The sequence below is a fragment of the Microcoleus sp. Pol11C3 genome (assembly GCF_036701485.1).
Taxonomy (GTDB): domain Bacteria; phylum Cyanobacteriota; class Cyanobacteriia; order Cyanobacteriales; family Microcoleaceae; genus Microcoleus.
This window is the reverse complement of sequence record NZ_JAUBQW010000011.1, coordinates 1-57,671: the sequence shown is the minus strand read 5'-3', so window position 1 is coordinate 57,671 and position 57,671 is coordinate 1. Positions and strand designations below refer to the sequence as shown.

Below are 57,671 nucleotides of genomic sequence, written 5' to 3'. Positions count from 1 at the left end.
CGTAAATTGCATAATCTAGATGTATTTACTGCATTTGATGGTTAAATTCTCTGCCTTTAGTGTAATTAATTGCAAGAATTAGTTATTAAAATAGATGTATGATGCTAACCGTTTGCGATCGACTACTAACATTTTTTGGGACGAGGGAAAAAAACAATGGAGACTACAGCACAGAAAGAAGCCCCAACTCAGCCTGTTGAGGAAGTGAGAATTCAGAATATCAACAGTTTGGAGTTTGAGCTTTGGGCTAAAGCGGTGAAACGGCAGATGATTGCAGCACTCTCTAAAAAGGGCGCAATTTGAGATATCTGGTTTTTTTGTTCGCAAGTTGTGTTAATTAATTAACAAAATTTTTGTCTGCATTGTTGTCCAAGAGCGATAAGTGGGGAGGGGAAGAGTTTTGAGATTGCGCCTCTTTCGGAGTTACTTACGCGAGGGGGAGAAGAAAGCATTTTCCTTATTCCTAGTTTTGGACCGACGGGTGGAAGGAAGCCGGGTTTTTTTACGAAAATACTTCTGTTGCAATCGGCAGAAACGGTAAAAAAACCCGGTTTCTTCGTGTCAAGAGTGCGTCTAGAACTGTTCCCTCTGCCGAATGCTTTCTGCCCGATCACGATCGCTTGTCAACGGCCGCCAGCAAGCGCAGACTTCCGTCTTGAATTTGCACTGCTTTGACTGTTCCCACAGCAACTCTTTGTTGACCGTTTGCCATCGCTACCTCAATCTTAATCTTGGGGTCAGCTTGCAAGCCCAGCCGCCCCCAGAGCCACTTGACTTGAGTAGCAGGAAAAGAGCGCACTTCTACATCTGAAAAAGGCGAATTAACCCAACGGCTACCGTCGTAAAAACTCGCTACTTGCACCTGATACCAAACTTGTTCTCCCGCCAATTTTAACTCGTTGTTAGGTTCGGGTTCCAGCCACTCAGCGGGATTGACACTGTTAATTAAAGTAGCAGAACCCATAATTTGACTTTTGTGGGCTTCTAAACTTTCAGCCTGAGAAACTGCTTCCTCAAGTTTGTTGACTAAATTCCGAATTCGACTTCTTGTTTCGCTGTCAGTATCTGATTGCTGGTCGAGCCAATTCATCGCCTCGCGAGTTCCGTCTTGAGACGCTACAATCAGGGCGCCCCAAGCCTTGACATCGGCGTCAGCGGCATTCACTCTCAAGGCGGCGTCTATGCGGTTCCAGATCCGCCCGCCGTCATTTTTGAGGGTTGTGGCTATTTCGTGACTGTTGCTCGGATCGGCTTCAAATACTTGCAAAGCTTCAGTCCAGCGGCCGTCGATCAATTCTGCGAGAACTTGTTGACCGGGACTGGCCCAAGATGCGATCGCCTGAGCCCGAGTAATTTTAGCGTGAAATTCGATCGTTTCTAGCTGAGCTTGCGCGACTGCGGGCCAATTTTTGCCGGCTTTCCCCTTCGCCAAACGCATGACATTTAATGCTGGAGACCACAGCCCGCTTTTCGCCAGTCGCAGCCCATTTTTGTAAGTCTCGTCATTCAAAGCAATTTCTTCTAAAGAAATCGCCGTTAACTGAACGGGGTTCGGCAAAAATTTGCGCGGGCCAATTTGATAAAGGGTAAATTGCGGCTCTAAACCAACTGTTTGGTCGATCGCCAACTGGGGATTTGAACCCTTAACAATTTGCTGCCAATTCGGCGGTTGTCCGGCCGCACTTACCCAATCCAAAAGCGAGATTAAATGATTTTGGCTGGGGTTGTAGCGAACGACTTGTCCGTAGGGAATTTTCTTGTCGCCGCGCACCAGTTTACCGCTGACATTAAACCAAATGCCCGAGGCGGGGGGCTTTCCGTCAAAGCGGCGCAGTTCTGTTAGGGGTAGGGACTGATTCGAGGCTTGATTGTCAGATGTAGAGTCAGCTAAAGAAGCCATGACAAAAGATTCCGCAGGGCCTTCTACGTTCACAGAACTTGCTAGCTGAAAATACTGCTCTTTATCGGAACTGCGATCCGGAAGCTGCACGCGCTTGTACACCCGAAGTTCGACAATTTGACGGCAAGGATTTTTGCAAACAGTAGAAGCCTTGACAGTTCTTTCTACCATCACCGGCAATAGCAAATCGGAAATAGAATTATCGCCGGATTGAGCGACGGGAAGAGGCAGGGGTTCTCCGGTGACGAATCCCAATTTGCGGATGCTGGCTTTGATTTGATCGAGAGTTTGGATAGAATCTCTGCTACCTGTAGGCAGGCGCGACCATTCCGGCACAAACTGAGAGATCAACTTGTTGCCATTGGGATCGACAATTAGCTGATAACTCAGCCAAGCGCCGCCTCCCATTAAAGCTGCACAGCCACCCAAGATGCTGAGGGCTGTCAAATTAGCTATCAGTCTTTTCCAGGGATATCTGGCGCGAGTTGGGGGAGTAGGTATTAGAAGCTGGGACTCTTGAAGATTTTTGGGGCGTCGGGTTTGGCGACGGCGTCTTGTCGGAGGAGGAGCAACTTTGCGATTTTCTGGGGGTAAGGCTCGATTTTTTGAGGGGTTAATTTTGTGTTCCATCATGCCATTTTAGAATTTAGATTTTAGAATTTAGAGTTTAAAATTGCAATAGCTGATCGTACTGCCGACCTATGATATCCCAAGTGTATTGGCTTTCAACGAGCGATCGAGCGTTGACAGAGAGCTCCTGTCTTAGCTGCTGATTTTCAAACAAACTGGCGATCGCCTCAACATACTCCTCAACTTTGTTGGCCCGCAAGGCCCTGATCAGTTGTAGCCCGCCATCGACGGCTAAACCCTCCAAACCTCGATCGCTAGCAACCACGGGAGTTCCCGCAGCCATCGCCTCCAAAGTTTTATTTTTAATCCCAAAACCAATCCGCATCGGCACCACACAAACAGCAGCTTGATGCAAATATTCTGCCACCCTTTGCACCCGACCTACTACTTGAATTCCCGGGAGTTTCCCCAAGGCGAGCACTTCCGGGACTGGCGAAGCCCCGACTAGGGTGAGGGTGACATCAGGATACCGCTGCTGCAAAGGCGGCAGTATTTGCAAACTGAGAAACCGCGCCGCGTCAATATTGGGCAAATTGTTCATTGCGCCTGCAAAAATTAAGGTGTGTCCTCCCGGATCGATCGATCGGTACGGAAATTGAGTTAAATCCACGCCGTTAGGAATTACATCTATGGGAGGTACAAAAAAATCTGGTTTTCCTCGCACCCGAACCGGAGGCGACAGCAATTCTAGGAGTTGCTCTCTGTCTGTGGATGTTGTCGCAACAATGCGGGAGAATTTGGAACAGTAGCGTTTTTCGTAGCGGGCGAGTAGCGGTAAATTCAGTCGATCGCGCAGGGGTTTTTCCGAAGTGCCGGTTGCTAACATTTCCCTGCAAGTTCCCCAAACGGAACTGTGAATATTTACCACTGTCACCACTTTTTGTCGCCATTCTGGACGCACGTAAATCTCGTTAACGCTGTGTTCGCAGGTGACAGCATCGCATTTGCCTGCTGTTACCAATTCGTCTGCCCAATTCTGCATTGCTTGGGAGTAGCTTGAGAGTACGTTCGGAGGCGTCCCGGACAACAAAAATTGACTGAATCTGTGGATTTTTCCGTCGATGCCGGTTGAAAGTGTGGTAGAAGTCTCGAAAACTGCTAATTCTGTAACTTGCTGGTGCAATGCGTCGATTTGTGAGTCGGTGACATCGGGCGATCGCACAGTGCCGAGAATTACATCATGCCGCTGGCTCAAGTATTGCAATAAATTAAACGTCCTTACCTGAGTTCCTCCGCGGCTTGGTGGATAGGGAAAAGTTGAGGAAAGCATCAAAATCTTCATAGGATGTGGGATAAATAAAGTTGCCGCTTGCGCGATAAAATTGATTGATAAAATCTTTTTAACAATCTTCGCACCTATGGACGAATTATCTGTTAAGGCCCTGCTCGAAGACTTGAAAAAGTCCGACGAAACCGTGCGCGATCGGGCAACTACTGAACTGTGGCGCAGTTGGTTTAACCAGAAGGGTGAGTATGGGATGCAAATTCTCAGGCGATCGCAAGTTTCGCTGGATGCAGGTGATGTTCACCACGCTTTGGATTTGCTGACGAAACTGATTGCGGAAGCGCCGGATTTTGCTGAAGCTTGGAACCGACGCGCCGTACTTCACTATACCCAAGGAAATTATAAAAAGTCGATCGACGACTGCCAAATCGTCCTCAAACTGAACCCGGTGCATTTTGGGGCGTTGCACGGTCTAGGTTTGTGCTACGCTGCCTTGGGAGAATACATAAATGCTATTCAAGCTTTTCGTCGCGCTTTGGAAATTCAGCCTTTTGCTTTGGTGAATCAAAAGTTAATTCTCGAATGTACGGCTCGTTTGAGTTAAAAAAAGAAGTTCGGCAACGGATTTTTTAACGGATGTAACGGATGTAACGGAAGGAAGAAGTAAGAAGGAGGAAGTAAGAAGGCTTTAGTTATGATCTAGGAGAGAAAGCTTTAGTTATCTAGGAGATATTAAAAATACAATAAAATAAATGATTGTCTTCCTTTGTCCGCAATCTAAAATCCAAAATCTAAAATCTAAAATGGTCTAAGTTAGTGCCGAAAATTAGCGTTTGCATTCCTACTTACAATCGAGTGCATCTGCTGGCTTGTGCGATCGCCAGTGTGCTAGATCAAACTTATACAGATTTTGAGTTAATTATCTGTGATGACGGTTCTACTGACAGCACTCCTCTGTTGATGTCGGAATTTGTCGATCGCGGGATTCGCTACATTCGGCACCCGCAGAATATCGGCAAGAGTAATAATATGCGATCGGGCTTTGCGGCGGCAAGGGGCGAATATTTTATCAAGTTTGACGATGACGATCGCCTGAGCGCGCAATTTCTAGAGCGGACATCTGCTATTTTAGATAAAGACCCCAGCATTGATTTTGTCAGTACCGATCACTGGGTGATCGACATTAATAATTATATTGACGAAAATCAGACTAAACTCAATTCGCAGCGCTGGGGCCGCACCGAGTTGTCGGCGGGAATTATTGAAGATTTGCTCTCCACAGTTTTTCTGAGACAAAGTTTGCAAATAGGGGCGACTTTGTTTCGCCGCCGCGCGCTGGAAGAAGTCGGATTTCTGCGGCCGAATTGGCAAAATTGCGAAGATAACGATTTGTTTGTGAGACTTGCGATTGCGGGCAAAAAGTGCTATTATTTGCCGGAGCTGTTGATGGAGTATAGATTTCACCCAGGACAGCAAGGAGTCGATCGGGCAATTCCGTATTTAAGCGATAAATTGCGCTATTTGACAGGCTACGAGTTTGATTCCGAGAAGTTGGAAACAGTCAGGCTCAAAAGGATTGCAGAAACTCAATTAGCGCTAGGTTTGCGGCTGATTGAGGTGGGCGAAACTGAAAAAGGGCGCCTGATGGTGCGGGCTGGAGAGTCTGTTTCTGCGGCGAAAATGTGGGCTGGTTTGGGATTGTCGCTGCTGCCCGTCGAGTGGCGGAGGAGGGCTTTTGCTGCGGTGCGGGAGTTGGTAAAAGGGGAGTTGTGAAGGCGTAGGATTTCTACAGAATACGCGGCGGTTGAAACCGCGTCTATACACACAAAACTCACAGGGCAAGAGTTGAAAAGTCGGGGGTTAAAATCACGTTTATACAGACAAAACCCACCGAAACAAGTTTAAATTCTTGATTTTCTTGAGTCCCCCTCTGCTGGGACGAGAGGCAAGTGTAGACGAGGTTTTAACCGCCGAGTCTTCTGCCGTGTCGGTTTACAACCACAAATTATCCGATTGATATAGCGGGTAGCCACGGAATATCTGTAACGCCTGGGTCGTAGCCAAGTTGCTTGAGGAGTGTGGTAATTTGCCCTCTATGGTGAGTTTGATGATTGAACATATGTGTCACCAGAACCCAAGTCGGTAGCACGCGGCATTTACCATCTACATTGCTTGTGTACTCAAACGGTTGACTCAACCAGTCAGGATTAAGATGTCTAGACCATTCTATAATTTGCCGATCCGTTGTCTCCCGTTCTGCTCTCAAAACCTCAAAGTCAGCATAAAGTTCTTGACCGATAACGGTACCAGAAAATGGGTGAAGAGTGAAACGACCCATCCATGCTTTGTCCCCATACAGTAAGTGATTCAAAGTGCCATGAATCGACTTAAAAAAGGCACCCATATCCTGTTTGCGCTGTTCATCAGGAATAGCCGAGCAGACCGAATATAGATTTTGATTCATCCAGCAATTGTACTCAGCCATTAGCTGGTAGTAGCTACCGTCGTACATACTCAAAACACAATCACATAGTTTGAACAACTTACATTATACAAATAGGTCTTTCACAAAACTCCTGACTCTAATTGGTCTAGATAAATAAACTCAGGAGCTTTAACTCCTGCTTCTTCTCTAATTTTAACCAGTCTAGGCGACTCAAAAAACGCTCTAGCATCTGCGATTGATGTCCACGCGGAGAAATGAACAATTTTGTTGGGTTCATTGTCATACTTTAAGACCTGATAGGAGCGCTCGCCAGCTTCTTTTCGGATGCTTTCAGCACGATCGAATACCTGTTTCCAAGCGTCATAATTTTCTACTTCATGAATAATTAAGACATACTGCATAGTAATCAGATTCTCTGAGCCTCTCAAAACTTCAAACGACTAATTTTATTAGACTAACTCACTTTGTCTCCAAAGCCGACCACAGGAGAGCGAGTAAATTATACCGTAGCGACGGTTGAAAATTCTCTCAACACCGAACAGAGCGATCGCGCTTTCCACTAAAGTAGTAAATAGTGCCTGATGTAAATAAGTTTTTCCTAAATATCGTGTCTATATTTTCTGAAATTCCGACTGTGTGGTTGCAAATTTCCCTCGTGGGTATCTGGCTGGGTTTGATTTTACTGGTAGCTGAAGGGTTAAATCGGTTTACTTCTGTCGATCCGGAGGTATCGCGGAAGGTGGTTCACATCGGTACTGGGAACGTGATTTTGCTGGCGTGGTGGCTGGAAATACCCGGTTGGGTGGGGATTTCGGCGGGAATTTTAGCAGGCGCGATCGCCCTAATTTCTTACCAAGTTCCGATTTTGCCCAGTCTTAACAGTATCAACCGCAAGAGTTTGGGGACTTTTTTCTATGCTGTTAGTATCAGCGTTCTCGTGGCTTGGTTTTGGCCGCTGCAACGTCCGGAATACGCTGCTTTGGGCATTTTAGTGATGACTTGGGGCGACGGATTGGCTGCTGTCATCGGCCAGAAATACGGCAAACATATTTATCGAGTTTGGGGAATACAGAAGAGTTGGGAAGGTTCTGCAACTATGTATTTGGTGAGTTTTGCTGTTAGCAGTTTGATTTTGCTGGCGGTTCAAGGCGCAGTTTGGCAAACTTGGGCTGTGTCGGCTGTTGTAGCTTTAGTTGCTGCTACTTTGGAGTCGGTTTCCAAGCTGGGAATTGACAATCTGACTGTGCCGATCGGCAGTGGTGCGATCGCCTTTTTCCTAAATCAATTTTGGGTAATTGGTAATTGATAGGTTGGGTAGAACGAAATGAAACTCAACCTATCAATTACTATTAACAGTTGAACAGTCAACAGTCAACAGTCAACAGTTAATTGTTAACTGTTGACTGTTCAACCGAATGCCTGTGCGGAACTCGCTAGAAACTGGCTGAATGGCGGCTCATTTTCTCGATCTAGAGTTTTTGGAGAGCGTACCTTCAAAAGGTTGAACTCCACTATTTGGATAGTTGTCATCGCTGGGGCTAAAAATCCGCACCGCTGCTTCCGAAACGTAACGCATCGCGTTTGCCAAAGATTTAGAAAGATTCATAGAATCTGCCTCTCTTATCTGGGTTCTGATACTTATTAGATTACTCGGATTTTTGGGCTATGGATGACTTTAGCAATATTTATTTGAATTACTTATTGGTCTGCAACATAGAAGCAAGCTGAAGATTTAAGAAATTACCCATTTTTGGACGATCGACCTTTTTCTGGTAGATTTTTTCTGGCTCAACTCAAGGGCGATCGCCCTTCGACGCTCAGAAACCCGGTTGTCTAACTCTATTCAAAGCCTACAACGAAATATTTTCGCAAAAAACCCGGAACGCTTGAGTGTTTATGCTTAATTCCTGAGTTTCTTAAATTAAGTATTTATATTGATTTTACCATAATATTAATGTACAAATCAACCAAAATCCGCTATTAAAGGGCATAAGCAGCGAATTTTTCCGACAAATATCTGCAATCTTCATCAAATATTTACAAAAAGATATGGTGTTTGTCACTATAATTAAAAAAAAGAAGTTTGTCCGGGGTTTTTTTTATGAAAACTACCACAGAAAGCCTGCAGCTCACTGGTTTTGAAGAAATATTAGAAGACCGGGAACTGACGGTTTCTTCAGCAGATTACAGCCTTTTGACCGATCTCTACCAGCTAACGATGGCCGCTTGTTATGTCGGGGAAGGGCTCGACGGGCGGGCCGCGAGTTTTGAGCTGTTCGCGCGCAGGCTGCCAGAGGGTTTTGGCTACGCGATCGCGATGGGCTTGGCTCAAGTGCTCGACTATCTGGAGAAATTTCGGTTTTCTCAGTCGCAAATTGAGGCTTTGCAGTCCACGGGGATTTTTGCTGGCGCAGGAGAGCGATTTTGGACTCTACTCGCCACAGCCCGCTTTACTGGCGATGTTTGGGCGGTGCCGGAGGGGACGGCGGTGTTTGCCAACGAGCCTCTGCTGCGAATTGAGGCTCCTCTGTGGCAGGCTCAGTTAGTGGAAACTTATTTATTGAATGCCATAAATTATCAAACTTTGATTGCGACGCGGGCAGCGCGGCTGCGCGATGTGGCGGGCCCGGAGGCTAAGTTGCTTGAATTCGGGACGCGCAGGGCTTTTGGGCCTCAAGCTGCTGTTTGGGCGGCTAGGGCGGCTCTGGCTGCGGGGTTCGACGGAACTTCTAATGTTTTGGCTGCTTTGAAGTTGGGCCGCAAGCCTGTCGGTACGATCGCCCATGCTTTGGTAATGGCTGTGGCTGCCCTCGAAGGCAGCGAAAATCAGGCGTTTGCAGCTTTTCACCGCTATTTTCCGGGGGCGCCGCTGCTGATCGATACTTATGATACTGTGGCGGCGGCGCGGATGTTGGCCGATCGAGTCAACAGCGGTGAAATGCAGTTGGAAGGCGTGCGGCTGGATTCGGGCGATTTGGCGGTGCTGTCTCGGGAAGTTCGATCGCTCCTTCCGGGGGTTCCAATTTTTGCTAGCGGCGATTTGGACGATCGAGAAATTGCTAAATTAAAAAGTAGCGGTGCTTGCATTGACGGTTACGGTTTGGGAACCAAGTTGGTCAGCGGTTCCCCTGTCAACGGTGTTTATAAGTTGGTGGAAATTGACGGAATTCCGGTGATGAAAGAGGCAAGCGGCAAGGTAACATATCCAGGAAGAAAGCAAATTTTTAGACATATTGAAAATGGGGAAATTCTCGGAGATTGTTTGGGATTGTCGGGAGAAACTATTAAAAATAGCGATGATTACTTACCATTAATGGAGTTGGTTGTCAAGGATGGCAAACAAGTCCAGAACCAGGAAAGTTTGGAGGATATCGCCAAACGCACTGCTGCTTCTGTGGCCAGCCTTCGACCCGAAACTCGCCAACTTGACAACCCGATTTCGCCGTCGGTGGAAATTTCTACAGATTTGCAGACTCTCACCCAAAAAACGAAAAAGAGTCAGTAGTCATTAGTCAGTATTCATTAGTCAACAGTCAACAGTCAACAGTCAACAATTCCCCATTAACTATTAACGATATTACCGATTCCCTATGCAGAAGATTGCTCTTTTTGGAACCAGTGCCGATCCACCCACAGCAGGACATAAAACAATTCTGAGTTGGCTTTCCCAACATTTTGATTGGGTAGCAGTTTGGGCGTCGGACAATCCTTTTAAGTCGCACCAAACTTCTCTAGAACACCGATCGGCAATGCTGCTGTTAATGATTCAAGAAATTAATTCGCCCAAACACAATCTTTGCTTGCATCCAGAACTTAGCAGTCCGAGGACGGTGGAAACTGTGGAACAAGCAAGATTGCTGTGGCCGGATGCAGATTTGACACTGGTAATAGGTTCCGACTTGGTGGGGCAACTGTCTCGCTGGTACAAATTTGAACAATTGTTAAAACAAGTGGAGTTGCTAATAGTACCGCGACCCGGTTATCCGTCAGAACAATTAGATTTGTGGCAGTTGAGGCGCATGGGTGCAGAGGTGGCGATCGCATCTTTGAGTGCTCCCAATGTTTCTTCTACCTTCTATCGCGAAACAGGAGACACCCAAGCTTTGACTCCGACCATCGAAGATTACATCAATAGGGAGCATTTGTACGCATGGCACGAGGCACGAAAAAGGGCGAAGGTTGCTCATTAGCTGACTTTAAAGTAGGAGTAGATAATGTGATTTTCTCCGTCGATGCCGTGCAGAACCGCTTGTTGGTGCTGTTGGTAATGCGGCAAGACGAACCGTTTATCGATTCTTGGAGTCTTCCCGGTACTTTGGTGCGACACGGAGAGTCTCTAGAAAATGCCGCTTACCGGATTTTGTCGGAGAAAATTCGGGTGGAAAATCTGTATCTGGAGCAATTGTATACTTTCGGGGAACCGGGGCGCGATCCTCGCGAATTTACCAGGGGCGATCGCTATCTTTCGGTGAGTTATTTTGCTTTGGTTCGCTTTGAGGAAGCTGAGTTAATTGCTGGGAGTGTAGTGGCGGGTGTGGGCCACCGCGTCGGCGGCATTGCTTGGTATCCCGTGCAACAAGTTCCTAAGCTGGCCTTCGATCACAATCAAATTCTCGAATACGGATATCGGCGACTCCGAAACAAACTTGAATACAGTCCGGTAGCTTTTGAAGTTTTGCCTGATCTGTTTACTTTGAGCGATTTGTATCAGCTTTATACAACTATTTTGGGGGAAAGTTTTTCTGATTATTCTAATTTTAGAGCTCGATTGTTGAAATTGGGTTTTTTGTGCGATACCGGTGTTAAGGTTTCGCGCGGTGCTGGCCGCCCTGCTAGTTTGTACCGCTTTGATGCGGCAGCTTTTGCTCCTTTCAAAAATAAGCCACTGGTGTTTATCTAGCTGTTCTTTGGATGACATTCGGGGATCAATTTAGTAACATTAGAATAGAAGCTATTAAGGAGTGCAGACTATGAAAGACCCTGATGAATGCGCTAATATTCACGAAGTTCGGGAGGAAATTGATATCATCGATAGAGAAGTTATCGATGCTTTGAGCAAGAGATTTAAATACGTCGTCGCGGCAGCAAGGTTCAAAACGAGTGAAGCTGGCGTTAGATCGCCCGATCGCTTTCATGCTATGTTACAGCAGCGGCGCGAGTGGGCTTTAGAATCAGGTTTGAATCCAGATGTGGTTGAAAATATTTACCGGGATTTGGTAAATTATTATATTGAGGAAGAGTTGAAACATTACAAATCTGAGTAAGGTTTCTATACATTCAAATCTAGGACTATAGGAAAGTGAGTCCGCGCGGGCGGACTGTTAGCAATATTTATTAAGTGATTTTGTGATATGAAAATTGCGATCGCACAACTCAATCCTACTATTGGTGATATCTTGGGCAACTCCAACCTAATTCTGGAGGCTGCGAAAAAAGCTGAGGTTGAGGGCGCAAACTTATTGCTAACACCGGAACTTTCCCTGATCGGTTATCCGCCGCGCGATTTGTTAATCAATCCGAGTTTCATTGCAGATGCAGGTACACAGTTGCTGCAACTGGCGCAAGCTTTGCCGCCGGAGTTGGCAGTCATAGCAGGCACTGCCTTACCTAATGCTACTGCTGTTAAACTCGGCGGAAAATCATTGTTTAACAGCGCTGTTTTGTTGCAAAATGGCGCCGTAAAAAAAGTTTTTCATAAACGCTTGTTGCCTACTTATGATGTATTTGATGAAGACAGATATTTTGAACCGGGAGAAAACAGCAATTATTTTACTCTTGGCGAACTCAAAATCGGGGTGACAATTTGTGAAGATTTGTGGAACAATGAGGAGTTTTGGGGTAAACGCAGTTACGCGGGCGATCCTGTTTCCGATTTGGCAAAATTGGGTGTAGATTTAGTGCTGAATTTGTCGGCATCGCCTTATTCTGCGGGGAAGCGGGGAGTGCGATCGGCGATGTTGCAGCACAGCGTCATCCGCTGCGGGATACCGATTATTTATGCTAATCAGGTAGGGGGAAATGACGATATTATTTTTGACGGCAGCAGTTTTGCTGTGGATCGAAAGGGTGATTTGATTCAGGTATTAGCTTCTTTTGAAACTGATTTTGCGGTGCTGGAATATGACGCAGCTAAACAAGATTTAGTTGGCAGCGGCGGGAGCGGGCATCTTGCCCGATCCACAACCGATTTAAGTTTTCATCCGGCAGAAGGAGATGCAGAAATTTGGGCTGCTTTGGTTTTGGGAGTACGAGATTATGTCCGCAAGTGCGGTTTTTCTAAGGTTGTACTCGGTTTGAGCGGCGGGATAGATTCGGCTTTGGTGGCGGCGATCGCCAGTGGCGCGATCGGGCCCGAAAATGTTCTAGGGGTGTTGATGCCTTCTCCTTACAGTTCGGATCATTCGGTTAATGATGCTTTGGAATTAGCCCGAAATCTGGGCATCGCGATCGAACTATTGCCGATCGGCGATTTGATGAAAACTTACGATCGCACTCTCGCCAATTTGTTTGTCAACACAACTTTCGGGATTGCTGAGGAAAATATTCAATCGCGGATTCGAGGCAATCTGTTGATGGCAATTTCTAATAAGTTCGGACATTTGCTGCTTTCGACTGGGAATAAGTCAGAAATGGCGGTGGGTTACTGTACTCTCTACGGCGATATGAATGGGGGATTGGCGGTGATTTCCGATGTGCCGAAAACTCGCGTTTATTCGCTTTGTCGGTGGCTGAATTCTGGCGGATATGTAGGGGCGGTGCCCCCGTACCCGCCCCAGGAAAAAGAAATTATTCCGGTTAATATTATTAGTAAAGCGCCGAGTGCCGAACTGAAACCGGGACAAATTGACCAAGATTCTTTGCCGGATTACGATGTTTTGGATGACATCTTGCAGCGGTTGATAGAACATCACGAATCTGCCCAACAAGTTGTCGCTGCAGGACACGATGAAGCGGTGGTTAAACGTGTAGTAAAATTAGTCAGACAAGCGGAGTTTAAACGGCGACAAGCAGCCCCGGGTTTGAAAATTAGCGATCGAGCTTTTGGTACCGGTTGGCGGATGCCGATCGCCAAATCTTCCTTCTATTAAACGCATCCTTAAACGCAAAATGGTTAACATCGACGGTACTTTCGGCTTCGATTTTCTCCTGGGAACTCTCAGCAACGATACAATTAGAGGATTGGCAGGTAATGATACTGTTCAAGGTTTGGGGGGAAACGACCGAATTTTTGGCGATCGGGAAAATGATTTGCTAGCAGGAAATGAAGGCGCTGATACGCTGTCTGGCGGGCAGGGAAGCGATACAATCTATGGAGGACAAGACTCCGATTGGATTTTTGGCGATCGGGGTAACGATTTGCTAATAGGCGGCGAAGGCAGGGATATCTTGACAGGAGGCGCGGGGGAGGATTTATTTGTGATTGAAAGAACCTCCGCCGCATCTACTGTCGCCCAAGCCGATGTAATTACAGATTTTGGCAACGGAAATGATAAAATTGTCTTGACAGAAGGCATGAAGTTTAGCGATTTGAATATTTCGGTTTCTGATAACCAAACTGTTATGCAAGATAAAAATTCTGGCAACTATTTAGGAGTTGTTTCGGGAAGATTTAACCTGACTGAATCCAACTTTATATCGCTGTTTGGGGGGATAGATATGGGTCAGCTTTTGCCAATTTCGGTTAACACGATTATAGCCGATCGCGCGATCGGACTGGAAGTGGCACAAACTCCCCAAGAACAAGCGACAGGTTTAATGTTTCGGACAGAATTACCGGATGACAGAGGAATGTTTTTCCCGATCGAACCGGCGCGAAACGTGCGTTTTTGGATGAAAAACGTGTTTATTGAGCTGGATATGGTTTTTCTGCGGGAAGGCGTCGTGCAGGCGATAATTCCTAACGTACCGCCGTGTTTGAGCGAAACCTGCCCCAACTACGGCCCGGATGTTCCCGTTGACGGAGTTATTGAACTCAGAGGCGGAAGGGCGGCCCAATTGGGACTCAAAGTTGGCGATCGGATTCCCACTTTACCCTAAAAGGTATATGATTTTATCGCAGTATTCAACATTTGTGCATCCAATGAATCCTATTGAATTAAAAATAATCCCCCATCAAACTCAAGACGGTTTAGCTTACCAACATTTGCGCTTGCGAATTACAACTCAAGACGGTATCATCACACCCAATGATTTACAAGGTTTGAAACTTCCTCAACACGTTCAATTCAGCCAAGGAATTGTCATTGAAGGTAGAGGAGCAATTTGGCTGTACGGGTATTTAGTGCACGAATGTCATCCTGCCGCTTGGGTGGGATGTTACGATCCGCGATTAGAAGGTGCGGTGGTAGTAGCGACACACAAGCACGAGGTATCTGTGGGACAGGTATTAAAATTGAGTTTACCGAGTGATTAAATTAGAGCGTGTGGGGTAAATTACCGGCAAGATTATTTGGAGGGCTGGTTTTACGAACAATCTTTCATTCACCTCCACAATATTTATCAACCCGCCCTCTCCTCATATAATGTTCATTTGTAATAACTCACATCTTCCACCATGCCCAAGAACAGGCTTTCCGACCTGTTCCACAAAGAGTGACTTTTCTTGTGGGGTGACCACGTGAGCTCGCCCGTAAAATGCTTATTGAAAATGGTGCAATTTGTGAGTAATAACCTACTTACTATCGCGCGATCGCCCAAAAAACTTTTAAGTTTAACTATAACAACACTTCGGACACTTTCAGAGCTCCCGTATGGGCGCTTATTTCCGGTTTATACGAAATTTTGCGAGGCGGAACGAGAAATATAGGAAGAAACCGGGTTTCATCAGTCAGTGTCCGTGCAGGACTAATACCCGGACTCGCCCAAAAACCATTTAATTTTAATATATTTTATCCCTTCACAGGCAAAACGATCGCAAACTCAGTGCCAATTCCTGGCTCCGCCTCCACCTCGATGCTTCCGCCATGTTTTTCTACCGCAATCTGGTGGACAATTGCCAACCCCAATCCAGTTCCCTTGCCGACACCTTTCGTCGTGAACAAGTGGTCGAATATCTGCTGTTTCACTTCCTCTTTCATGCCGATGCCGTTATCAGCAATTTTAATTTTAATGTGTTCTTCGCCCAGTACATCAGTGCAAATCGTGATGCGGTTTGGATTTGCGACAATTTCACTAAAACTGCGTCCTACATTTGACTCTTCTAAGGCATCGATCGCATTGGCAAGCAGGTTCATGAAAACTTGATTTAATTGACCGGGAAAACATTCGATTTTAGGGAGATTGCCGTATTTAGTCATCACTTCGATCTGCGGGCGGTGTTCGTTTGCTTTGAGGCGGTGTTTCAAAATTAAAATAGCGCTATCAATGCCCTCGTGAATATTAAAAGGAACTTTGTAGTCTTTGTCGCCTCGGGAGAAAGTACGCAAACTGGTGCTGATGCTGCAAATGCGATCACACCCAACTTGCATTGAATCAATCATCTTCGGTAAATCTTCCAAGAGATAATCGATGTCTATCTCTTCCGCGTGGTCGGCTATTTCCGATTTCGGTGCAGCGGAGCGATACAATTCTAAGTGTTCTATAACATCTTCCAAACTCCTTTTACCTTCATTTAAATTGCCAGAAATAAACCCAATCGGATTGTTAATTTCGTGGGCAACTCCGGCGACTAAATTGCCCAAAGCCGACATTTTTTCGTTTTGCACGAGTTGCAGTTGTGCTTGCTGTAAATCTTTTAAAGTTTTTTCTAGCTGTTGGTTTTGCTCTTGCAAAAGTTCCGCTGCTCGCTTGCGCTCAGTGGCATCAACACCCAAACCAATAATCCCGATCGTCTCACCCTGGCAATTTTTTAGCTGCACTTTCGTGACTTCTAAATAGTGTAGTTTACCGTCAACAAATCTGAGAGTTTCGCTAGAGTAATGTGGCAAATCTTGGGCAAGGCAGGCGGCATCAGAAAGCAGACACCCCGCTGCATCCTCTCCCAGTATATCTTTGTAATGATCGACAGCTAGGAAAGCGCTCACAGGCACGCCCACATCTTGAGAAAAGGTTTTGTTCAAAAACTGTACTTTACCACTGGGATTAACCATCCAAATCCAAATCGGAGCGACATCAATAATCGCTTGGAGCATTTGTTTCTGATCTGCAAGCTGAGCTTCGGTGCGGCTGGTTTTTGCTAGCGATCGCTCTAATTGTTGGTTGTAATCCTGATATTTTTTATACAGCAGAGCATTTTGTAAACAGATGGCTGCCTGGGAACACAGGAGATTGAGAAGTTGCAGGCGATCGCGGGTAAAAACTCTTGCGGTTAACCGATTTTCCAGATACAAAATGCCGACTAAGTTGCCTTGATCGAGAATCGGCCAACACAACAGGCTCTGCGGTTGGTATTTGAGGATGTAGGAGTTGGAATCCCAATCGCGTTGTTGAGCCAGATCCCGAACAATCAGAGGTTTCAATAAATTTTTAACGTAGTCAACAATTTTGAGGGGCAAGATATCGCTGTTTTCATCAAGTGTTACGGATGATAAGTCGATCGCCCGCTCGACTCCAAAATTGTCGATCGCGCTTATAGCAGCGATTTCCCATTGATTGCCGTTTGGCAAAATCAGCGCTCCTTTGTCAGCGCCTGTATTTTTCATCGCCAGTTGCATCAGTTTGGCAATCAGTTGATCGAGTTCTCTTTCACTAGAGAGCGCTTGACAAGCTTTTAGCAGTGTTGAAAAATTTCCGAAATCTGAGAGGCTCGCCGACACAGACGGATGAATGGATGGATGGAGCGATTGATTTTGTTTGGCAGGGATCGTGCAAGTTGTTAATGGATTTGCAACGACTTTTGGTGGAGCCAAAATCTGTTCCAACAATTGAGGATAGCATTTTTCTAAGTCGTCAGTTTTGGCTAGATCTCCCCAGCGGACATAGCAATCATACGCATCTATCATGTAGACTCGCGCAATTTTTTCTCTTCCCAATGACAGGTAAAACTTAGCAGCGAGTTCGCAGGCCAGAGCTTCTTCATTCAAATATTCGTTAGCTTTAGCTCCGGTAATAGCTCGATCGTACAGTTCCATTGCTTCTGCTGTCTGCCCCAAAACGCGGAGCCATTCTGCCTCAACCAGATCGAACTGGTGTTGGTAATTGATCGGGGTATGGTGCGCGAATTCTTTGAGTTTTTGCTGACTAGCCGCAACGCGCTTAAGGATTTGTTGGCGCTCCGTCGGTGCAGCACCTGCATAGATTGCCAAATGTGCCAGCGAATCGTAAAAGTCGTGCATCATCGTTACTAGCATCGAAACACAATTCCTAAGATAAGGTTTTCCTCCATTTCCCATGTCGATTCACGTCGGATTAGGACTCGAATATATCCCGAATCCGTCGCCTCTTTTGGCTCAATTTTCTCCCTCTAATTCGGGTCGGTAACAGTCAAGATTAATTAAAATATTAAGAGGTTTCATATATTTTTAAATAACTGGGCTTGGTTCTAGTTCGTCGAGAATGTCTGTTCGCTTGAGGACTATTTCGAGCGATGCAATTAACGACGGCTGCTTTACTCTATCGTATTCTCGGATTACCGCGTCGCGAAAATTTTCCGCGACAAAAACGTAACTGCGGGCGTAGAGTTTTATAATGCGCGCAGCAATTGTGCCGGGAATATCGAGATTGTTGACCGTCGCGCGCCGGTTGCGAAACTGCAAGAGTTTGCTACAGCCGGGTTGCCTGTCTTGATGACGCGCGCCCAGCCGATCGACAGCCCTTCCAGAATCGGTGTACGATTGCGCGATCGGGCTAGATGTAGGCATTAGCGCAGTTAAATCCACTACATTTACTGTTGCGTCCATATCGGCTGACCTCAAATCCGACGTTAGCTTGACAAAACTTAGTGTATCTATCTTAGGGCATAAACACCATAATTTTTGATCGCCCGATCGAAAATTCTAATTATCTGTTAATAAACAACATTTTATACCTTGGCGATCGGGGTTGAAGCCTTTTACTTACGTATAAGTTTCTGCGACAAATCTCAGATGCCGTTAAATAAACTCGAAATTCCGTATAAACACGGCTGTATCGTGTCTGTAAAATCAATAGTTCGGACAGTTTTTTAACGACCCTGTAAGCCTTACGGAGGAAGCCCTGCCATTTTTAACCCATTTTAGGCAACTTAGCGCTCGACTTAAACATTGAAAAAATAGTCCACTATATAGCCAGTAATGGGTTCGGACACTCGCTCGGCTCTAAAACTGTCCGAAGTATTGTAAAATACAACGTGTAATTAATGAAATTTAATAGAGCTCGATCGGCCAAAATTTCCGCTACTATAGGGAAAAATTTTTACCTTAAAAATTCCAAATAAAATATATATAAATAATAAAAAGTTCGTCGTGAAATTAGTAGTAATCCAGTCCCGCCTAGAAAAAGACAGCGACGTTTTATTCTGCTGAAACCCGCCCTGCACTCTACTTCCGGCTTAATAGCCCTCGCAGGGGTTAAAACCAAATCAAATATTCAGTTGACAGTTGACAGTTGAGCTGGGATAGCGACCTCTACCTGGAAAGAAGAGGATTGGAGTAATGAATAGTCTTCTTTTAATTTCTCCCGATCAGGCTTGGGGCTTTAAACCAATTCTTTCTGGTAATAGGCAGTAGTCTTCACATGACTTTACCTAGATTCCGACAGGGGTTAAAACCCCTGTCGGAATCTAGCTTCCCGAGAAGGAAACAGCGTTATTTGAGATTAGTTGATCGCGTCTGCTACTGTTTCTGCCACTCGTTGAGTTATGTCAACATCTCGATTTATTTTCTAGCAAATATTCTCCGAGACCTCTTCAGCGTTCTATCTTGCATCTCGCGCTGCATCATTGATATTTTCTTGGCCGCCGCTGGTACCATATCTCAGGGACTCAGTACCCTCTGATACTCTTTCTTTTGCTCCCTGCGTGGCTTCTTTAACAATATCTTTTGCTCCCTTCAAGCCTTCGCGAGTGTTTTCTTTAAGATTAGCAAAGCCTTGTTTGGTTTTGTCGCCAAAGTCATCAGCTTTGCGCTGGGCTGTGCGAGCATCATCCTTCACCTTTTGGCCAATTTTGTCGAGTTTGTCAGGCGCGTCATCCCCTACCCGCCGTACATTTTCGCCTACATTGTTGCTAGATTTCGTGTCAATGCGTTTCTGGGCTTGATCTTTGAGAAGCTGAGCTTTTGCTTCTGTTGTTGTCACCTTTTTGTTTCTGGGATCGACATCACTGTAGTCGTTCATGCCACCTTTGTATTCGGAAGTTACAGCCCCGCTCGGCACTTCTTCTCTAATTTGGTCGGCTGTTTTGCCTTTTCCTGGCATCACATCAGTTTTTCCTGCGATCACATCAGAGCCGCTGCAGGCCGTGCTTACTAATACTAAAATGCCAGCCAGAAACACTGTTAAAATTTGTACAGCTCGAATTTTTTTCAGAAATGCAGTTAGTCTCTTCATAAAAATGCTCCTTTCTATTGTGATATGCTCAAAAATGCCTGGTGGCTTTGTATATGGCTAGCATTACAAAAATAGCCACTTCAACACTTTTTAAGTATAGGAATAGAAACAGGAGCTTTTCATCTATCTCAAGTTAGATTCCTCAAGTTATAGGAGAAGGAATAAGGAACAAGGAACAAGAAGCAACAAGAAGCAACCAGGAAGCAATCGACAATTCTGAATCTTATAGCAATTCTTAAAAGTCGCAGTTCCCCGTGCCGGAGAAGGCGCTGTGTCCATTTGTGTCAACAATCGCGTGAAAACTTTAATAAATCTTGCTCCTTCGCGAGGCTAGCTCCGCCTCGCATCCCCCTTAAGAAAGGCGACTTTGAGAGAGTGGACTGTTCTACCCTTAAGAATGGGGCGCCCGGGTGATCTATGCCTAATCGTCCAACAGCATTCTGGCACTACATTTTGCCTTAAGTTGACAGGATGAAAGGCAATGCCATTTCCCTACTTGGCTGCGTGTTTGGTTCTCCATGCGCGCACTAGGTTGAAATGTTTTGGGTTTTCGGCTCAAAAAAAACCTTCTAGTCAGGAACTAGAAGGAAGGTGGTGTATTATCTCAAGTACAACAAGGTCTTTAATCGCAATTGTGGAGGCACATCCCGATCGCACACATCTGTCTAATGGCTGAAAGTATCTGCACAGTTACTAATCATTTTGAATCGCTGTTTTTAGACTCTTGCAGAATTCGCCGATCGCCTCTAAGCCCTGTTGGGGAGTTCCTTCGGCCAAGCGTTTGACAAAAGCACTGCCAACAATCGCAGCATCTGCACCCCATTCTTTCACTTGGCGAGCGTGTTCGGGTTTCGAGATACCAAACCCGACACCGATGGGTTTGTCGGTGACGGCGCGGAGTTCTTGCAGCAACTCTTTTGCTCTCGTTTCTAGGCCTTCGCGTACTCCCGTAACCCCCGTCACACTTACTAAGTAAATAAATCCTTGAGACTGACGAGCGATCGCTTCTATGCGACTTTTGGGACTTGTGGGAGCAACTAATAATGTTAGTTCAATCCCTAATTTGTTGGCAGGTTGGATGAGACTGTCTGCTTCTTCTAAGGGCAAGTCTGGTACAACTAATCCCTGAACTCCAGCACTTTTGATTTGCTGCAAAAAGGTTTCTATACCTCGGTACAAAATCGGGTTGTAGTATGTGAAGAGAATGATGGGCGATCGCAAATTCGGACTAACTTTCGCTACCATTTCCAGCACCGCATCTAACCGCGTTCCCCGCTGTAGAGCCCTTGTAGCAGCGGCTTGAATCACCGGCCCGTCAGCTAGCGGGTCAGAATAGGGAACGCCAAGCTCGATCGCATCTGCACCGTTATCATCCAAAATTTGCAATGCTTTAGCAGTTGTATCCAAGTCTGGGTCGCCAGCAGTAATAAAAGGAATCAACGCACATTGGTGGTTCTTGCGTAACGTTTCAAAACAATTAGAAATAGTCATTAGTTATTAGTCATCAGTCATTGGTTATCAGTCATCATACATAGGATTTCCCCTCGATCGATCGCAATCAAATTTGTTTGTAGTCAGGAATTCCTTCCTCATAAAACTCGCTGGGACTGAAGTCCTCACTACAAACATATCGCGCTTATTTTAGGGAACGTGATATCAGTCATCAGTCATTAGTTAGCCGTCAATATTACTATTCATGAGTTTTTATTCCCCAGTCATTCGAGAGAGAGTTTATTGCTAATAACTAATCACTAACAGCTCACTAATAACTAATAACTGAGCACTAAGGACTATTGACTAATTATCTTTTTCCTGCTCAATTTCGGCTTGAAGTTTGGCTAATTCTTCAGGAGTGAGTGCATCTAGCTGCTTCTGCAAGACAGCATCTTTGTACTCTTTCAGTTGCTCGCTGTAGGTCATATTTTGAGTCAGTGCTCGAAATAAATAAGTCACCAGCCAGCCAATCAAGCCGGCGACCAAAAACAACTGACTCCAAATCCCTGCATTCATACTGTCGAGTCCGGCCAATTGCAGTAGCAAGTAGACAAACCCACCTGCTACAAAAAAGCCGAGACTGATTCCAATTACGTCAATACGTCGCATTTAGGCTTCTATCTGCCGCCGTTTGGGCCGAAAATTCAAAAAGGGAGCTAGGAGGAACATACCTGGGAAGAAGAAGAACATCAAGAAGTACATGAAGCCGCGCTCAAAAGACGTAGCGACGTACCAGCGGGTGTTCAGGTAAGCGTAGGTGGCCGCGGGTACTACCAGGAGGTAGGCTCCTGCCAAGACGGCGTAAAGCAGTAAGGTAATATACATAGATTTGCTTTAGGGGAAAAATAACACGGGTAAGTCGGTTGACACGCTCCGTTAGCTGGTTAACTATTGTACCGCTTGGGGAGATCCAGCGCGACTTTTGGGAATTTTTTGATTAGGGGTTGCGTAAATTGGGGTTTTGGCTGTAGAATAAAAGGCTGTTGCTGTTAGTGGCTCAAAACCACAGCAGCTTGACCAAAGGGGGGCGTGGCGGAATGGTAGACGCTACGGACTTAAAATCCGTTGACCCGAAACGGTCGTGTGGGTTCAAGTCCCTCCGCCCCCATAAAATTCAATCCTTTGGGAGTTAATAAGCTGTTGCGACATTTAACTTTATTTATTTAGGGCGATGCTCAAAGCCCACCCCACAAGAGTTTTCACAAAGAGGATTCTTCAAGTTAGATGCGCGCCAGCTTATAGTAATTCTTGCAGGATTTGTGGGATGGGCTTCTAGCCCGTCCTATATTGGTGGGATGGGCTTCTAGCCCGTCCTATATTACCCAGCAACTGGCAAAGTAATCACAAATTCCGTGCCCTGTCCTATTTGAGAATTTACCTCAATTTTGCCTTGATGCTTGGCAAGGATTTGATAGGAAATAGCCAATCCTAATCCAGTACCTTTGCCGATCGACTTTGTAGTAAAAAATGGGTCAAATATCTGTTGGGCACTGGCGGACGCAATTCCGGGCCCGTTATCCCGAATCTTGACGATGACAGTATTGTCGGCCGTAATTTCCGTGCTAATCCAAATCGTTGGCGAATAGTCTTTGTCTTCCTTTTTTACCTCCTCCAGCGCATCTATTGCATTACTAATAATATTCATAAATACTTGATTCAGTTGCGCGGGATAGCACTCAAGCGCAGGCAACTTGCCGTATTGTTTAATAACTTGAATACCTTGTTTGAGTCGGTGATTGAGAATAACGAGGGTGCTATCAATTCCTTCGTGAATGTCGGCTGATTTCATTTTTCCGTCGTCCGATCGCGAAAAATTCCGCATGGATACGACAATTTCGCGAATGCGATCGGCTCCCATTTTCATCGAAGAAAGGGTTTTTGGCAAATCTTCTCTGAGAAATTCGAGTTCAATGTCTTCGATGCGCTCTAGAATGGCATCTGGTGGGTTTGGATAGAATTCTTGATACAGAGTTACCAAACCTGCTAAATCTTCGATGTATTGGTTGGCATAATCAATGTTGCCGCCGATGAAGTTGACGGGATTGTTGATTTCGTGGGCTATCCCTGCAACCATTTGACCGAGAGATGACATTTTTTCGGTCTGAATTAATTGGGATTGAGTTTGTTTTAGTTCTTGTGTATACTCGCTAACTCGCTGAATCAATTGATTGAAAGACGCCGCTAAAACTCCGATTTCGTCGTCGGTTGTGACTGGTACTTGCAGGTTAAAATTCGATTCGCGAGCGACTTGCTGAGCGACATTAGTGACGGTTTCGAGGGGTTCGGCGATCGCGCGGCTGGTTTTGTCCGCCAGCGCGACGGCGATGAGTGCTGAAATTAGCATACTCCCGAGAATAATTCGGTTTCGCAAACTTCCAGCTTCTTCTAATGCTTGGATTCCTTGCTGTTTGTGAGTTTCTACTGCGGCAATTAGCTCGGTTAAACTCTGAGCAAGGTTATCTAGTACGATCGCCTCTTGACCGCTGCTAGTCCTCAACATTTGTAGCTGTGCGGATTCGATGCTGTTGGGCTGCAAATTCCAAACTTCCGCTTCTTTTAACTGTAATTTAATTAGCTTACCGTAGTAATCTATGACGAGGGCCGATTTCTTCAATATAGCGTGCAAGTCTGCCTCTTCTGTTGCTAGTATATCGGGATTTTCTCGTGCAAAAGATTCAATTTCTGAAATCAGAATTTTCGCCTGAGTAATTGGCCCGAAAAACCGATCTTGTTCGTATTTCAGCCCCACCGTGTTTCCCAAAACGACTGGCAATCTCGCCGCGTGCGATCGGGATTCAAATACGGTATTTTGCAAATTTTGCAGCAGTTGCTGCTGCTGTTGGGCAACATTTACCTGAACTAAAGCTTGCTTGCGAAAGTAGTCTCCCAATCTCATTCCCGCACCAGTTCCCAAAATCGCTATGCCTATAGCTAAAGCATAGCCATAGCTAATTCTTTGACCAATCCGCAAATGGTTAACTCCTCCCTTTATCCCAGTTAAGTTAATAGATGAATGCTGTAACAACTTTTTTTTAGCAGAGTGATCTTGCTCTACCTTGCTATTTGGGGACTGACTGTGGGTAAATAATAACATTGAAAGTTCCTCCCAAACAAATTAGGAGTAATGGAGCGAAGAAAAGCAGAATGCACTTATGCTGAAGGCGGAAAGCAGTTTTGAGTGTTTAATTTTGAATTGGGAAATCTTGAACTCAAAAATTAACTCTTCCCCTAGTATCTCTGTTTTTAGACTAGAGTGTTTGTGATCTCTATCAACAATCTATGTGATTATAAGCAAATTCACAAAACTTATGATTACAACGATTAGTATTTTTAGTCAGTTGGGGCACAAGGCCCAACTACCGATTCTCTCCGTTTGTCTTTTTCGGCCAGTTCTAGGTTTAATTCCAGCAGTTTTGCTAAAATATCGTCGCTGTCAGTAAATCCGTAAGCTTGCATTACTTGGCGATCGAGCTTAGCATGAAGTTTATAAAGTTGGCTGGTTGGTTCTTCAAAAAATTTATTGTAAATTTGAGTAATTCCCCCCTGTTTTGCTGACATCTGTTGAGTGCGGTACAGTGAAGTAGTAAGAGCGAATCGCCATTGCCTTTCTCATTCCTAAACGTTTGCCATTTTAATACGGTAGCAGGTTCAATCATGGTAAAGTCTCAGTATGAGGGATATTCCGCCGGAAAACACACCGTTTTAATCCGACTGAATGATTCGGGTTACGGTTTGCTAATTATTCAAGAAAAGAAGTTGCTGATACCATACAATGTTCGTCGAGTTGATGATTGCCAACAGGAGCTAAGTGTAGTACGACAATTTGTTGATAAACTGGGCTTAAACTTAGTTTGGTATAAATATTTAAGTTCAACTGGTAGCAGGACATCTCATCCTAACTTTGGAAAACTTGCTAGAGAAAATTTACCTGTTCAGAAATTTATCAGTCCACTTTCCCGCCAGCACTTTAAGTTACATTATGACTTAAATTCTTCAGTTGATGACTATGTGATATTAGCTCAAAAATGATAAATATAAATCTCAATAAACATGAAAAAGATTTCCCATTCAACCTTTAATTAGAATAGAAAAATCTGTGATTAAAAACTCGACTGATACACCTACAAATAACATTCAAAAAGGATGGCACGGTCGCCTCAATTTAGTCTACGCTAACCGCAGCGGTGCAACTCAAATCATTCACAATCAAATGCAAGCACCCCTGAAGGTGCAGCGTCCGTTTTATCCTGAAGGGAAAGACGTTTGTCACAGCGTCATCTTGCACACGGCTGGGGGAGTTGTCGGGGGCGATCGACTTTCCAGCCATTTTCACCTCCAACCCAACGCCAAAGCCTTGATTACCACGGCTGCCGCTGGTAAAATCTATCGCAGCAGCGGACTAGAATCACAACAAAATATTGACATTCAACTAGATATCGGTGCTAATTTAGAATGGCTGCCACAAGAAACAATAGTTTTTGACGGCGCAATATATCGGCAAAATTTGCGGGTAGAATTAGCGCCAACAGCGAGGATTTTACTGTGGGAAATTACCCGATTTGGACGCAGTGCAAGGGGCGAAAAGTTCTTATCTGGAGAATGGCGATCGCACACCGAAATTTGGCAACAAAACAGCCCTTTATGGATTGACAGACAATTTCTCAAAGGTGGCTCAGAAATGCTCGAAAGCCCTCACGGCCTCGCAGGAAAACCCGTAGTCGCCACCCTCGCTTGGGTAGGCGAACCCGTCACCACAGATCTCGTGGAAAAAGTACGAAATTTGCCATCTGAGGCAACAATTAATCCTGGTAATTCCACCGTCGGCGTGACTCGTATTCCTAACGGTTTACTGTGCCGATATCGCGGTACATCCACCACCGCAGCGAGAGACTGGTTTGTCAGCATTTGGCACTTGCTGCGCTTGTCTTTTTCACAACGCCCTTGCTGTTTGCCCAGAGTTTGGATAAAATAGGATGATCTTTGAGTTTCAATGTATAGTTGTCCTCCTAACTAGATTATTCATCTCTCTCTTATCTTCCTCTGCACCCTTTGCGGTTTAATCATTCAGAAACAACCGTAAACGATATCATCACCAAATAATGCGATCGCACTTACAAGAATAAAAATGCAACTCACCCCCCAAGAAAAAGACAAGCTGCTGATTTTCACCGCCGCCCTGGTAGCAGAGCGCCGGAAACAAAGAGGTTTAAAATTAAACTATCCAGAAGCACTAGCCTACATTTCCGCAGCCATTTTAGAAGGAGCAAGAGATGGTCTCACCGTCGCCGATTTAATGAGTTATGGAACAACTCTCCTGACGCGGGAAGATGTGATGGAAGGGATACCAGAAATGGTGCATGAAGTCCAGGTAGAGGCGACTTTTCCCGATGGAACTAAGTTGGTGACAGTGCACGATCCGATCCGTTAAAAAATCAACCACAGAGATTCACAGGAGGAAAAAATGATTCCAGGGGAAATGATTGTTTTAGCAGGTGAAATAGAATTAAATGCCGATCGCCCAACGGTGCGGTTGCTGGTAGGAAATAAAGGCGATCGACCCATTCAAATCGGTTCCCACTATCACTTTTACGAGGCAAACGAAGCCTTAGAATTTAATCGAGAACAAGCAAAAGGAATGCGGTTGGATATTCCCGCAGGTACAGCAGTCAGGTTTGAACCGGGAGATGAAAGGGAAGTTCAATTAGTGCCGTTTGTTGGTAGTCGTCAAGTCTACGGCTTTAATGGGAAAGTGAACGGTATGTTAGATGGATGAAAGACAATTGAACTATTACAGCAGATTCCAGGTTTATGAAGTACACCCCCGATCGATATATTCCCGTAGGGACAGGGCACTGCCGTGTCCCTACTGCACTTCCTAATATTGTGAAAAGAACAAATAATCAAGTGAGGAGCTAATTAAAATGAGTTACAAAATGGATCGCCGCGCTTACGCGGAAACCTTCGGACCGACTGTGGGCGATCGCGTCCGATTAGCCGATACAGAATTATTCATAGAAGTAGAAAAAGACTTCACAACCTACGGCGATGAAGTCAAATTCGGTGGAGGCAAAGTCATCCGCGACGGTATGGGACAATCGCCGATTTCTAATGCTGATGGTGCGGTTGACACGGTAATTACTAATGCTTTAATATTAGATTGGTGGGGAATTGTTAAAGCCGATGTCGGCCTTAAAGAAGGCAAAATTTACAAAATTGGTAAAGCCGGAAATCCTTACATTCAAGATAGGGTAGATATTATTATCGGGCCTGGTACAGAAGTAATTGCTGGTGAAGGAATGATTCTCACGGCTGGGGGAATTGACAGTCACATTCACTTTATTTGTCCGCAACAAATAGAAGTGGCGATCGCCTCCGGCATCACTACCATGATCGGCGGCGGCACAGGCCCTGCAACGGGTACAAACGCCACCACCTGCACTCCTGGGCCTTGGCATATGTACAGAATGCTGCAAGCAGCCGACGCTTTTCCGGTAAATCTAGGGTTTTTAGGTAAAGGAAATAGCAGTCAACCGCAAGGATTAGTCGAACAAATCATTGCCGGTGCAATGGGTTTGAAACTCCACGAAGATTGGGGAACTACACCAGCAACGATCGACACTTGTTTGAATGTAGCTGACGAGTACGACGTGCAAGTTGCAATTCACACGGATACTCTCAATGAAGCGGGATTTGTGGAAGCTACAATTGCCGCTTTTAAGAATCGAGCCATTCATACTTACCACACCGAAGGTGCTGGTGGCGGACACGCACCGGATATTATTAAAGTGTGCGGACAAGCTAATGTTTTGCCTTCGTCAACTAACCCGACTCGCCCTTACACTGTCAATACTTTAGAAGAACATTTAGATATGTTGATGGTTTGCCACCATTTGGATCGAGGCATTCCTGAAGATGTGGCTTTTGCTGAATCGAGAATTAGAAGGGAAACTATTGCTGCTGAGGATATTTTGCACGATTTAGGTGCGTTTAGTATGATTTCTTCTGATTCTCAGGCGATGGGAAGAGTTGGAGAGGTGATTATTCGGACTTGGCAAACGGCACATAAAATGAAAGTGCAGCGGGGACATTTACCCCCCCTCACCCCCCCTTATCAGGGGGGGGAAGCAGGCGGAGAAAATGATAATTTTCGGGTGAAGCGGTACATTGCGAAATATACAATTAATCCGGCGATTACTCACGGAATTAGTCAGTATGTCGGTTCGGTGGAAGAGGGAAAGTTGGCGGATTTGTGTTTGTGGCGGCCGGCTTTTTTTGGGGTGAAACCGGAACTGGTAATTAAAGGAGGGGCGATCGCCTATGGGCAGATGGGAGATGCTAACGCCAGCATTCCGACGCCGCAACCGGTGCATATGCGGCCGATGTTTGGCAGTTTTGGCGGGGCGATTGCGGCGACTTGTCTGACGTTTGTAAGTCAGGTGGCGCGCGATCGAGGTATTGCTGCACAACTCGGTTTACAAAAGCCCACTGTAGCAGTTTCCGGGACACGACAAATTAGCAAAAGAGACATGAAACTCAACGATTATTTGCCACAAATGGAAGTCGATCCAGAAACTTATGAAGTGAGGGCGGATGGGGAATTGTTAACTTGCGAACCGGCAACAGTTTTGCCAATGGCGCAGCGGTACTTTTTGTTTTAACCGATTTTACAATCATGTAAGGGCGGGTTTTAGCAACTGTCGATGTCTCAAACTAACGAGCTCGTAAACCCGCCCCGATCTAATTAAACTTACTTAATTCGGGATTTGATGTGTTGTTATAAAAATTGAGAGATCGGAGTATTAAACCCTTACAAACACACCCAAAATAAAGCGCAATATTCACCGCACTTAACAACTTGGGGATACCCTCAAGCAAGCTGAAAATTGCCTCATTTTTCCATGGCAATGCTTCCGCAAAAATGCCAAAAATAATAAAGCAACGCCACTTACTAACAAAAAGTATGGCGTTGATTTTATTGGCCTCCTAAAAGCTAATCCATAAACGACCGCAGCAACAGCGTAGATAATAACTATTGTAACTTTAAGTTATCCAGCGCGTCCGAGGTGAACATGAGTGCGAAAAACTTCATTAAATAGAAAAAATCCCGTAACTATCGCTGAACCTAAAATAAACTAATTTTCAGGATGATTCGGTTGAGTAGTTCTTAGCAAACCAAAGCTAAAAACGCACACCATTACAGACAAATAAAACAACATTTGGAACATCAGAAAAAAGAAATCCGCCCCCGGATATGTCGCAAGACAAGGCGGAAAAAATAACCCTTTTACCGAAAAACCAAACCCATTTAAGGCTAAACTTACCACCCCTACCAGCAAGACAGCTAAAGTATTGAGGCCAAAAACAATCCTATAATTTGCCATAATCTAATTTGAGTGGCTCATGTATTCTCATCATTGAGCGATCGCAGTTTTGTACTAAATTTACTTATCTTAAATTTAACCAATCTTGAATTTCTTGCGCTAACCAAGCCGCCTCAACCTCTTTCAAATTTTGTGCTAAAATATAAAAGTAAGTTCCCCTATCGTTGCCTGAACGAATCCGGATTTGATTTCCGTCAGTCATGGTATATATAAAAGTACCCAAAATTTCCGAAATTTCCCCAGTTTGTTGTGAAGAAGTCCAACCAAATATCTGATGTTCCAGTTTAAAGTAGTTCCGGTTAAATGTAATTTTATTACCCTGACCCACAATTTTAAGTAAGATACTTCCTATAATCGTAAACAATCCTAATCCAATAGCTACTATAATCGTAAACAATCCTAATCCAATAGCTAAATTTACTTGTATAGACCATAATAAAGGTATTGGCCCCAGTAGCAGTAAAAAAAATATTCCTCTAACAGAAACTGAAAAAGGCTTTCTGACTAAACTAGACGGAATTTTAATGTTTAACTCCGTCGCTGATTTGCTAACTTGAATGCGACTGTGAGGCGGTTTGGCAATTTTCCTCACAGTCTCAATTTGAAGATTAGCCCCTTGTATGTTTCCCGATTTCAAAGCTGCTAAAGCCTCTCTCGCCGTCCTAAAACGCTTTTCTAACGCGATTTCCGTCATCTTCTCAATCCAGCTTACCAAACTAGGATTCACACTTATGCGATCGCTAAACTGAATCCGAGAATCTTTCTGTGGCAAATCCGCAGGAGTCACCCCCGTTAACAAATGAATTAAAGTAGCTCCCAAAGCATACAAATCCGAAGCCACCACCGCCCGCCCCCAAAACTGTTCTAAGGGTGCATAACCACTCGTTCCTACCACTGTAAACGTTACACCTGTCACCGCCGCTTGAGCTTGTACCGCACCAAAATCTACTAGATAAACCTGCTGATCTTCCCCCCAAATTAAATTACTCGGCTTAATATCTCGGTGCAAAACTGGGGGGGTTAATTCATGCAAATAAATTAGAATTTCTAGCACTTCAGTGGCAATTTTTCGTACTTTTTTTTCGGAAAAACCCTGACCCTTTTCTAATAATTCCTGAAGGGAAAATCCCGGAATATAATCTTGCACTAACCCAAACCAAGGCAATCCTGCTCCGGCTTCCCGCTCCAGGGAAAAATAATCTCGATAGCAAGGAATGCGGGGATGATTTAGCGCCTGCAAAACTTGTGCTTCTCTTTCAAAAAGCTTGAGTTCTTCCCACTGCATTTCCGGGCTAAAAGCTAACATTTTCAGCGTCACCTGTTCTTGAGACTCTAAATCTACTGCTAGCCAAGTTTGATGACCGGCCGCTGTGCGTCCTAAACGCTGTTGCAATTGATAACGTTCTTGTAAAATTTTTCCTGGATTTAACATAGCATTGCCCTCTTTTTTTAATCTTACGAAATTGCCTTAACTATTAAAGTGACTATTTTGCGAAGATGGTTAAATTGCTACTACAACTAATTAGAGGTGCATTTCTCCATTTGGCATGATTGTACCGCGCAATTGAGCACCCGCTAAATTAGCAGTGCTCAAATCTGCCCTAATCAAAGTTGTGCGATGCAAAATTGCATCCCGCAAATCTGTTCTAGCCAGGTAAGCATCTGTCAGATCAGCTTCACTCAAATTTGCCTGATTAAAATTAGCTCGACTCAAATCAGCCCGCACCAAATTAGCTCGACTCAAGTCAGCCATAACTAAATTAGCATTGCTCAACTTAACATCAGGAAGAAATGCACCACGCAAGTTAGCGCCAGCAAATTCAGCATCAATTAACACAGCTCTTTCCAACTTAGCATTTGTCATTACAGCCCAGGAAAAATTTGTTTCTACCAAAATTGCTTCAGTCAAATATATGCCATCTAAAATAGCTTCGCTCAAATTCGCCTGAGTCAGATTTGCTTCCCCCAGAGATGCTTCTGTCAAATTCGCGTGACTGAGATTAGCTTTAGTCAAATCTGCACCTTGCAAATTGACGCCCCGCAAATCTGCACCGCTCAAATTTGTACCCCGCAAATTTGCACCCTCAAAAATCCGCTGTTCCTTGCGCAAGTTTGCACCCCGCAAGCACGCACCGCGCAAATCTGCACCTTGCAAATTGGCTCCTCGCATATCTGCACCGGTCAAATTTGCATCGATAAAAACTGCTAAAGAAATATTGGCTCTGCGAAAGTCTGCACCTTGCAAAGTCGCTCCGTGGAAGTCTGCATCGGACAAATTTGCTCCGCTCAAGTTTGCCTGATTTAAGTTAGCACCGCACAACTTTGCATTAGTTAAATTTGCGCGCTGAAGGTTAATTCTGCTCAGGTAAGACAGCGCTAAGTTTGCACCCCAGAGGTCAGCACTGCTTAAATTGACGCCAATTAAATCAGCACCGCTCAGGTATACGCCTCTCAGATTCATACCTTGAAAATCTAGTTCTCCTGATGTATATCGCCTTAAGATTTCGCTGGCATTCATATTTTTTTATTGTTAATTAGGTACAATGTGCTATTTCTAGACTTCTTAAATTGTAGTTCGCGTGGACTTAGTTTGTGTTGCCCCAAACTAGAATCGGGAAAATTTGATGAAACTTCTTGAATTTCAGTTTGCGAAGGCGGACTTAGTTTGTGTAGCCCCAGACTAGAGTCTGGGGATTTAATGAGTTTAATTCAGAAACTCTTGAGTCCAAGAGACTGTTTTGCTACCCAACGGTCGCCCGTGAATTTTCACATGAGTAAGATATGGGGATTTTAAAGTACACAGTTTTTTGTGAATGTATGTAGCTGTAGCCTGTTGGTTTGGTACCTCAGCCGACTCCAGAATCACATGGAGCCAACCGTCTTTAAATCCCGCTGTAGCAGCAATTCCCTTAGGCTGTAGCAATTGATTAATCAATTGGGCGATCGCCTTTGGTTTACCTTGTTTTGCCATTTCCAGAAGCTGATACTGATTTGCTTTATGGCTAGAGTTTTCTAGCGGTATTTCTGAAATATTTTCAGCAATATTTTCCTGGGCTTCCAAAGGATATTGGTCGCTTTCTTTTGACTCCAATTCGCTCAAAATCTCCATTAATTTATCGGTAAAATTTTGAACTTTTCCTACATAGTCTCTGAGATTTTTGTATTTCCAGTACAAACGCTCCTCTGCACTTCCCGTAGAAAATTTTTCGTTCAATGCAGCTTCTAACTGGGTAAATATATTTTCTATTTGCGCCGTTGCGGAGTTAGCACTTTGACTGACTAATCCTTTCATTTCTTCTTCCAATCCCAACTTGCGTTTGATGGAATCGCTAATATTTCTAATCACAGGATCGGGTGGTTCAAAATTTTCGATAATTGTCGGCATTTCTGCAACTGAGAATGTTTCTACCAGTTCCTGTCTGAAATCTGCACCAGAATTATTGCTGCTGGTTTCGGGTTCTTTGAACTGTACATTTTTTGCCGTGTCCGGCACTAAGTAACTCTTCTGGGGGTCATAATGATAGTGAGCTGGAGCAGCTTGAATGATTTGAGTAATATCGCCTGGATCAAAATAATCGCTGCGCCTGTCCACCAGCTCGCTCTCTTCATAAACACTGTTGTTTAAATGTGTTTGATCGTAATCTTCACTAGCCGAATATTCTGCTTCCTGGGGTTCTTCCTGTTGCATTTTTGCGTAACAAGGATTCATCGCTTTGATGATTACGCTCGCAGCTTGGTCGTTTTCATCTCTGTTGTCGAGATTGCTAGCAGTTGTGTACAACTGAGATTCGAGTTCGGCTAGGCTACCACAGACATCAAACAGTTGTCGCAGCAGATTGTCAAGTTCTTGAGTTTTCAGCAGCAGCCAGTCGCGATCGCTAAAAGTAAACTGGTGATAAAGAGTAGAAAAAATTAGGATTTTAGCCCTCAGCGGATTTGTTTGCTGCAAAATTTTTTGTCTGACATCAAATAAATGGCCGGGGTTTCTTGCCCTTTCTTCGTTGCTTGATACTTCCGAACTAAAGTGTTCTTCAAATGCGGGAGCTTCCTGCCCGCCAAAACTAGATATATTTATTTCTAATTTGGTGAAATCTTCAAATTCATACAGCCTGCTAAGTTGACAGACTATGAGGTCGGTTACTAAAGCATACTCTGTTTTTTTATTAACTTTAGAGACTATACTATTTAAAACTGCTTCAATATCTTCTAACCTGCTGTATTTGGCGCACAGTTCTTCGATTAAAATTCCTAGATCGGCGCTGGCCAGTTGGGCAGGATCGTTCTCCCAAAAGTCTTTACAAGCAAAAAATATTATTTTTTTAATGCGCGAGAGATGGACATCTTGTTCTAATTCGCGAACAACTTCATCTAAAATAGATAAAGGTTTCATAGTTTTCCTCCCCAAAAAATACCCTGTCAACAGTCAGCAAGAAATAATACAATTATACCACATTTGATAAATGCAAGACTTTGATGCGATCGTAATTGGCAGCGGTATTGGTGGCTTAGTCGCCGGCTCGATGCTAGCTCGTTACGGCAAGCGGGTGCTCGTCTGCGAGAGCCACATCATAGCGGGCGGGGCAGCTCACAGCTTTTCCCGCCGGGGATTTCACTTTGATTCAGGGCCTTCTTTTTATTGCGGTTTGACTGACCCCCGGTCGTTCAATCCTTTGCGGCAAGTTTTTGATGTTTTGGAGGAATCGATCGCAGCAATTTCCTACGATCCGCTGGGGCATTACCATTTTCCAGAAGGAAGTTTGCCGATTTATGCTGATGCGAGAAGTTACTTAGATGCTGTAGCTAAATTCGCACCGCAAGGTGCTGTAGAATTGCAGCAATTTCAACAAAATTTATTAGTTTTGTATGAAGCTTTGCGTGGAATTCCGGCTTTAGCGCTGAGATCCGACTGGCAGTTGATACCTGTTTTGCTGTCTCGGTACTCGCCTGCTTTGCTGAAGCTGTTGCCGCTAGTAGGTGCGATCGCGGGTTCAGCAGGTTCCTTGATGGATCGGGATGTGCGTGACCCTTGGGTGCGGCGTTTGATAGATTTGGAGTGCTTTTTGCTGTCGGGTTTGAAAGCCCACGGAACAGTCGCCCCGGAAATAGCTTTTATGATTGGCGAACGATCGCGCTGTGCGATCGAATATCCTGTAGGTGGCAGCGGTGCGATCGTCGATGCTTTAGTCAGAGGTTTGCAGCGCTGGGGAGGAAAATTGCGCCTGGGATCTCCCGTCGAGCAAATATTAGTTGAAGCGGGCCAAACCACCGGCGTTCGCTTGAAAAATGGCGAAGTTATCCGCGCCCCAATTGTCATTTCAAATGCCACAATCTGGGATACTTATACAAAGTTACTGCGACCTGAAGATTTGCCGGAAAGCTACCGAAAAAACGCTTTGTCGATGCCAGCAGTAGACAGTTTCATGCACCTGCATTTAGGAATTAAAGCCGAAAAAAGAGAAGGTTTAACCGGCCACCACGTCGTCGTTCACGACAGCAAGGTTGACATTACAGTACCCGGAAATACTTGCATGATTTCGATTCCGACAGTGTGGGATGCAACTCTCGCGCCGCCCGGACATCACGCCGTTCACGCTTATACTTTAGAACCTTACGCAGGTTGGGAGTACGGCGACGGTTATCAGGAAAAAAAACGAGAGCGATCGCAATCTTTGTTTCAAGCTTTAGAAAAAATTATACCCGATTTGCGATCGCGAATAGTCTTAGAGTCGATCGGCACACCGCTAACCCACGCCCGATTTTTACGCCGATATCAAGGAACCTACGGGCCTGCAATCGCCGCCGGAAAAGGCACATTTCCCGGGCCGCAAACACCAGTCAAAGGCTTGTATCGCGTGGGAGACAGCACCATGCCCGGAATAGGCGTCCCCGCCGTCGCAGCATCGGGTATTTTGTGCGCGAATACTTTAGTAAATTCCGATGTGACAGCACAATTTTTGTAAGTTATGGCAGAAGGAAGCGGGCGGGTTTTGCCAAAGATATTGTCGGCAACTCAAAAAATAGATAAACCCGCCCTCTCGGAACCAGTAAACTGCTTGCTGGAGCGCTGATGAGTGCTAAAGACTGATTATCCACCAGCGGCAAAAGCGCCCAGAATTGCGATCGACAAAGCCAAACCTGGCAACAGCAGCAATCCTAACATCAAAGCATCGTGTCCGCTCATCACTTTCTCCTGATATTCACCTTAAACATTATACTATATAAACCGCCATCTTGCCTCGACCTTAAGAATTAAAACCGACATATAGATTCAGGATTGACAGGGCAAATTTTATTAACAATGGGATTCCCGCGCAAGTCCAGCGTAGTTAACTTTTGCAAAGATTGCAGGGAACTAATATCAGAGATTTGATTGTTGTACAAGTCAAGCAAAAATAAGTTATTTAAAGCTTGTAGAGCGCTGGTATCCGAAATCGGATTGTTGAACAGATAAAGTTCAGTCAAATTAGTTAACGATTTCAGCGGACTGATGTCTGATATTTGATTGTTACCGAGGTTGAGTTCAATTAAATTAGTTAGAGATGTCAAAGGACTAATATCAGAGATTTGATTTTGGAATAAAACCAATTTATTCAAGTTAGTAAGCGATGCCAGCGGAGTAAGGTCAGATATTTCATTTCCGAAGAGAAACAGCGTAGTGAGATTTTTCAAGGAAGCCAGGGGGGTGATATCCGATATTTTATTATTGTAAAGGTATAGTGTCTGGAGTTCAGTTAAATTGACCAGAGGAGCGATATCTGAAATTTGATTGTTGTAGAGAATCAGCGCATTTAAGTTAGTTAAATTTTTCACCGGAGTGATGTCAGAAATTTTGTTGTCAAACAAGACAAGTGCGGTAAGATTAGTTAGAGCTGCCAGGGGACTGAGGTCTGAGATTTGATTGGTATCGAGAACGAGTATACTCAGATTTGTCAGAGATGAAAGCGGACTGAGATCTGATATTGTATTAACATCTATAACCAGAGTTTTCAGATTAGTTAAAGATTGCAGGGGGGCGATGTCAGATATTTGATTACTGCCGAGAATGAGATTAGTAAGTTGAGTGAAAGATGAGAGGGGGCGGATATCGGTAATTTGAAGATTTTTGAGGTTAAGTTCTGTTGTATTAAAAAGTATTGCGTTGGCTCGATCGCACTCAGAAGAGTCTGATATTTGCAACAGTATTTCTACCGTATGTTTAGCATCAAGCGAGAGATTCTCTTTTTGCTTGCACCAATCGGGAAAGTTATTATAATTTGTCATGGGCTGTACTGGCTTAATCGATTTGAGATGGAAGATTTGAAATTTTAGATAAGTATAGCAATTCTATTTCATTTGTGAATGAGCTTTTTTCGGGTTTTGAGAAATTTCAGCAAAAATTGTGTAAAATAATCTGAACATCCTTAATTGAATTGAATTCGCAGGAGCCAAGAGCCAACTATGACACCCGAACTAATTTTTAATGCCGGTAATCTGTTCGTTGTGCCTTTCTGGGCAATTATGATTTTATTACCCAACTGGGGAATTACCCGAAAAGTGATGAATTCCTTCATTCCGTTTGCGATTCTCGCTGCTTTTTACATATATTTGTTTGGTAGCAGTCTGACGGCGGAAAATGCGGCTGCTTTGTCCAATCCCAAGCTAGCAGATATTGCTAAGTTTCTGGGGGAGGAAACGGCAGCGGCCACGGGATGGATACATTTTTTAGTGATGGACTTGTTTGTCGGGCGCTGGATTTATTTGGAAGGACAGCGGACAGGAGTTTGGACGGTTCATTCTTTGGCTTTGTGTTTTTTTGCTGGGCCGATGGGATTGCTTTCTCATATTGTAACTGCTTGGATTACTCAAAGGTTTTTCCCTAGTTATGAGGCGGCGGAAACTGTTACTTCATCGGTTTAGAGAAAGGGTTTTTAATACCTTGGATGTTATAGCATTTTCGATGGGAAAGAACTATACCTCCAGCAAAAGTCGATCGCCTATCCTGAAAATATCTGCGTTTATCTGCCTGACATCGGCGGTTTCTGTATTAACCAAAGACTTAGGATCGCGAATTAAATAACTTACAATTTAAATTGTTATTGTGGGATGGGCGTCCCCCCGTCCAAAAAGGACGGGCGGGACGCCCATCCCACAAACTTGTGGAAGTTATTTAATTCTCATTCCTTATGCAATTCAGGTCTACTGAGTGCATAAGTTATTGTAGCGTGAACTCGCCCGTACAGAATTTTAAGAATTGGCTAGGGGCAGCACTAAACGAGCGACAATTAAATTGTTTTCTAACATTTCTAAATAAAAGTTTCCCCCCATTAAGCGTACTGCTCGCTGACAAATTAAGAGATTTTGCACGATCGACCTATTTGCAGAAACTGCCAATATATCAGGCCCGGAACCACCGTTGAAGGCAGCAATTAAATGTCGATCGCACGCGCCGCTATCGACCACAGACAATTCTAACAAATCTTCCCCCAACAACTGAGAGCGAATCTCAATCTTGGCGCCAACAGCAGAGCGCCTGCAAGCCGTCGCCAGCAATTCGCACAGGATCAAATCCAGCTTGATACTGTCCCCGCGAACACTCAAAGTCTGACCCGCAGGCATCGACACAGCAGTTTCTCTGTGCACTTCCAGCAAGACTTTCGACTGTTTGACCAGGGGGGCCGTTCGATCGAGCGAGCGCCTCAGCCAAGCGCTCACAGGCACCGCATCTTGTGCGAATTGCAGCCGCCAATGTTCCTGTTTCAGCAGCAAATGAGTTGACCCCAAAGCATTGCCAATTTGCCGCAAAACCTGTTGGTAGCGCAAAATTTTCAGAGCATCCTTTTGCTCCTTCGCCGACTGCAAAATCGACTGACTCAACTCCCCCAACTCCTTCACCCCCGCTCCCAGAGTGCGGTAAAACTCCTCAAAACGGCGCTGTTTGTACCAGTTGAGCAACTCCATATCCAATCGCTGCGACTCCTGGGCCGATTGCACCGCCAAATACCTGCGCCACCAAGCCAACTGAGACGCCATCGAGCTGAGTAAACTCACCGACAACTCCGACCACTGGCGGCCCGGAGCGTCTGCAGCCACCACAATGCCCGCCGGAGCGTGTTCTGGGGCCGTCCGCAGCGCCACCGTCAGAATCTCGCCAATTCCCGGACTGCGGAGCCACCGCTTCGTCGCCAGCGGCAGTTGGCTCGTGCTCTGTTGCAGCACGCCCGCTTCTGCCAGGGTTTGTTGGATCAAGGCATCTGTTTTGACAGGAATCACCGCCTCGGGATTGAGGGCAAATACGGGATTGGCAGCTAGCGCCGTCGCAATTGAACCTTCCTCCTCACCGGGATTCCAAGTAATTACGGCTACTAAAGGACAGGAAAGTGTCTGGGAAACGTGTTGAGCAAAGTTACGATCGAGCTTTTGTAGCGGCAACTCTGGGAACATCGTCGGTGAAGCAGCAGATATCTGTTGCTCAGATTGCTCCTCGCCAGAATGCTGCAAAACCGCCAAACCCGATTTGAGCAATCGCTCAAATTGCTGATATTTGTCGATTTCCGAACTCTGCTGCCACGAGTGCAGGATCAATCCTAGTTGTTGGCTAACTAGCCGAACTAATTCTTGCTCAGATCGCCTCCAAGTGCGAGTTGCATTGTGCCCGACAACCAGCAAACCCTCGATCGATTTGCGATTGGCGATTTTCGATTTGAGATTGGGGTTTTCTCCCTCTTCCTTTTTTCCCCGAGTGCTCGATGCCAAAAGCGATCGCACCCCCGCCTCCCCCAACACTTCCCGCCAAGCGCTCAACCGCCCGTCTTCCTCCCAATTTTCAATAGCCACAGGTTCGCTTTCTTGCAACAGCCCCACGTCTGCCACATCGAGGGCGTTGAGCGGCGACGGCACTGCCCTGCGGTTGCGGGGCAGATTTTGGCAGACAATTTCAAAGCGATTTTGTTCTTCGCCGTACAGCAGCAGCAAAAAGTATTCGCATTTGAGCCGCTCGCACAACTGTTCGGCGGTATTTTTCAAAGTCGCCTCCCAGTCAGCATCGCTGTAGATGGCGCGAGCTATTCCGGCAGTTAAATCTCGATCGATCTCAGTTTGCTGAATTTTCTCCTCCATCTCCGACACAGGAGCCGTCAGAGCCACTAACTGCGCCACTCCCCGCAGGTAATGCTTTTCATTGTCTTGCCAAATCCGGGGCTCGCCGGCTTCGACTGCCAAAAATCCCAACAATTCCCCTTCTGAAACAATCGGCGCCGCCAACAGAGAGCGAGCGCGAATTTGCTGCATCAACCGCCCCGTCAGCTCAGTTTTCATAGAACTTTGAGATTCACCGATCCAAACCATTTCTTCCCTGCCCAAAGCCTGATAAAATTCGCCCAAGTCTTGGACGGTGATGCCCGAAGCCGCTCGGCCCGGCCCCCCCAAACCCGGAGTAACTTCGCGGTTGCTGACTCGGCGCCAAAAATAGCGCCGCTCTCGCTCGAACCAATAAACATTGGTGCGCGTCGGCTCGATAAATTCATGAGTTTGTTCGACCACCGCTTGCAAGTATTGGTCGAGCGATCGCAATTCTCCCAACTGCGAAATCAGCGCTAAAAGAGACTCATCTGGGTGTTTGACTTGTTGTCGCTGCCAGTCTTTTTCTATTTGGTAAAGAGCAGTTGCCAGCGCTCCAAATATAATCGCCAACTGCGTTTTTTCCCCCGACTTTGGCGACGCTCCCCACACGTCAGTCCCGAGCAAAATCACGCCGTAGCAGCGGTCTTTGTAGCGGAGGGGAAACAGAGTCGTGCCTTGAATATTGAAAGTTTGAGCTGCTTTGCGCCATTCTCCGGCTCTGTTTTCCGATCGCAAATCCGGGACTCCCACCGGGCGGAGCTGAATCACGACTTGTTCAAGCAAATCCCCTGGACTGAGGGCAAACCGCTGTTTGAGAAAAGACTGGTCGCCGTTAGGAGTCATGCCGCCTTTCCCCAACAATCTATGAGCCTGTCGATCGTACAACCCGATCCAAATCAACCCCCAGTCAAATTCCGTTTGCAAGTAACCGAGTGTGGTCGAAAGTAGCACTTCAACATTCTCCTCTTCTCGGAGAGTCTGGAGAACGCGTTCCAGGGTCGCCATTTGTTCGTCTAAATCCTTTGGTCTTTGCTGCTGCCCCATTTCCAAGCTTCCCCGCACTTTTGTCTAATTTAAAATTACCAACTTAAAAATTAAAAAAATCAAATGGAAAAGAATCAACTTATAATATAATCGTCTCACTTATCCTTGAATCTCAAACATTGGATAAAGTCGATCGAAGTTGAAGTAAAAACTTCGCCTTCGCTGTCTGCTCGTGAATATTTTTATTTCCCTTCTCATTTCTAATTTGTAAATTGCCCCAGTACAAATCATTGGATATTTATCAATCAAGTGTACGCCCGCTGTTGTTTTCGGTATTGAAAACCGATGCCGAGTGGCTGCACAACCGCACTCTCCAAGTTCTCGAACTCGCAGCCCGAACTCAGTCAAGCCCCGCAACCAGCCAAATGCTCTCCCGATTGCAGAAATCTTTGGGAGTCCAAGATTCTCGCCTCGAACAATCTTTGTGGGGACTGAGCTTTAACAATCCTGTCGGCTTAGCCGCGGGATTTGATAAAAACGGGGTAGCTGCTGACATTTGGGCAAATTTTGGCTTTGGCTTTGCCGAACTCGGCACTGTCACTTGTCAACCGCAGCCGGGAAACCCCCAACCTCGCTTGTTTCGCTTGACGGACGACTGTGCAGCCCTCAACCGCATGGGATTTAACAATCAAGGAGCCGCGGCAATGGCAGCCCGGTTTGAGGCAGCACAGAAACAGTCAAAATTCGATGCCTCGCGCCCTATGCCTCCGTCTCCGTTTCCCTTGGGCATCAATCTCGGTAAATCTAAGGTAACACCGTTAGAGCAAGCAGCAGCCGACTATTTGGAGAGTTTTAAGCTGCTGAAAGATTGGGGCGACTATTTTGTAGTCAACGTTTCCTCTCCGAATACGCCTGGGTTGCGATCGCTCCAAGATGCTGCGGGTCTTAGCACAATTTTGGAAATTTTGCAACAAGAAAATCAGGGAATCAAGCCAATTTTAGTCAAGATTGCGCCGGATTTGGAGTCAGAGGCGATCGTATCAATCCTTGACTTAGCAAAAACCTACCAACTAGCAGGAATTATCGCCACAAATACCACCATCCGCCGCGACGGATTGAAAACACAAATATTGCGAGAAACAGGCCAACCAATCGCCGAAGAAGCCGGGGGAATTAGCGGGCTTCCTGTGCGGGAGCGATCGACAGAAGTAATCCGATTTATCTGGCAATATACAAAAGGCGAATTACCCATAATTGGAGTTGGCGGCATTTTCACCGCCGAAGATGCTTGGGAAAAAATAGCCGCAGGTGCCAGTTTAATTCAAGTCTACACCGGTTGGGTTTACGAAGGGCCTTGGATGGTGCGCCGGATTCTCCAAGGTTTGCTGCAAAAGTTAGAAGAACGCGGATTTAGTTCTATTTCTGAGGCAGTAGGTTCGGACAATCAATAGACATTCGAGTGAAAAGCAAGTCTTGGGCAGGCAGGATGCCTGCTCCACAAGAATTCTTGAAGAAGTCTCATAAATTATGGCAGGAATCAACCCGTGAGGGGCTTTGTTAATTGCTTGTGCTTTTCCTTTCCGATAGTGATAGTGAGCTTATCCAACAGCTAACCAGCTTTGGCAGTCTCGTCTAATATCCATGAGTTCACCCAGAATCTGACTCACAGTGCGATCGCTAAAAAAACTATCAGGCAACACCATACCAACAGTTCCCTAACATTAATACTACAATAAAAAAAATTTGGTTTTCGATCGATTTCAATTAGCATTACATCAAAAATAATACCATTTTTCCAAAATCCTGCAACAGTAGTTGTAGGGTGCGTCGCACGAAAACAATTCGCGAGCATTTCACGCCAGATATCTCGTGCGACGCACCTTACACATTGGGGAGACGAAGCAAACTCAACAATTGTATTGTAGCAAGCTTTTTTCTAAATGGTATAAATCGCGCTCAAAATCTTCAACACTCTTAACAAGTCGATTTATTTAACACGCATCTAATCAAATCTTTCCGCTAATTTCAAAGCATTAAGTTGAGCTTGAGCTTTATGCAGCGACTCCTGCCATTCCCTTTCTGGATCGCTATCAGCAACAATCCCCGCACCCACTTGTCCCCAAACAATTCCCCCAGTCGTACCGTCACTTTTTGGTGCATATAAAAGGGTGCGAATCAAAATATTTAAATCCAGGTTGCCGCGCCAGTCCAAATAACCGCAGGAACCGTAAAATAAATTTCGCTTCACGGGTTCCAACTCTTCGATAATTTCCAGACAGCGCACTTTCGGACAACCTGTAATCGTACCGCCCGGAAATACCCCTCGAATTAAGTCGATCGCGTCGCAATCTCGTCTTAATGTACCGATAACATTACTGACGAGGTGCATCACGTGACTGTAGCGTTCAATGGTCAGAAATTCGTTAACTTTTACCGAGCCCCATTCACACACCCTCCCGATATCGTTGCGTTCTAAGTCAACTAACATAATATGTTCGGCTCTTTCTTTGATATTCTCTATTAATTCCTGTGCTAAGTGCTCATCTTGAATGTCGGTTAAACCTCGCGGTCGCGTTCCCGCGATCGGTCTAGTATCCACTTTTTTTCCTAATAATTGAACCAGTCTTTCCGGCGAACAACTAACTATCGCCCCCCACGGAGTTTGCCAATAACTTGCAAAAGGCGAAGGATTTATCCGTTGCAAAGCGCGGTAAATTGACCAACTACTGCAATCTGTACGGGCTTCAAACCGCAAAGATAAATTAGCCTGAAAAATATCGCCCGCATGAATATACTTCTGAGCTTTTCGCACTATTTCTTTATACTCACTCTGAGATAGTTGGAAAATAGGAGTAGCGGAATTTTGTTGATAATTTTTCGGTAAATTATTCTCGATTATTTCGGGATCGGTTTGCTCTAATTGATGCTCCATAACATCGAGGTGAGAAGGTTGACTCGCAGCCAACCATAGAATTTGCGTTTGACGGTCTAAAACCGCAAAAGATTCTGGTTCGTACCAACAGCTAACCGGGAAAGGAAGCGGATCGGTATTGAGTTGGGGCAGGTTTTCGATTTCCCATGCTAAATCATAACCTAGCCATCCCAACCAACCCCCAGTAAAAGGAATTTCCGGCGGTACATTCACTGCTAAATTTTGCTTTTGAGAGTCCAAAAGAGCGCGCAAAAAAGGTAAAATTTCACCGACTGGCGATGTCCATAGCTGAGATTTACCCTCAATTATCCGGGGAGAACCTGCACAAATAGAATATCGTGCCAAGTTAGTAGAGGATGTAACTGGACTTTCGAGCAGAACAGCCATATCGCGGGGGGAACAATCCGATATTGAGCTTGCACTGTCGGCAGTTTTACCGAGAAATAAAATTTGAAAAATCTCAGATCCGCTGCGCTCATTTAGGGGAAGCTTTCGCCAATGCCAAGGTTGTATTCGTTTCATAATAGATTGCACTATGGTTAACACTTTCAGGACTTACGCAACGAGTCAATTTTGACACTATCTGTAGTAGTAAGGTGCACAGTCCGCACCTACTCAAATCGATTGAAAGCGTTATTTTAGCCATTACTGACAACTTTCCAAACATCTCGGTTTGCCTCTTTTTTGAGGCGTATCCAACCCCTAACGGAGTTAATGAGAAATAGAGTTTGTGTACTGTGCAAATCATCTAAGGTAATTAATTATTCTCTGATTTTTACCTCCTCTAAAAGTTGAGAACGAAAGGTTCCCGGTAATAAACCGCATTTGACGGGAGGTGTGATTGGACCTGCGGGTGTATCGATCGCAATATTGGCGATCGTGGACTCGGTGATAACTCCATCTTGATTCCACAGAAAGACATCCTGATATTCGGGCTGCGACTCCAAAGCCATTGTATAAGGCAATCGGTAAGTTGTCTTGTGGTAAAGAAATGGGCTTTGAGAAGCGATCGGTTTGTGGGCAATTCCCACAGATGCACCGATTTTTAAGATACCGCTATCTAGCGCTCTTTCATCACTCTGGATAAAATAAAATAACGGCATACCAACTTTCTTTATCCAGAGTCTAATGTTGTAGATCCACGAAATTTATTCATCATATTTAATAGTTCTAGAAATCCGGCTTTTAAGCTAAAAATATCAAAAACCAAGAGCCAAGGCTTGAGGAAATTGTAAAAGACATAGGGTTGAATTATCAGTCGCAAATTATTTAACGTAGATTTCCATCCTCCACTAAAATTCCACCACTCATGCTGACTATATTTTAATGGTTCTTGAGATATACCCTGTGGCTGAACGCAATTTAAGCTGTGGGATTCCTCTTCCACAATCTCGCGTGTGGGGTTGCTGAATCAAGGTATGAATGCCCCAGAAATGGGAAGATCATGAAATTTCACGTAATGTATTAATAACTTAATAGAATGCTTGAGCATTTTTTCACATTTAGAATAACAAAGAGTCTTGCGATGTAGTCGGGCAAAATAATGTCTTAGTCTTGTATTTTCTCCTTCTAAGGAGTGTCCTATAAGTCTTACTGATAATCTGATGCCCATCAGGAATAAACATGGGATATACAGACCATCCATCAGTTACATAAAAGTAGCATTTCCCTGCACTTATTTTGTCCCATAATGGTTCAAATGTCTTAGCACGCTAGATCCCCTAATACTCACCCTAAAATTCCTGGTTGAAAGTGGTCTACCGCTGTCCACAACCAGATATTGTCTGTTTTTTTTTACATAAGTTTGTAATTCATCGAGCTCGCCAACTGGTGGAATGACTTCAGGGTCATAAACATCTGGTAACAGTTCTCCGACTTGTTTTACCCAATTTATTACGCTCGGTATGATGAACTCCCTTAACTCGTTCTATCGCCCGTAAACCCATACCATTGACGTACATTTTTAGGCAATCACGTTTGATGCTCTGGCTATAACCTCGCTGGGGCTCATACTGATTGATGAATTGACGACCACATTGGACACAAATGTGATTCTGTTTTCCTTTCTTCTTGCCGTTTTTACGGATATGGGTTAATTTACATTCGCTTGCATTGCATAAATTATTGCTCCTATTCATACTCTAACTCAGCAACGCCGAGTTTCACAGTTTATTTGAAAAGAGTAATAATTGGGGTGAGGGGATATTATAATTAACCGATTGGTTAAAAAAGGCACCACCATACTATAAAAAGAGTGTATAAACAATCAAAAGATGGTTGGGAGAGATGGTGGGGTATTTTGAAGAAAGAACAACTAATGGGATAGTAGAGGGAATTAATACTAAATTAAAGATTTTAAAAAGGTGTGGTTTTGGATTTTAAAATTTGATAAATTTTGAAATACGGGCATTACTTTTTTGGCATTTTCATAAAAAATGAGCAGCGGTAACTACGGAAGAGCCCTGTTCCACAAAGAGTTTATTTCTTGTGGAACAGGCATCTTGCGGAACGGACAAGATGCCCATTCCACAATAAAATTGAGTTTTGTGGAACGGGCATCTTGCCCGTTCTTGAAAATGATGAAAGATGTAATCTCAAACCAATAATCTTGTAAACCCGCCCCGACTTTCCTAAGCCTTTAAGAAATTCTGGACAACATAATTCCCCACATTTCTACCCGCACTCAAACCATTTACGTTAGCACTCATGAAATGAATGCCTCCGTAAAGGCGACTCATTCCCGATTCATCGGCGGCTTCGCTGAAGTTTTCGTAGGTTCGCAAAGTGTTGATAGATGGATCTCCCCTATCTCCAAAGCCGTAATCCGAACCAAATACAGAACTCATAACAGGATCAGCAGCACCGCTAAAGGTACTGTGGCCCGACGTGTACTCAGGGAACGGCGGAGTAGTTAGCAGCGGAGTCCACAGGGGGTCGGCTGTCGTTTCGGGATTGTTGTCTGTGTCAGCTTGGCGGATAGCTGTCACCGGCCGCCATAAATTGTACTGGTACTTGGTATCCCAGCAGCTAATAGCTGCATCGGCCAGAGAAATATTCAGCAGGGCGAACAAGCGGGCGCTATCTTCTAAAGATTGGCCGGTGAGAGTTGCTGTTTCTTCGGCGATTTGGTTCCAGTGACCCGGAGGCGTAAACGTCCCAGCGCCGTTGGCCCAGAATTTGGCGATTACAGTTTGGTCGGGAGTCCGGGTGAGGCTGTCACTTTTGCCGATTTCTTTGATGTAGTTAACTTCCTCTGCGTACTTGGCGCTGTCGAGGGCGGGGGGGGCCGACGGGCGGAACTGAGAACCGCTAGTCATCGCAAAGGGAGTAACTTCGGCCCACTGTGGCGCTAGCCCTACAGCAAAAGCGGGGGGAGTCGGCACCCAACTACCGGGGTCGGTTTTGGGGGTGTACTGCACTACTTTCGTGATGCCGTCTGTACTCCGAGAACTGATAATTTGGTCGGCAACTTGCTGTCCCAGGGCGATTCCGTCTTGTTTGGCTTTGCCGTCGGTAATTTTAGCTAAAGACGATGCGTATACTTGGTCAAATGTGACTGCTTGCGCTGGGTAAAGGTTGACTAATACGCGGTGGGCGGCCGCGGCGGTGGCTGCTTCTGCTGATGTACCTGCGGGTGGGTCTATTTCCACGAGGTAAGGGGTGTATTTTTTGTCGATGGAGTTAACAGCATCGTAAATGGCTGCGTGAACCATTGCCATGTTGCGGGAGGCGAGGGGAGGCGCGGTGCTGTCTGTCCGCACTGCATTCAGCATGACTCCGTTCCACTCAATGACAGGGTTTCCCGATAGCTGATTTGTAAATTGGTCGCGGTTGATTGTGCCGCTGTTGACTCCCGGCAATACTGCTAAATACTCGCCCGTAAGTTTGTCTTGAATTACGGTGCTGTTGCTGTTGGCACCGGTGCCTTGTTGGATGTTTAAATCTTCAAAGGTGAGGCCGTCTAGCAATCTAATTTTGTCATTGCCGTTGCCGAAGTCGGCGATGTAGTCGGCTTTGGCTACAGTTGGGCCGCCGCTGCCTTTAGCAATGGCAAATATATCATCGCCTGTGCCGCCGCTCATGGTATCGCTGTCTGCGCCACCGTAGAGGGTGTCGTTGCCGGAATCGCCACTAATTAGGTCGTTGCCTTTGCCACCCCAGAGGATGTCGTCGTCATCTCCGCCTAAAATCGTATCGTTGCCTGAGTCACCGCAGATTTTGTCTTTGCCGACATCGCCTTCGAGATAGTCGTCTCCGCTTTTGGCATAAATTATGTCGTTGCCATTTAATCCGTTAAATGTGTCTGGTTGGGTGGTTCCTTGGAGAAAGTCAAAGTTATCAGTAGGGGCGAGGGAGGCCATCTTTATCTATTGGGTAGTTTGAGGAAATTGCAAAAACTTATACTAGATGTAGATGCTTAGGCTTGTTTGCTAGTGATTTAATCTTAGCCTTTCCTCTTAATACGTAAATACCCTGAAGTTAACTTTATTTAATCTTTAATATTTAACTTCTTTTATAAAGTTTCAGACTTTATTTGTCGTGTAAAATACATTATATTTGTCCAATGTTTAAAATTCCACTGGTTTTTTTTATATTTAAACATATCTGTCATGGTTGTTAGAATCAATGTGTAACATTAAGTATATACTTGGATATCTATATACTTAAGTATCCTGGGGTTGTGATTAATTTATTAAGCACTTCTTAAGGCGGCGATCGGGTCTAGTTTGGCTGCTTGGCGGGCGGGGACAACGCCGAAGAACAGGCCGACGGCACCCGATACACTGACAGCAAGGGCGATCGCCACGGGCGAAATACCAGCTTGCAAGGGCGTGAAATTACTTACAAGCAAGATACCGCCGACACCGACGCAAGTACCGACTATCCCTCCGGCAGCGGATAAAATTACAGCTTCGACAATAAATTGAAATAAGATATCTTGTTGGGATGCGCCGATCGCCTTTCTGAGCCCGATTTCCTGAGTGCGTTCGCTGACGGACACCAGCATAATGTTCATAATCCCAATGCCGCCGACTAATAGGGAAATGCTGGCAACCGCAGTTAACATCAGTGTCAGAGCCCCAGAAATCGCACCCATTGTTGCCATTAAATCTTTTTGATTTCTGACTGTAAAGTCATCTTCGGTGGTAACTTTGTGCCGCAGTCTCAGCAGGTTTTCTACCTGAAATTGCGCCGCGTCCATTTGCGATTCATCTTTAATCGAAATAAATACCGACGTGACAGCTAAACCGTAGGGAGATTTGCGCCCCACTATGCGATTGGCCATTGTGGCGATCGGCACAGCCGCCGAGTTATCGTAATTCGTACCAAAAGATGTGCCTTTGGGCGCCAATACTCCAATTACTTTGACGCTGACATTTTTGATCCGCACTTGTTCGCCCAAGGGATTTGTATTGCCAAAAAGTTTCTCCGCTAATTCTGAACCTAGAACTACAACTTGGTTACTTTGCTTAACATCTAGTGCGGTCAAAAACCGCCCTTTTGCCATTTCAAAGCTTCTAACTTCTAGAAATTCTGGAATCGTGCCAAAAATTAGAGCCGAAACATTTTTGTTGCTGTAGCGAACTATTTCGGAACTGTTGAGTTCTGCTGACACGCCTTGAACGGAGGGGACTTGAGTTGCGATCGCCTTAGCATCTTCTACTATCAGTGTTTGAGGCGCATTTGAGATAGCACTTCGCCTAGCGTTGGGAACTCCCGGCCTCACGATTAATACGTTTGTACCGAGGGATTGAACTTGTCCTGCTACAAATTTTTGAGCTCCTTCTCCAATTCCAATCATGGCAATTACTGAGGCGTTGCCGACAATCATCCCGATCATCGTTAAAATGCTGCGAGTTTTGTTTGCTAGCAGGGTTTGACCTGCCATTTTGACACTTTCAATAAAATTCATAGTTTGTTATGAGTTATTAGTTATGAGTGATTTTTATAACAGTCAACCGTGAACAGCCAACAGTCAAGCGTCAACCGTGAACAGTCCACAGTCAACAGTCAACAGTCAACCGTGAACAGTCAACAGTCAACCGTGAACAGTCAACAAACTAATTAAGCACTTCTCAATGCCACAATCGGGTCTAATTTAGCAGCTTGTTTTGCAGGTACGATGCCGAAAAATAAGCCGATGCTGCCGGAAACACCCACAGCAAGTGCGATCGCCATTGGGGAAACACTAGCTTGCAGGGGAGTAAAAGCAGCTACTAAAAGCACGCCACCGATACCGAATCCAGTGCCGATAGCCCCGCCTGCCGCGGACAAAATCACAGACTCGATCATAAACTGAATTAAGATATCTTGCTGAGAAGCTCCGATCGCCTTTCTCAGCCCAATTTCCTTGGTGCGTTCGGTAACAGAAACCAGCATGATATTCATAATCCCGATGCCGCCCACAAACAGCGAAATTGCTGCCACGAAAGCCAACATCAACGTCAAAGCACCAGTAATACTGCCCAAAGTCTTCATCAAATCTTTCTGATTTCGGACAGTAAAATCATCTTCTTTAGTAATTTTATGACGCAATCGGAGCAGATTTTCTATTTGAAATTGGGCCGCTTGCATCATAGTTTCATCTTTGATAGCCACCGAAATAAATGTTACTTTTGTACCGTAGGGAGATGAGCGACCTACGATCCGGTTTGCCATTGTTGTCAGCGGCAAATAAACGTTCATATCTTGATTGTCGCCAAAACTAGACCCCTTTGCCTGCATGACTCCAATCACTTGAAAGGTCGAGTTTTTGATGCGAATGTATTGACCAACTGGCTGTGTATTGCCAAACAATTGTTCGGCTGCTTCCGAGCCTAAAGCAACCACATTTTCTTGTCTTTCTAAATCTAATTTGTTTAAAAATCGACCTTGACCAACATCAAAGCTTCTGACTGTCAGAAATTGTGGGGTAGTTCCCACAATGGAAGACGAAACGTTTTTATTGCGGTAAGTAACCAGTTGACTATCATTGAGAGTTGGTGCGACTTCTTGGACAGAAGAAACTTGAGATGCGATCGCCTCTGCATCTTCCACTACTAAAGTCTGGGGCGGAATCACCGGGCGGCTTTGCGCTTCAGGACTGCCGGGAATAATAAATAGCAAGTTTGATCCCAGAGAGTTAACTTGTCCCGCAATAAATGTTTGAGCTCCTTCCCCGATACCGATCATCGAAATGACAGAAGCATTACCGATGATAATTCCTAACATCGTCAAGGTGCTGCGAAGCTTGTTTGCCATCAAAGTTGTGACAGCCATTTTGACGCTTTCAACAATATCCATAATTCGATTTTGGATTTTAGATTTTAGATTTTAGATTTGCGATTGTCGATGGCAGGGCTTTCGCATTAATACCAAAGAAACCGGGTTTTTTAGCGAATCTTCTGCTTTCAACGAAGGATTATCGTAAAAAACCCGGTTTCTCAAAACCTGTGCAAAAATCGTAGAGTAATGACAACTGTCAACTGTAAACTATCAACTGACTACTTCTGATTCTTGATAATATCCTCCAGCTTTTTACCTTGAGGAAGTTCGGTAAAAACCCGATCGCCCGCCTTAGCACCCTCTAAAATCTGAATCTTGTTACCAATAGTCGAGCCAACCGTAACAGGCTTAAACTTCGGCTGTTGTTTCTCATCAGGAACCAGCACACCTGTTTGACCTTTATTAGTCACAATTGCCACCGTCGGCACAACCAAAGCATTGCTCAGCTTTTGACCGACAAATCTCAAATCTACATTCATTCCCGATTGCAGCGACTCTTTGCCCGTATCAATGGCAACTCGCACTTGAAATAGCGTCACATCCCGTTCCTTAACAGCTTCCGGCGCAATTAATTTAACGCGACCTTTAAAAACTTTATCGGGATAAGCATCAGCCACTATTTCAACTTCTTGGCCCGGTTTAATTTGACTGATATCAGCCTCCGGGACTTTCGCCAAAACTTCCACATCTCTAGCTAGAGCGACAATCGATGTGGAAGTTGCCGAAGTAGCTTCCGATGCCGAAGTTGCCGGAGTTACAAAAGCTCCTTGAATCGCGTATCTTTGGGTAATAATTCCTGCAAAAGGAGCGCGAACTTTCGTATCTTCTAACTGCACTTCTTGAAAGCGGACTTGAGCTTGAGCTTCCTCTAATTCAGCTTTAGCTTGAGCTATTTCTTCCGGGCGAGAACCGTTTTCTTGTGCGGCCAATTGGCTTTTTGCTTCAGCAACTGCTGCTTCGGCTTTGGCGATTTCTTCTGGACGGTTGCCGTTTTCTACTTGCGCTAATTTGCTTTTTGCTTCGGCAACTTCTGCTTCGGCTTGGGCAATTTCTTCCGATCGCGTGCCGTTTTGTAACTGCTTCAATGCTTGCTGCTCGACTTGCACAGCAGCTTGCAGTTGCTGAATTTGCGACTCCCGACTTTCTTGTAGTTGTTGAAGGCGTCTTTGAGATTCTATTAATTTAGCTTGGGCTGTACGATTTTCTTTAATTAATTCATCCAGTTTATCTTTAGCCAGAGCACCTTCTTCCACTAGCGGTCGATTGCGTTCTACCCGTTGAGCTGTTAGTTCGGCTTGGGCTTTACTCGAATCAATTTGCGTTTGTGCTTGGGCAATTTCTTGTTTGACACTACCGGTTTGAGCGTCTGCTAAACGAGCTTGAGCTTGGGCTAAACGAGCTCGCGCTTGGCTGACTTCTTCAACACGGCTGCCGGCTCGCAGTCGCTGCAAGCCTGCTTGAGTTTGCTGCAAGCGGGCTCTGGCTCCTGCCACTTCTTCCACGCGGCTGCCGGCTTGGACTTGCGCGAGACTGGCGTCGGCTTGCTCTAAGCGCGCTCGGGCGCTGGCGATGTCTTCCGATCGATTCCCGGCTTCGATTTTGGCAAGTTTTGCTCGCACGCTGGCTTCGCGGGCTTTAGCTTGAGCTAGTTGAGCTTCTACATCGCGGCTTTCCATGCGGGCAACAATCTGTCCTGCTTCCACTTTATCGCCCTGTTCGACAAATAATTCTGCGATGCGGCCGGAGCCTTTGGGGCTGAGATTCACGCGCTGTACGGGCTGCACCGTGCCGCTAGACGTGATGCGCACCGTGAGGTTTTGCGCTTCCACGGGGACAGTCATAGTGGCGATCGCATCTACTTTCGGCTGCGATCGACTTTTTGCTATATATATGGTGGTCGGTACAGCTAGCAACCCGGCTGCAACCAACCCAATCGCCCACCGCTGCGGTTTGCGCGCGGGTTTCTTCGGAGACTGCTTTTGGGCGGTTTTGTTATCTGCAATTTTAGTCTCTGTGGTCTTGGTGTCTACAGTCTGAGTATCTTCCACCTTGACCTGAGCAGTTTCCTTTTTAGGGCTAACGATCATACCGACTCACCTAATTTAATCTCAGGATTACCTTTAAAGGTAAAATTTTTTCTGATGCTCGGCATCGTCTTTCAGACTCATCCGATCGGGTGAATTTAAAAAAGTTCCCCAACCAGCACCTGTAAACAATTATAGCTAATCTTTGCAATTTATTAAATAATGTTAAGTTTTTTCAGCCTCAAGAGGTGGACTCACACAGAATCACTCCCGGCTGCTGGGAAATAAAAATATATTTTAGTAAATAATATCATTTTTGGGATCTAGGAGCGCGCTTCTCACCAGCGATCGCAACGGGATATGACAGCGGGCGATCGACCGTCACTAGGTCATTGGGGACTCGTGTTAGCGATCGCAGCGGGATCTGCCAGTGAATCGATCGTAACGGCACAATATTAAGACGCTTACTCTCATAAACCAGGCTTCTGCGAGAAATAACAGGTTTGTCCCCGAAGAATCCGCGCAGGAACCCCGTTTCTTGAGTTCGGTGCGTAAATCCTGAATACATATCCGCCTTGTGTCCACAACAGGTTAAAATATTTTTCAAATCCGTTAAAAATGGAAAATCAAAACAATGAATCGTCCTCAAAGCGTTACAGTTTTGGCAATATTGCAGCTAATTAGCGGCATTTTCAGTCTGCTTGACGGCTTGTTTATCTTACTTTTTGCTGGCATTTTTGGCGGTCTCGGTGCGGCTGTCGGCGGGGCAAAAGTTGGCACTGTAATCGGCAGCTTCATTGCAATTTTTGCGGCCATCAGTTTTATTTTAGGCCTTTTTTCCTTACTCTTAACTTGGGGTTTGTTTCAACTAAAAAATTGGGCTTGGACGGGAACTTTAATTGTCCATATCATCGCCACCCTCGCGCAACTGGTCAAAATGTTTGGCAGCGGCGGTACAGCAGTCAATTTTTTAACTCTTGGTTTTGCAGTGGCTAGCATTTACTACCTGCTGCGGCCGGATGTTAAACAAGCATTTCGTGTCTGATTTCCTTTTAATTAACGGTACTGAATTCTCGGATCGAAAAAAGCATAGGAAATATCAACCGCCAGATTAATCAGTACAAAAGTTACAGCCACAAAAATTACTCCTCCTTGGACAATTGGGTAATCCCGCGTCAGAATACCAGTGTAAATCCAAGAACCAATTCCCGGCCACGAGAAAATCGTTTCCGTCAGAATAGCGCCACCTAAAAGAGTGCCGAACTGCAAACCTATAGTTGTAACGATCGGCAAAAACGCATTTTTTAAAGCGTGTTTCAAAATCACCCAATATTCCGGCAATCCCTTAGCCCTCGCAGTGCGGATGTAATCTTGCGAAAGCACTTCTAGCATCGCAGAACGAGTGATGCGAGCGATAATAGCCAGGGGAATAGTTCCTAAAGTCAAGGCTGGCAGGATTAAATGGGCGATCGCATCCCGCAAAGCCGCCAAATCCCACCTCAGCAAAGAATCCACAACATAAACACCCGTAATCGACTTAAAACCCAACCCCAAATCTACACTAATCCGCCCGCTAGGAGGCAGCCATTTGAGATAAACAGCAAACAAATAAATCAACATCAATCCCAACCAATACACCGGTAAAGATACGCCAATTAACGAACCACTCATCGCGAGATTGTCTAGCCAGCTATTTTTCCGAACAGCAGCCAAAATCCCCGCCGGAATTCCGATAAAAAGCGCCACCAACATCGCCACCACAGACAGTTCCAAAGTAGCAGGCCAGCGACTGGTAATTTCATCAATTATCGGAATACCGCTAATAATACTATTTCCCAAATCAAAGCGCAGCAAACTCCATAAAAAAGCCAAATATTGCAAAGGTAAAGGCTGATTCAAACCTAATCTCGCTCTCAACATTTCCACCTGTTCGGGAGTTCCCCGTTCTCCCAAAAGCACTGTAGCTGGATCTCCCGGTATCAAATGCAAAAAAGTAAATACTAGCAGAGTGATTCCCAAAAGGACTGGCAATAGTCCCAACAAACGTTTAACGATATATTGAAACATCAGTTTAGTTAAGTTTTTTCAGCAATCAACAAAAGTAAATTTATGTAAAGTAGGGGAACTAAAGAAAAGAGATTTTTATCAAGAGCGACATACTTATGCACATACTTACGCAGACTTAGGCTGCTGTAAGATTTATTTTATTTTGGGGTAGATTTTGCAGGCGATCGCACCCGACAAAAACGAGCTATCGCACCTTGAACCGGAATCTACGCATTTTGTGACATAAATTAATGGTAGTGGTATTTCGTAAAGGACAGAGTAAAATACTCTATTTTGGAAGTCAGACTGGGTAAGACTCCTCGAAAGGTCGATTATTCTTCATCCTTTACGAAAAGACACTACCAAATTAATTTGTGAGGTGTATCATGCCTTCCTCAACAATATCAGCAGAGACGATTACAGGTGCCGTTGCAGGTACAATCCCTGAAACCACACTGACTATTGGAAAACAAGCGCCTAATTTTGAATGGATCAAGCAATTCGGCACACCCAAAGACGATCAGTTCAAGAGCGCAGCACTTGACAGTGCAGGCAATGTCTATCTGACAGAATACACCTATGGCGATTTGGGTGGCACCAATCCAAGTACAAATACCTGGGTAGCCAAATATGACAGCAGTGGCAGTGAGTTGTTCCTCAACCAGTTAGGGAATGGCAGTAATAACGTCAGCAAAGTGACCGTCGATAGTGCTGGCAATGTTTATCTGACAGGAAGCACTGGTAGCGCTTCACCGCAGGCGGTCTTTAACGAATACGACGCTTGGGTAGCTAAGTATGACAGCAGTGGCAGTCAGTTGTGGCTCAAGCAGTTTGACTACGGAAACTTTAATGACCATCCCTCATGCCTAGCAGTGGATAGTGCTGGCAATGTCTACCTGACAGGAACAAGTGGCTATACAACTTCAGGTAATGGTGGAGGCCCCAAAAGCGCCTGGGTAGCCAAGTATGACGACAGTGGCAACCAGTTGTGGTTGAAGGGTGTCAATTCTGAAAACCGCGACATCTCCGATGGCATAAAAGTGGACAACAGTGGCAATGTCTACCTGACGGGCACAAGCTATAACTTTTCACAAGGCTATCCACCCGAGTTTAAAACCCGGGCAGCCAAGTATGACAGCAATGGCAATCAGTTATGGCTAAAGCAATTGGGGACTGCTGACTTTGACAACCGAGCAACAATATTCCTCTCAGACTTAGCAGTTGATAGTGCTGGCAATCTCTACCTCACGGGAGGAACCAACGGCGCTTTAGGAAGCCCAAATGGAGGCGATCGAGATATTTGGGCAACTAAGTACGACAGCAATGGCAACCGGTTATGGCTGAAGCAATTCGGGACTGCTGAATCTGACTCTCCCTCAGGCTTAGCAGTTGATAGTGCTGGCAATCTCTACCTCACGGGAGGAACCAACGGCGCTTTGGGAGGCCCGAATGCAGGGGGTGAAGATATTTGGGCAACGAAGTACGACAGCAATGGCAACCGGTTATGGCTGAAGCAATTCGGGACTGCGGGAGCTGACTCCTCCTCAGACTTAGCAGTGGATAGCGCTGGCAATCTCTACCTCACGGGAGAAACCAGCGGCGCTTTGGGAGGCCCCAATGCAGGGGGTGAAGATATTTGGGCAACTAAGTACGACAGCAATGGCAACCTGTTGTGGCTGAAGCAATTCGGGACTGCTAAATCTGACTCTCCCTCAAAGTTAGCACTCGATCGCGCTGGCAATCTCTACTTCACGGGAGAAACCAACGGCGCTTTGGGAGGCCCCAACGCAGGAGGTCAAGATATTTGGGTTGCTAAACTCGGCACAATCACTGAGGTAGTCACACCAACGCTGACACCAACACCAACACCAACACCGAGACTAATCTCGACACCTACTCCCACAACAACGCCGACGCCATCACCCGCACCAACTCCTACGACAACTCCTACGCCATCTGTCACGCCAACCCCCACTCAGACATCAACTCCTACGCCATTTGTCACGCCGACACCAACGCAGTCCAACTCTTCTCCAATTATCGGTACTGATGCTGACGATATCCTTGTAGGCGATCGCGGCAATGATACCATCAGCGGTAAACAGGGAAATGATACCCTCGGCGGTCTTGATGGTAACGATCAGATGTATGGTCATCAAGGTAATGATTGTCTCGAAGGTGGCAACGGAGATGATACCCTTTATGGTGGCAAGGGCAATGATTCTTTGCTTGGGGGTAACGGTGAGGATGTTTTATTTGGCGATCGCGGTTTTGACAGTCTCATTGGCGGTGAAGGGAATGATACTCTCTACGGCGGCAAGGGAAATGATACCCTATTTGGCAGCTTGGGAAATGATTGTTTGATTGGAGGTTTGGGGAGCGATCGATTCCTCTTAGGACTTGATGTCGGAACGGATACTATTTTAGACTTTGAAGACGACAAAGATTTACTAAAACTTGTTAGCGGTATCACCTTCTATCAATTAGCAATTACTGAAAGTAACGGTGCAACTTTCATCCGGTTTGTCCCAACAGGAGAAATTTTGGTATCTTTGAGCGGGATATCGGCGAGTCAAATTAATGCTGCCGACTTCACTTTTCTCTAAAAAAAACTGACTCAGCAGCCCGGTTAATATGGAAGCCTTTTTTCTTCCAGATGAGGGTTGAGGAGAGGTGTATCGATCTAATTTATCAATTTTTACTCCTTAGCGGGTGACAAGGCACCTCTAGTCTAAACAGGACAAAGGTTTGAGAGAATGGTAAGGTAAAAAAATAAGGAGC

Annotated in this window: 49 protein-coding genes, 1 tRNA gene and 1 pseudogene; 23 read left to right on the top strand and 28 right to left on the bottom strand. The window is 45.3% G+C overall.

The genetic code is table 11. The annotated features are described in order from the left end of the window. The first annotated feature begins 156 nt into the window (after positions 1-156). Entirely contained in the window at positions 157-303 is a 147-nt protein-coding gene (locus QUA40_RS05100) for a hypothetical protein (RefSeq protein ID WP_333122350.1), read from the top strand. A 307-nt stretch (positions 304-610) separates the two neighbouring features. Here QUA40_RS05100 and QUA40_RS05095 read toward each other — a convergent pair whose 3' ends face one another. Both QUA40_RS05095 and QUA40_RS05090 read right to left on the bottom strand, forming a co-directional pair. Next, positions 611-2,533, bottom strand: a complete 1,923-nt coding sequence (locus QUA40_RS05095) for a hypothetical protein (protein ID WP_333122347.1) — start codon at positions 2,531-2,533, stop codon at positions 611-613. 34 nt (positions 2,534-2,567) lie between these two features. Beyond that, positions 2,568-3,812 carry a glycosyltransferase family 4 protein gene (locus QUA40_RS05090; protein WP_333122344.1) on the bottom strand — a complete coding sequence of 415 codons (1,245 nt, stop codon included), beginning with the start codon at positions 3,810-3,812 and terminating at the stop codon, positions 2,568-2,570. Positions 3,813-3,888: 76 nt separating this feature from the next. On the opposite strand from QUA40_RS05090, the gene QUA40_RS05085 reads away from it, so the two are divergent. Further along, positions 3,889-4,359, top strand: coding sequence for a tetratricopeptide repeat protein (locus QUA40_RS05085; RefSeq protein ID WP_333122342.1), 471 nt, complete (start codon positions 3,889-3,891; stop codon positions 4,357-4,359). Between the two features lie 212 nt (positions 4,360-4,571). Further along, a complete protein-coding gene (locus QUA40_RS05080; RefSeq protein WP_333122339.1) occupies positions 4,572-5,528 on the top strand; it encodes a glycosyltransferase in 957 nt (318 codons plus the stop codon). 232 nt (positions 5,529-5,760) lie between these two features. Here the strand turns inward: QUA40_RS05080 and QUA40_RS05075 are convergent, their stop codons facing one another. Then, positions 5,761-6,267 carry a DinB family protein gene (locus QUA40_RS05075; protein WP_333122337.1) on the bottom strand — a complete coding sequence of 169 codons (507 nt, stop codon included), beginning with the start codon at positions 6,265-6,267 and terminating at the stop codon, positions 5,761-5,763. Positions 6,268-6,320: 53 nt separating this feature from the next. Next, complete coding sequence (locus QUA40_RS05070) at positions 6,321-6,602, bottom strand: antibiotic biosynthesis monooxygenase (RefSeq protein ID WP_190656064.1); 282 nt, start codon at positions 6,600-6,602, stop codon at positions 6,321-6,323. 206 nt (positions 6,603-6,808) lie between these two features. Here QUA40_RS05070 and QUA40_RS05065 point away from each other — a divergent pair, with 206 nt between their 5' ends. Then, on the top strand, positions 6,809-7,507 hold the full coding sequence (locus QUA40_RS05065) for a diacylglycerol/polyprenol kinase family protein (protein ID WP_445301123.1): 699 nt from the start codon (positions 6,809-6,811) through the stop codon (positions 7,505-7,507). 150 nt (positions 7,508-7,657) lie between these two features. On the opposite strand, the gene QUA40_RS05060 is transcribed toward QUA40_RS05065, so the two are convergent. Further along, positions 7,658-7,807, bottom strand: coding sequence for an isochorismate synthase (locus tag QUA40_RS05060; protein ID WP_333122335.1), 150 nt, complete (start codon positions 7,805-7,807; stop codon positions 7,658-7,660). Between the two features lie 495 nt (positions 7,808-8,302). Here QUA40_RS05060 and QUA40_RS05055 point away from each other — a divergent pair, with 495 nt between their 5' ends. The 7 genes from QUA40_RS05055 to crn3 all read left to right on the top strand — a co-directional run bounded on the left by QUA40_RS05055 (position 8,303) and on the right by crn3 (position 14,614). Beyond that, positions 8,303-9,706 carry a nicotinate phosphoribosyltransferase gene (locus tag QUA40_RS05055; protein ID WP_333122333.1) on the top strand — a complete coding sequence of 468 codons (1,404 nt, stop codon included), beginning with the start codon at positions 8,303-8,305 and terminating at the stop codon, positions 9,704-9,706. A gap of 85 nt (positions 9,707-9,791) precedes the next feature. After that, on the top strand, positions 9,792-10,391 hold the full coding sequence (locus QUA40_RS05050; RefSeq protein WP_333122330.1) for a nicotinate-nucleotide adenylyltransferase: 600 nt from the start codon (positions 9,792-9,794) through the stop codon (positions 10,389-10,391). Continuing rightward, a complete protein-coding gene (locus QUA40_RS05045) occupies positions 10,352-11,101 on the top strand; it encodes an NrtR DNA-binding winged helix domain-containing protein (protein WP_333122327.1) in 750 nt (249 codons plus the stop codon). The genes QUA40_RS05050 and QUA40_RS05045 overlap by 40 nt, the downstream gene beginning before the upstream one ends. A gap of 70 nt (positions 11,102-11,171) precedes the next feature. Further along, positions 11,172-11,465 carry an isochorismate lyase gene (locus tag QUA40_RS05040; protein ID WP_332985588.1) on the top strand — a complete coding sequence of 98 codons (294 nt, stop codon included), beginning with the start codon at positions 11,172-11,174 and terminating at the stop codon, positions 11,463-11,465. 87 nt (positions 11,466-11,552) lie between these two features. Next, entirely contained in the window at positions 11,553-13,289 is a 1,737-nt protein-coding gene (locus QUA40_RS05035) for an NAD+ synthase (protein ID WP_333122324.1), read from the top strand. Positions 13,290-13,308: 19 nt separating this feature from the next. After that, a complete protein-coding gene (locus tag QUA40_RS05030; protein ID WP_333122321.1) occupies positions 13,309-14,238 on the top strand; it encodes a DUF192 domain-containing protein in 930 nt (309 codons plus the stop codon). A gap of 43 nt (positions 14,239-14,281) precedes the next feature. Then, positions 14,282-14,614, top strand: a complete 333-nt coding sequence (gene crn3 / locus QUA40_RS05025) for a CRISPR-associated ring nuclease Crn3/Csx3 (protein ID WP_333122318.1) — start codon at positions 14,282-14,284, stop codon at positions 14,612-14,614. Between the two features lie 475 nt (positions 14,615-15,089). Here crn3 and QUA40_RS05020 read toward each other — a convergent pair whose 3' ends face one another. The 6 genes from QUA40_RS05020 to ndhL form a co-directional block, all read right to left on the bottom strand. Continuing rightward, positions 15,090-17,489, bottom strand: coding sequence for an ATP-binding protein (locus QUA40_RS05020; protein ID WP_333122315.1), 2,400 nt, complete (start codon positions 17,487-17,489; stop codon positions 15,090-15,092). A gap of 171 nt (positions 17,490-17,660) precedes the next feature. Then, the gene (locus QUA40_RS05015; RefSeq protein ID WP_333122312.1) at positions 17,661-18,038 is read right to left on the bottom strand and encodes a hypothetical protein; all 378 of its coding nucleotides are present in this window, start codon (positions 18,036-18,038) and stop codon (positions 17,661-17,663) included. Between the two features lie 994 nt (positions 18,039-19,032). Then, positions 19,033-19,665: a DUF6658 family protein gene (locus QUA40_RS05010; protein ID WP_333122310.1), complete on the bottom strand. Its 633-nt coding sequence runs from the start codon at positions 19,663-19,665 to the stop codon at positions 19,033-19,035. 693 nt (positions 19,666-20,358) lie between these two features. Next, positions 20,359-21,156 (bottom strand): tryptophan synthase subunit alpha, encoded by a 798-nt coding sequence (gene trpA, locus QUA40_RS05005; protein ID WP_333122308.1) that lies wholly within the window; start codon positions 21,154-21,156, stop codon positions 20,359-20,361. 306 nt (positions 21,157-21,462) lie between these two features. Beyond that, entirely contained in the window at positions 21,463-21,768 is a 306-nt protein-coding gene (locus tag QUA40_RS05000; RefSeq protein ID WP_333122305.1) for a DUF3007 family protein, read from the bottom strand. Next, entirely contained in the window at positions 21,769-21,984 is a 216-nt protein-coding gene (gene ndhL, locus QUA40_RS04995; protein ID WP_333122303.1) for an NAD(P)H-quinone oxidoreductase subunit L, read from the bottom strand. Positions 21,985-22,182: 198 nt separating this feature from the next. On the opposite strand from ndhL, the gene QUA40_RS04990 reads away from it, so the two are divergent. Then, positions 22,183-22,267: transfer RNA gene (locus QUA40_RS04990), tRNA-Leu, on the top strand. Positions 22,268-22,477: 210 nt separating this feature from the next. Here the strand turns inward: QUA40_RS04990 and QUA40_RS04985 are convergent. Both QUA40_RS04985 and QUA40_RS04980 read right to left on the bottom strand, forming a co-directional pair. Beyond that, positions 22,478-24,253, bottom strand: coding sequence for an ATP-binding protein (locus QUA40_RS04985; RefSeq protein ID WP_333122300.1), 1,776 nt, complete (start codon positions 24,251-24,253; stop codon positions 22,478-22,480). Positions 24,254-24,489: 236 nt separating this feature from the next. Beyond that, positions 24,490-24,717, bottom strand: coding sequence for a hypothetical protein (locus tag QUA40_RS04980; RefSeq protein WP_333122298.1), 228 nt, complete (start codon positions 24,715-24,717; stop codon positions 24,490-24,492). Between the two features lie 96 nt (positions 24,718-24,813). Here QUA40_RS04980 and QUA40_RS04975 point away from each other — a divergent pair, with 96 nt between their 5' ends. The 5 genes from QUA40_RS04975 to ureC all read left to right on the top strand — a co-directional run bounded on the left by QUA40_RS04975 (position 24,814) and on the right by ureC (position 28,817). After that, positions 24,814-25,188 (top strand): hypothetical protein, encoded by a 375-nt coding sequence (locus QUA40_RS04975; RefSeq protein ID WP_333122296.1) that lies wholly within the window; start codon positions 24,814-24,816, stop codon positions 25,186-25,188. A 67-nt stretch (positions 25,189-25,255) separates the two neighbouring features. After that, positions 25,256-26,131, top strand: a complete 876-nt coding sequence (locus tag QUA40_RS04970; protein WP_333122293.1) for an urease accessory protein UreD — start codon at positions 25,256-25,258, stop codon at positions 26,129-26,131. 153 nt (positions 26,132-26,284) lie between these two features. Continuing rightward, positions 26,285-26,587 carry an urease subunit gamma gene (gene ureA, locus QUA40_RS04965; RefSeq protein WP_015179363.1) on the top strand — a complete coding sequence of 101 codons (303 nt, stop codon included), beginning with the start codon at positions 26,285-26,287 and terminating at the stop codon, positions 26,585-26,587. 33 nt (positions 26,588-26,620) lie between these two features. Next, entirely contained in the window at positions 26,621-26,932 is a 312-nt protein-coding gene (locus tag QUA40_RS04960; protein WP_333122290.1) for an urease subunit beta, read from the top strand. 148 nt (positions 26,933-27,080) lie between these two features. Continuing rightward, positions 27,081-28,817 (top strand): urease subunit alpha, encoded by a 1,737-nt coding sequence (ureC, locus tag QUA40_RS04955; RefSeq protein WP_333122288.1) that lies wholly within the window; start codon positions 27,081-27,083, stop codon positions 28,815-28,817. 474 nt (positions 28,818-29,291) lie between these two features. On the opposite strand, the gene QUA40_RS04950 is transcribed toward ureC, so the two are convergent. From QUA40_RS04950 to QUA40_RS04935, 4 genes are all read right to left on the bottom strand, one after another. Further along, positions 29,292-29,540, bottom strand: a complete 249-nt coding sequence (locus QUA40_RS04950; RefSeq protein WP_333122286.1) for a hypothetical protein — start codon at positions 29,538-29,540, stop codon at positions 29,292-29,294. Positions 29,541-29,604: 64 nt separating this feature from the next. After that, positions 29,605-30,972, bottom strand: a complete 1,368-nt coding sequence (locus QUA40_RS04945; protein WP_333122284.1) for a serine/threonine-protein kinase — start codon at positions 30,970-30,972, stop codon at positions 29,605-29,607. Positions 30,973-31,062: 90 nt separating this feature from the next. After that, entirely contained in the window at positions 31,063-32,058 is a 996-nt protein-coding gene (locus QUA40_RS04940; protein ID WP_333122282.1) for a pentapeptide repeat-containing protein, read from the bottom strand. Between the two features lie 186 nt (positions 32,059-32,244). After that, positions 32,245-33,930, bottom strand: a complete 1,686-nt coding sequence (locus QUA40_RS04935; RefSeq protein WP_333122280.1) for a hypothetical protein — start codon at positions 33,928-33,930, stop codon at positions 32,245-32,247. A 70-nt stretch (positions 33,931-34,000) separates the two neighbouring features. Between QUA40_RS04935 and QUA40_RS04930 the strand changes: the two genes are divergently transcribed. Next, positions 34,001-35,500, top strand: coding sequence for an NAD(P)/FAD-dependent oxidoreductase (locus QUA40_RS04930; protein WP_333122277.1), 1,500 nt, complete (start codon positions 34,001-34,003; stop codon positions 35,498-35,500). Positions 35,501-35,789: 289 nt separating this feature from the next. Here QUA40_RS04930 and QUA40_RS04925 read toward each other — a convergent pair whose 3' ends face one another. After that, complete coding sequence (locus QUA40_RS04925) at positions 35,790-36,800, bottom strand: leucine-rich repeat domain-containing protein (protein WP_333122276.1); 1,011 nt, start codon at positions 36,798-36,800, stop codon at positions 35,790-35,792. Positions 36,801-36,977: 177 nt separating this feature from the next. Here QUA40_RS04925 and QUA40_RS04920 point away from each other — a divergent pair, with 177 nt between their 5' ends. Continuing rightward, positions 36,978-37,436, top strand: a complete 459-nt coding sequence (locus QUA40_RS04920; RefSeq protein WP_333122273.1) for an ABA4-like family protein — start codon at positions 36,978-36,980, stop codon at positions 37,434-37,436. A 327-nt stretch (positions 37,437-37,763) separates the two neighbouring features. On the opposite strand, the gene QUA40_RS04915 is transcribed toward QUA40_RS04920, so the two are convergent. Next, a complete protein-coding gene (locus QUA40_RS04915) occupies positions 37,764-40,700 on the bottom strand; it encodes a GAF domain-containing protein (protein WP_333122270.1) in 2,937 nt (978 codons plus the stop codon). Between the two features lie 212 nt (positions 40,701-40,912). Between QUA40_RS04915 and QUA40_RS04910 the strand changes: the two genes are divergently transcribed. After that, positions 40,913-42,073: a quinone-dependent dihydroorotate dehydrogenase gene (locus QUA40_RS04910; protein WP_333122268.1), complete on the top strand. Its 1,161-nt coding sequence runs from the start codon at positions 40,913-40,915 to the stop codon at positions 42,071-42,073. A gap of 551 nt (positions 42,074-42,624) precedes the next feature. On the opposite strand, the gene QUA40_RS04905 is transcribed toward QUA40_RS04910, so the two are convergent. From QUA40_RS04905 to QUA40_RS04895, 3 genes and pseudogenes are all read right to left on the bottom strand, one after another. Continuing rightward, positions 42,625-44,076: an anthranilate synthase component I gene (locus QUA40_RS04905; RefSeq protein WP_333122267.1), complete on the bottom strand. Its 1,452-nt coding sequence runs from the start codon at positions 44,074-44,076 to the stop codon at positions 42,625-42,627. A 239-nt stretch (positions 44,077-44,315) separates the two neighbouring features. Then, complete coding sequence (locus QUA40_RS04900) at positions 44,316-44,657, bottom strand: aminotransferase class IV (protein ID WP_333122264.1); 342 nt, start codon at positions 44,655-44,657, stop codon at positions 44,316-44,318. A 308-nt stretch (positions 44,658-44,965) separates the two neighbouring features. Beyond that, a pseudogene (locus QUA40_RS04895) lies at positions 44,966-45,692 on the bottom strand (IS1 family transposase). A 127-nt stretch (positions 45,693-45,819) separates the two neighbouring features. Here QUA40_RS04895 and QUA40_RS04890 point away from each other — a divergent pair. Continuing rightward, a complete protein-coding gene (locus QUA40_RS04890) occupies positions 45,820-45,936 on the top strand; it encodes a transposase (protein WP_333122395.1) in 117 nt (38 codons plus the stop codon). A gap of 248 nt (positions 45,937-46,184) precedes the next feature. Here QUA40_RS04890 and QUA40_RS04885 read toward each other — a convergent pair whose 3' ends face one another. The 5 genes from QUA40_RS04885 to QUA40_RS04865 form a co-directional block, all read right to left on the bottom strand. Continuing rightward, positions 46,185-47,915 (bottom strand): M10 family metallopeptidase C-terminal domain-containing protein, encoded by a 1,731-nt coding sequence (locus tag QUA40_RS04885; protein ID WP_333122261.1) that lies wholly within the window; start codon positions 47,913-47,915, stop codon positions 46,185-46,187. Positions 47,916-48,247: 332 nt separating this feature from the next. Beyond that, positions 48,248-49,468: an ABC transporter permease gene (locus QUA40_RS04880; protein ID WP_333122258.1), complete on the bottom strand. Its 1,221-nt coding sequence runs from the start codon at positions 49,466-49,468 to the stop codon at positions 48,248-48,250. Between the two features lie 152 nt (positions 49,469-49,620). Beyond that, entirely contained in the window at positions 49,621-50,838 is a 1,218-nt protein-coding gene (locus QUA40_RS04875; RefSeq protein ID WP_333122255.1) for an ABC transporter permease, read from the bottom strand. Positions 50,839-51,038: 200 nt separating this feature from the next. Next, the gene (locus QUA40_RS04870; RefSeq protein WP_333122252.1) at positions 51,039-52,907 is read right to left on the bottom strand and encodes an efflux RND transporter periplasmic adaptor subunit; all 1,869 of its coding nucleotides are present in this window, start codon (positions 52,905-52,907) and stop codon (positions 51,039-51,041) included. Between the two features lie 247 nt (positions 52,908-53,154). Continuing rightward, positions 53,155-53,412: a hypothetical protein gene (locus QUA40_RS04865; protein WP_333122250.1), complete on the bottom strand. Its 258-nt coding sequence runs from the start codon at positions 53,410-53,412 to the stop codon at positions 53,155-53,157. A gap of 66 nt (positions 53,413-53,478) precedes the next feature. On the opposite strand from QUA40_RS04865, the gene QUA40_RS04860 reads away from it, so the two are divergent. Next, positions 53,479-53,889, top strand: a complete 411-nt coding sequence (locus QUA40_RS04860) for a hypothetical protein (RefSeq protein ID WP_333122249.1) — start codon at positions 53,479-53,481, stop codon at positions 53,887-53,889. Between the two features lie 11 nt (positions 53,890-53,900). Here QUA40_RS04860 and QUA40_RS04855 read toward each other — a convergent pair whose 3' ends face one another. Further along, positions 53,901-54,911, bottom strand: coding sequence for an ABC transporter permease (locus QUA40_RS04855; protein WP_333122247.1), 1,011 nt, complete (start codon positions 54,909-54,911; stop codon positions 53,901-53,903). Positions 54,912-55,276: 365 nt separating this feature from the next. Between QUA40_RS04855 and QUA40_RS04850 the strand changes: the two genes are divergently transcribed. Beyond that, a complete protein-coding gene (locus QUA40_RS04850; protein ID WP_333122244.1) occupies positions 55,277-57,496 on the top strand; it encodes an SBBP repeat-containing protein in 2,220 nt (739 codons plus the stop codon). Positions 57,497-57,671: the final 175 nt, after the last annotated feature.

Excerpts from the sequence above, each read along its gene's own strand:
- QUA40_RS04860 (WP_333122249.1), top strand. The coding sequence starts at position 53,479 with ATGAATCGTCCTCAAAGCGTTACAGTTTTGGCAATATTGCAGCTAATT.
- QUA40_RS04930 (WP_333122277.1), top strand. The coding sequence starts at position 34,001 with ATGCAAGACTTTGATGCGATCGTAATTGGCAGCGGTATTGGTGGCTTA.
- QUA40_RS05040 (WP_332985588.1), top strand. The coding sequence starts at position 11,172 with ATGAAAGACCCTGATGAATGCGCTAATATTCACGAAGTTCGGGAGGAA.
- QUA40_RS05050 (WP_333122330.1), top strand. The coding sequence starts at position 9,792 with ATGCAGAAGATTGCTCTTTTTGGAACCAGTGCCGATCCACCCACAGCA.
- QUA40_RS05000 (WP_333122305.1), bottom strand. The coding sequence starts at position 21,768 with ATGCGACGTATTGACGTAATTGGAATCAGTCTCGGCTTTTTTGTAGCA.
- ureA (WP_015179363.1), top strand. The coding sequence starts at position 26,285 with ATGCAACTCACCCCCCAAGAAAAAGACAAGCTGCTGATTTTCACCGCC.
- QUA40_RS04870 (WP_333122252.1), bottom strand. The coding sequence starts at position 52,907 with ATGATCGTTAGCCCTAAAAAGGAAACTGCTCAGGTCAAGGTGGAAGAT.
- QUA40_RS04935 (WP_333122280.1), bottom strand. The coding sequence starts at position 33,930 with ATGAAACCTTTATCTATTTTAGATGAAGTTGTTCGCGAATTAGAACAA.
- trpA (WP_333122308.1), bottom strand. The coding sequence starts at position 21,156 with ATGACTATTTCTAATTGTTTTGAAACGTTACGCAAGAACCACCAATGT.
- crn3 (WP_333122318.1), top strand. The coding sequence starts at position 14,282 with ATGAATCCTATTGAATTAAAAATAATCCCCCATCAAACTCAAGACGGT.
- QUA40_RS05090 (WP_333122344.1), bottom strand. The coding sequence starts at position 3,812 with ATGAAGATTTTGATGCTTTCCTCAACTTTTCCCTATCCACCAAGCCGC.
- QUA40_RS05075 (WP_333122337.1), bottom strand. The coding sequence starts at position 6,267 with ATGTACGACGGTAGCTACTACCAGCTAATGGCTGAGTACAATTGCTGG.
- QUA40_RS04950 (WP_333122286.1), bottom strand. The coding sequence starts at position 29,540 with ATGGCAAATTATAGGATTGTTTTTGGCCTCAATACTTTAGCTGTCTTG.
- QUA40_RS05055 (WP_333122333.1), top strand. The coding sequence starts at position 8,303 with ATGAAAACTACCACAGAAAGCCTGCAGCTCACTGGTTTTGAAGAAATA.
- QUA40_RS05030 (WP_333122321.1), top strand. The coding sequence starts at position 13,309 with ATGGTTAACATCGACGGTACTTTCGGCTTCGATTTTCTCCTGGGAACT.
- QUA40_RS05085 (WP_333122342.1), top strand. The coding sequence starts at position 3,889 with ATGGACGAATTATCTGTTAAGGCCCTGCTCGAAGACTTGAAAAAGTCC.
- QUA40_RS05020 (WP_333122315.1), bottom strand. The coding sequence starts at position 17,489 with ATGCTAGTAACGATGATGCACGACTTTTACGATTCGCTGGCACATTTG.
- QUA40_RS04850 (WP_333122244.1), top strand. The coding sequence starts at position 55,277 with ATGCCTTCCTCAACAATATCAGCAGAGACGATTACAGGTGCCGTTGCA.
- QUA40_RS05010 (WP_333122310.1), bottom strand. The coding sequence starts at position 19,665 with ATGAAGAGACTAACTGCATTTCTGAAAAAAATTCGAGCTGTACAAATT.
- QUA40_RS04925 (WP_333122276.1), bottom strand. The coding sequence starts at position 36,800 with ATGACAAATTATAATAACTTTCCCGATTGGTGCAAGCAAAAAGAGAAT.
- QUA40_RS05045 (WP_333122327.1), top strand. The coding sequence starts at position 10,352 with ATGGCACGAGGCACGAAAAAGGGCGAAGGTTGCTCATTAGCTGACTTT.
- QUA40_RS05095 (WP_333122347.1), bottom strand. The coding sequence starts at position 2,533 with ATGATGGAACACAAAATTAACCCCTCAAAAAATCGAGCCTTACCCCCA.
- QUA40_RS04905 (WP_333122267.1), bottom strand. The coding sequence starts at position 44,076 with ATGAAACGAATACAACCTTGGCATTGGCGAAAGCTTCCCCTAAATGAG.
- QUA40_RS05035 (WP_333122324.1), top strand. The coding sequence starts at position 11,553 with ATGAAAATTGCGATCGCACAACTCAATCCTACTATTGGTGATATCTTG.
- ndhL (WP_333122303.1), bottom strand. The coding sequence starts at position 21,984 with ATGTATATTACCTTACTGCTTTACGCCGTCTTGGCAGGAGCCTACCTC.
- QUA40_RS04855 (WP_333122247.1), bottom strand. The coding sequence starts at position 54,911 with ATGTTTCAATATATCGTTAAACGTTTGTTGGGACTATTGCCAGTCCTT.
- QUA40_RS04885 (WP_333122261.1), bottom strand. The coding sequence starts at position 47,915 with ATGGCCTCCCTCGCCCCTACTGATAACTTTGACTTTCTCCAAGGAACC.
- QUA40_RS05015 (WP_333122312.1), bottom strand. The coding sequence starts at position 18,038 with ATGGACGCAACAGTAAATGTAGTGGATTTAACTGCGCTAATGCCTACA.
- QUA40_RS04940 (WP_333122282.1), bottom strand. The coding sequence starts at position 32,058 with ATGAATGCCAGCGAAATCTTAAGGCGATATACATCAGGAGAACTAGAT.
- QUA40_RS04945 (WP_333122284.1), bottom strand. The coding sequence starts at position 30,972 with ATGTTAAATCCAGGAAAAATTTTACAAGAACGTTATCAATTGCAACAG.
- QUA40_RS04875 (WP_333122255.1), bottom strand. The coding sequence starts at position 50,838 with ATGGATATTGTTGAAAGCGTCAAAATGGCTGTCACAACTTTGATGGCA.
- QUA40_RS04920 (WP_333122273.1), top strand. The coding sequence starts at position 36,978 with ATGACACCCGAACTAATTTTTAATGCCGGTAATCTGTTCGTTGTGCCT.
- QUA40_RS05060 (WP_333122335.1), bottom strand. The coding sequence starts at position 7,807 with ATGAATCTTTCTAAATCTTTGGCAAACGCGATGCGTTACGTTTCGGAA.
- QUA40_RS05100 (WP_333122350.1), top strand. The coding sequence starts at position 157 with ATGGAGACTACAGCACAGAAAGAAGCCCCAACTCAGCCTGTTGAGGAA.
- ureC (WP_333122288.1), top strand. The coding sequence starts at position 27,081 with ATGAGTTACAAAATGGATCGCCGCGCTTACGCGGAAACCTTCGGACCG.
- QUA40_RS04960 (WP_333122290.1), top strand. The coding sequence starts at position 26,621 with ATGATTCCAGGGGAAATGATTGTTTTAGCAGGTGAAATAGAATTAAAT.
- QUA40_RS04985 (WP_333122300.1), bottom strand. The coding sequence starts at position 24,253 with ATGTTATTATTTACCCACAGTCAGTCCCCAAATAGCAAGGTAGAGCAA.
- QUA40_RS04880 (WP_333122258.1), bottom strand. The coding sequence starts at position 49,468 with ATGAATTTTATTGAAAGTGTCAAAATGGCAGGTCAAACCCTGCTAGCA.
- QUA40_RS05070 (WP_190656064.1), bottom strand. The coding sequence starts at position 6,602 with ATGCAGTATGTCTTAATTATTCATGAAGTAGAAAATTATGACGCTTGG.
- QUA40_RS04980 (WP_333122298.1), bottom strand. The coding sequence starts at position 24,717 with ATGTCAGCAAAACAGGGGGGAATTACTCAAATTTACAATAAATTTTTT.
- QUA40_RS04900 (WP_333122264.1), bottom strand. The coding sequence starts at position 44,657 with ATGCCGTTATTTTATTTTATCCAGAGTGATGAAAGAGCGCTAGATAGC.
- QUA40_RS04865 (WP_333122250.1), bottom strand. The coding sequence starts at position 53,412 with ATGTATTCAGGATTTACGCACCGAACTCAAGAAACGGGGTTCCTGCGC.
- QUA40_RS04975 (WP_333122296.1), top strand. The coding sequence starts at position 24,814 with ATGGTAAAGTCTCAGTATGAGGGATATTCCGCCGGAAAACACACCGTT.